47 protein-coding genes, 1 other RNA gene and 1 pseudogene (1 of these 49 running past the window's edge) are annotated in these 57,671 nt (G+C 35.0%); 26 read left to right on the forward strand and 23 right to left on the reverse strand.

Translation table 11 applies throughout. The features are described 5' to 3' along the window. Positions 1–659: 659 nt before the first annotated feature. Positions 660–1,468: pseudogene (locus NBRC110019_RS13315) on the reverse strand (IS5 family transposase). A gap of 349 nt (positions 1,469–1,817) precedes the next feature. Here NBRC110019_RS13315 and NBRC110019_RS16855 point away from each other — a divergent pair. The 12 genes from NBRC110019_RS16855 (at position 1,818) to NBRC110019_RS13365 (ending at position 18,381) form a co-directional block, all read left to right on the forward strand. Next, positions 1,818–2,126 (forward strand): SDR family NAD(P)-dependent oxidoreductase, encoded by a 309-nt coding sequence (locus NBRC110019_RS16855; RefSeq protein WP_309297649.1) that lies wholly within the window; start codon positions 1,818–1,820, stop codon positions 2,124–2,126. 1 nt (position 2,127) lies between these two features. Further along, on the forward strand, positions 2,128–2,403 hold the full coding sequence (locus NBRC110019_RS16860) for an SDR family NAD(P)-dependent oxidoreductase (protein WP_309297650.1): 276 nt from the start codon (positions 2,128–2,130) through the stop codon (positions 2,401–2,403). Positions 2,404–2,467: 64 nt separating this feature from the next. Beyond that, positions 2,468–2,620 carry a hypothetical protein gene (locus NBRC110019_RS16865; RefSeq protein ID WP_309297651.1) on the forward strand — a complete coding sequence of 51 codons (153 nt, stop codon included), beginning with the start codon at positions 2,468–2,470 and terminating at the stop codon, positions 2,618–2,620. A gap of 606 nt (positions 2,621–3,226) precedes the next feature. Further along, positions 3,227–6,010 (forward strand): hybrid sensor histidine kinase/response regulator transcription factor, encoded by a 2,784-nt coding sequence (locus NBRC110019_RS13325; RefSeq protein WP_281755650.1) that lies wholly within the window; start codon positions 3,227–3,229, stop codon positions 6,008–6,010. 206 nt (positions 6,011–6,216) lie between these two features. Further along, positions 6,217–7,572: a sugar porter family MFS transporter gene (locus NBRC110019_RS13330; protein WP_373877002.1), complete on the forward strand. Its 1,356-nt coding sequence runs from the start codon at positions 6,217–6,219 to the stop codon at positions 7,570–7,572. Positions 7,573–7,583: 11 nt separating this feature from the next. After that, positions 7,584–9,182 carry a glycoside hydrolase family 32 protein gene (locus NBRC110019_RS13335; protein ID WP_281755652.1) on the forward strand — a complete coding sequence of 533 codons (1,599 nt, stop codon included), beginning with the start codon at positions 7,584–7,586 and terminating at the stop codon, positions 9,180–9,182. A gap of 6 nt (positions 9,183–9,188) precedes the next feature. Beyond that, positions 9,189–12,293, forward strand: coding sequence for a SusC/RagA family TonB-linked outer membrane protein (locus NBRC110019_RS13340; RefSeq protein ID WP_281755654.1), 3,105 nt, complete (start codon positions 9,189–9,191; stop codon positions 12,291–12,293). A 16-nt stretch (positions 12,294–12,309) separates the two neighbouring features. Next, positions 12,310–14,004, forward strand: coding sequence for a RagB/SusD family nutrient uptake outer membrane protein (locus NBRC110019_RS13345; RefSeq protein ID WP_281755656.1), 1,695 nt, complete (start codon positions 12,310–12,312; stop codon positions 14,002–14,004). Between the two features lies 1 nt (position 14,005). Further along, the gene (locus NBRC110019_RS13350; protein WP_281755658.1) at positions 14,006–15,415 is read left to right on the forward strand and encodes a DUF4960 domain-containing protein; all 1,410 of its coding nucleotides are present in this window, start codon (positions 14,006–14,008) and stop codon (positions 15,413–15,415) included. A gap of 16 nt (positions 15,416–15,431) precedes the next feature. Further along, positions 15,432–16,988 carry a glycoside hydrolase family 32 protein gene (locus NBRC110019_RS13355; RefSeq protein ID WP_281755660.1) on the forward strand — a complete coding sequence of 519 codons (1,557 nt, stop codon included), beginning with the start codon at positions 15,432–15,434 and terminating at the stop codon, positions 16,986–16,988. A 6-nt stretch (positions 16,989–16,994) separates the two neighbouring features. Beyond that, positions 16,995–17,906: a carbohydrate kinase family protein gene (locus NBRC110019_RS13360; protein WP_281755662.1), complete on the forward strand. Its 912-nt coding sequence runs from the start codon at positions 16,995–16,997 to the stop codon at positions 17,904–17,906. A gap of 286 nt (positions 17,907–18,192) precedes the next feature. Continuing rightward, positions 18,193–18,381 (forward strand): hypothetical protein, encoded by a 189-nt coding sequence (locus NBRC110019_RS13365; RefSeq protein ID WP_281755664.1) that lies wholly within the window; start codon positions 18,193–18,195, stop codon positions 18,379–18,381. 68 nt (positions 18,382–18,449) lie between these two features. On the opposite strand, the gene NBRC110019_RS13370 is transcribed toward NBRC110019_RS13365, so the two are convergent. Then, positions 18,450–20,615, reverse strand: coding sequence for a TonB-dependent receptor (locus NBRC110019_RS13370; RefSeq protein ID WP_281755666.1), 2,166 nt, complete (start codon positions 20,613–20,615; stop codon positions 18,450–18,452). Positions 20,616–20,701: 86 nt separating this feature from the next. On the opposite strand from NBRC110019_RS13370, the gene NBRC110019_RS13375 reads away from it, so the two are divergent. Further along, positions 20,702–20,866 carry a hypothetical protein gene (locus NBRC110019_RS13375; protein ID WP_281755667.1) on the forward strand — a complete coding sequence of 55 codons (165 nt, stop codon included), beginning with the start codon at positions 20,702–20,704 and terminating at the stop codon, positions 20,864–20,866. Positions 20,867–21,061: 195 nt separating this feature from the next. On the opposite strand, the gene NBRC110019_RS13380 is transcribed toward NBRC110019_RS13375, so the two are convergent. Further along, entirely contained in the window at positions 21,062–21,262 is a 201-nt protein-coding gene (locus NBRC110019_RS13380) for a hypothetical protein (RefSeq protein ID WP_281755669.1), read from the reverse strand. Between the two features lie 203 nt (positions 21,263–21,465). Between NBRC110019_RS13380 and NBRC110019_RS13385 the strand changes: the two genes are divergently transcribed. Beyond that, the gene (locus NBRC110019_RS13385; RefSeq protein WP_281755671.1) at positions 21,466–21,843 is read left to right on the forward strand and encodes a single-stranded DNA-binding protein; all 378 of its coding nucleotides are present in this window, start codon (positions 21,466–21,468) and stop codon (positions 21,841–21,843) included. A 34-nt stretch (positions 21,844–21,877) separates the two neighbouring features. Further along, complete coding sequence (locus NBRC110019_RS13390; protein WP_281755673.1) at positions 21,878–22,930, forward strand: DUF932 domain-containing protein; 1,053 nt, start codon at positions 21,878–21,880, stop codon at positions 22,928–22,930. 261 nt (positions 22,931–23,191) lie between these two features. Here the strand turns inward: NBRC110019_RS13390 and NBRC110019_RS16910 are convergent, their stop codons facing one another. Continuing rightward, positions 23,192–23,413, reverse strand: a complete 222-nt coding sequence (locus NBRC110019_RS16910) for a DUF6934 family protein (RefSeq protein ID WP_373877003.1) — start codon at positions 23,411–23,413, stop codon at positions 23,192–23,194. Next, positions 23,358–23,537: a hypothetical protein gene (locus NBRC110019_RS13395; protein WP_281755675.1), complete on the reverse strand. Its 180-nt coding sequence runs from the start codon at positions 23,535–23,537 to the stop codon at positions 23,358–23,360. The genes NBRC110019_RS16910 and NBRC110019_RS13395 overlap by 56 nt, the downstream gene beginning before the upstream one ends. A gap of 198 nt (positions 23,538–23,735) precedes the next feature. On the opposite strand from NBRC110019_RS13395, the gene NBRC110019_RS13400 reads away from it, so the two are divergent. Next, positions 23,736–23,957, forward strand: coding sequence for a hypothetical protein (locus tag NBRC110019_RS13400; protein ID WP_281755677.1), 222 nt, complete (start codon positions 23,736–23,738; stop codon positions 23,955–23,957). Between the two features lie 21 nt (positions 23,958–23,978). Here the strand turns inward: NBRC110019_RS13400 and NBRC110019_RS13405 are convergent, their stop codons facing one another. Together NBRC110019_RS13405 and ssrA are read right to left on the reverse strand one after the other, a co-directional pair. Beyond that, complete coding sequence (locus tag NBRC110019_RS13405; RefSeq protein WP_281755678.1) at positions 23,979–25,250, reverse strand: site-specific integrase; 1,272 nt, start codon at positions 25,248–25,250, stop codon at positions 23,979–23,981. Between the two features lie 235 nt (positions 25,251–25,485). Beyond that, positions 25,486–25,888: a transfer-messenger RNA gene (gene ssrA / locus NBRC110019_RS13410) on the reverse strand. A gap of 125 nt (positions 25,889–26,013) precedes the next feature. Between ssrA and NBRC110019_RS13415 the strand changes: the two genes are divergently transcribed. Further along, positions 26,014–27,228: an NAD(P)-dependent oxidoreductase gene (locus NBRC110019_RS13415; protein WP_281755680.1), complete on the forward strand. Its 1,215-nt coding sequence runs from the start codon at positions 26,014–26,016 to the stop codon at positions 27,226–27,228. 51 nt (positions 27,229–27,279) lie between these two features. Here NBRC110019_RS13415 and NBRC110019_RS13420 read toward each other — a convergent pair whose 3' ends face one another. From NBRC110019_RS13420 to NBRC110019_RS13455, 8 genes are all read right to left on the reverse strand, one after another. After that, positions 27,280–29,184 (reverse strand): TlpA family protein disulfide reductase, encoded by a 1,905-nt coding sequence (locus NBRC110019_RS13420; protein ID WP_281755681.1) that lies wholly within the window; start codon positions 29,182–29,184, stop codon positions 27,280–27,282. A 123-nt stretch (positions 29,185–29,307) separates the two neighbouring features. After that, positions 29,308–29,958, reverse strand: coding sequence for a DUF1361 domain-containing protein (locus NBRC110019_RS13425; RefSeq protein ID WP_281755683.1), 651 nt, complete (start codon positions 29,956–29,958; stop codon positions 29,308–29,310). Continuing rightward, complete coding sequence (locus NBRC110019_RS13430; RefSeq protein WP_281755685.1) at positions 29,955–30,488, reverse strand: Coq4 family protein; 534 nt, start codon at positions 30,486–30,488, stop codon at positions 29,955–29,957. The genes NBRC110019_RS13425 and NBRC110019_RS13430 overlap by 4 nt, the downstream gene beginning before the upstream one ends. Before the next feature lie 10 nt (positions 30,489–30,498). Next, positions 30,499–31,866, reverse strand: coding sequence for a DUF4153 domain-containing protein (locus NBRC110019_RS13435; protein WP_281755688.1), 1,368 nt, complete (start codon positions 31,864–31,866; stop codon positions 30,499–30,501). A gap of 331 nt (positions 31,867–32,197) precedes the next feature. After that, entirely contained in the window at positions 32,198–32,491 is a 294-nt protein-coding gene (locus tag NBRC110019_RS13440; RefSeq protein ID WP_281755690.1) for a winged helix-turn-helix domain-containing protein, read from the reverse strand. A 5-nt stretch (positions 32,492–32,496) separates the two neighbouring features. Next, positions 32,497–33,132, reverse strand: coding sequence for a hypothetical protein (locus tag NBRC110019_RS13445; RefSeq protein ID WP_281755691.1), 636 nt, complete (start codon positions 33,130–33,132; stop codon positions 32,497–32,499). A gap of 53 nt (positions 33,133–33,185) precedes the next feature. Then, positions 33,186–33,572 carry a response regulator gene (locus NBRC110019_RS13450; RefSeq protein ID WP_281755692.1) on the reverse strand — a complete coding sequence of 129 codons (387 nt, stop codon included), beginning with the start codon at positions 33,570–33,572 and terminating at the stop codon, positions 33,186–33,188. Further along, on the reverse strand, positions 33,559–36,030 hold the full coding sequence (locus tag NBRC110019_RS13455; protein ID WP_281755693.1) for an ATP-binding protein: 2,472 nt from the start codon (positions 36,028–36,030) through the stop codon (positions 33,559–33,561). The genes NBRC110019_RS13450 and NBRC110019_RS13455 overlap by 14 nt, the downstream gene beginning before the upstream one ends. A 193-nt stretch (positions 36,031–36,223) precedes the next feature. Between NBRC110019_RS13455 and pta the strand changes: the two genes are divergently transcribed. Both pta and NBRC110019_RS13465 read left to right on the forward strand, forming a co-directional pair. After that, positions 36,224–38,317, forward strand: coding sequence for a phosphate acetyltransferase (pta, locus tag NBRC110019_RS13460; RefSeq protein ID WP_281755694.1), 2,094 nt, complete (start codon positions 36,224–36,226; stop codon positions 38,315–38,317). 8 nt (positions 38,318–38,325) lie between these two features. Then, complete coding sequence (locus tag NBRC110019_RS13465; protein ID WP_281755695.1) at positions 38,326–39,522, forward strand: acetate/propionate family kinase; 1,197 nt, start codon at positions 38,326–38,328, stop codon at positions 39,520–39,522. A 56-nt stretch (positions 39,523–39,578) separates the two neighbouring features. Here the strand turns inward: NBRC110019_RS13465 and NBRC110019_RS13470 are convergent, their stop codons facing one another. Both NBRC110019_RS13470 and NBRC110019_RS13475 read right to left on the reverse strand, forming a co-directional pair. Continuing rightward, positions 39,579–40,700, reverse strand: coding sequence for a GTP cyclohydrolase (locus NBRC110019_RS13470; RefSeq protein WP_281755696.1), 1,122 nt, complete (start codon positions 40,698–40,700; stop codon positions 39,579–39,581). A 15-nt stretch (positions 40,701–40,715) separates the two neighbouring features. Continuing rightward, positions 40,716–41,768 (reverse strand): transporter, encoded by a 1,053-nt coding sequence (locus tag NBRC110019_RS13475; RefSeq protein WP_281755697.1) that lies wholly within the window; start codon positions 41,766–41,768, stop codon positions 40,716–40,718. 153 nt (positions 41,769–41,921) lie between these two features. On the opposite strand from NBRC110019_RS13475, the gene NBRC110019_RS13480 reads away from it, so the two are divergent. Genes NBRC110019_RS13480 through NBRC110019_RS13495 form a run of 4 tightly spaced genes read left to right on the forward strand, consistent with a single transcriptional unit; the run spans position 41,922 to position 47,405 of the window. Then, positions 41,922–42,194: a DUF4834 family protein gene (locus tag NBRC110019_RS13480; RefSeq protein ID WP_281755698.1), complete on the forward strand. Its 273-nt coding sequence runs from the start codon at positions 41,922–41,924 to the stop codon at positions 42,192–42,194. A gap of 21 nt (positions 42,195–42,215) precedes the next feature. Continuing rightward, positions 42,216–44,651, forward strand: coding sequence for a YfhO family protein (locus tag NBRC110019_RS13485; RefSeq protein ID WP_281755699.1), 2,436 nt, complete (start codon positions 42,216–42,218; stop codon positions 44,649–44,651). A 5-nt stretch (positions 44,652–44,656) separates the two neighbouring features. Then, positions 44,657–45,937, forward strand: a complete 1,281-nt coding sequence (locus NBRC110019_RS13490; RefSeq protein WP_281755700.1) for a glycosyltransferase family 4 protein — start codon at positions 44,657–44,659, stop codon at positions 45,935–45,937. A gap of 4 nt (positions 45,938–45,941) precedes the next feature. After that, positions 45,942–47,405 carry an oligosaccharide flippase family protein gene (locus NBRC110019_RS13495; protein ID WP_281755701.1) on the forward strand — a complete coding sequence of 488 codons (1,464 nt, stop codon included), beginning with the start codon at positions 45,942–45,944 and terminating at the stop codon, positions 47,403–47,405. On the opposite strand, the gene NBRC110019_RS13500 is transcribed toward NBRC110019_RS13495, so the two are convergent. From NBRC110019_RS13500 to NBRC110019_RS13515, 4 genes are all read right to left on the reverse strand, one after another. Continuing rightward, positions 47,392–47,607, reverse strand: coding sequence for a hypothetical protein (locus tag NBRC110019_RS13500; RefSeq protein ID WP_281755702.1), 216 nt, complete (start codon positions 47,605–47,607; stop codon positions 47,392–47,394). The genes NBRC110019_RS13495 and NBRC110019_RS13500 overlap by 14 nt on opposite strands. 88 nt (positions 47,608–47,695) lie before the next feature. Then, the gene (locus tag NBRC110019_RS13505) at positions 47,696–48,361 is read right to left on the reverse strand and encodes a helix-turn-helix domain-containing protein (RefSeq protein WP_281755703.1); all 666 of its coding nucleotides are present in this window, start codon (positions 48,359–48,361) and stop codon (positions 47,696–47,698) included. 6 nt (positions 48,362–48,367) lie between these two features. Continuing rightward, on the reverse strand, positions 48,368–50,284 hold the full coding sequence (locus tag NBRC110019_RS13510; RefSeq protein ID WP_281755704.1) for a tetratricopeptide repeat-containing sensor histidine kinase: 1,917 nt from the start codon (positions 50,282–50,284) through the stop codon (positions 48,368–48,370). Positions 50,285–50,342: 58 nt separating this feature from the next. After that, positions 50,343–50,549, reverse strand: coding sequence for a hypothetical protein (locus tag NBRC110019_RS13515; RefSeq protein ID WP_281755705.1), 207 nt, complete (start codon positions 50,547–50,549; stop codon positions 50,343–50,345). Positions 50,550–50,835: 286 nt separating this feature from the next. Here NBRC110019_RS13515 and NBRC110019_RS13520 point away from each other — a divergent pair, with 286 nt between their 5' ends. Continuing rightward, on the forward strand, positions 50,836–51,516 hold the full coding sequence (locus NBRC110019_RS13520) for a hypothetical protein (protein ID WP_281755707.1): 681 nt from the start codon (positions 50,836–50,838) through the stop codon (positions 51,514–51,516). Between the two features lie 274 nt (positions 51,517–51,790). On the opposite strand, the gene NBRC110019_RS13525 is transcribed toward NBRC110019_RS13520, so the two are convergent. Next, positions 51,791–52,561 carry an XRE family transcriptional regulator gene (locus NBRC110019_RS13525; protein WP_281755709.1) on the reverse strand — a complete coding sequence of 257 codons (771 nt, stop codon included), beginning with the start codon at positions 52,559–52,561 and terminating at the stop codon, positions 51,791–51,793. 65 nt (positions 52,562–52,626) lie between these two features. Between NBRC110019_RS13525 and NBRC110019_RS13530 the strand changes: the two genes are divergently transcribed. Together NBRC110019_RS13530 and dinB are read left to right on the forward strand one after the other, a co-directional pair. Further along, positions 52,627–55,605, forward strand: a complete 2,979-nt coding sequence (locus NBRC110019_RS13530; protein ID WP_309297652.1) for a DNA polymerase III subunit alpha — start codon at positions 52,627–52,629, stop codon at positions 55,603–55,605. Then, entirely contained in the window at positions 55,605–56,822 is a 1,218-nt protein-coding gene (gene dinB / locus NBRC110019_RS13535) for a DNA polymerase IV (protein ID WP_281755711.1), read from the forward strand. The genes NBRC110019_RS13530 and dinB overlap by 1 nt, the downstream gene beginning before the upstream one ends. Before the next feature lie 81 nt (positions 56,823–56,903). Here the strand turns inward: dinB and NBRC110019_RS13540 are convergent, their stop codons facing one another. After that, positions 56,904–57,671: the 3' portion of a DUF3570 domain-containing protein gene (locus NBRC110019_RS13540; protein ID WP_281755713.1), read on the reverse strand. It continues 555 nt past the right edge of the window; 768 of the gene's 1,323 nt are visible here — the last part of the coding sequence; the start codon falls outside the window, past its right edge; it ends in the stop codon at positions 56,904–56,906.

Raw genomic sequence — 57,671 nt, forward strand, 5'->3', positions numbered from 1 at the left:
GGCTGGTAAACGCTTCTTTACTTTACGCCGTAGACTTAACCCAAGCTGCTGATACTTTTTCTTTAAGTGCTTGTTCTATAGCTGAATCATCTTTTTCTTGTAAGCTATAGTAAAAGTGTATTTTACTACTTAGTAAAACACGGTAAGCCTTACTCCATGTTCCCGAGAAATCTCGGCAGCACTTTTTCCGTTGTCAAACTCTTTTAAAATCTTAGCGATTTATACCGGTGAAAATTTACTCTTCTTCACACTGTTTAAAGTTACTAAAATTTATACTTGTAAACAGTTCAGTCTTATGGGGAGCTTACAAATGGATTTGAAGTTTCTGTTTTAAATTAGAGATATGGTGTTAAAATAGATGACTTTATTTACCTTTTAAATACTTGTAAAAAATTAAAAACCCTGTAAGTCATACGATTACAGGGTTTTTAAAGTTGTTTGTGTTATAAAAAGTGGAGTCGGAGAGAACGACCAGAATTTCAATTTCCTAGTGTTTACAAGGGTTTAGCGTGGACGCTAGGATAGGGGGTATCCATATTGGTGTCACTTTAACATTTCGCTAAGTTTTTTAAGATAAAATAGGGGATAAAACGTTCAAATTATAGGAAAAATTATGTGAAATCACATGTGTGAATTATATTCATTAATATTGAACTCATTTAAACTTTTTTCTTTTTAAATTTTCTTGATGCTATAACAATAAAAGCTATGTAATAAAGACCTTTCCAAGATTCAGTGGTTGTATCATATCTATTAAGGAGTGATCTAAACCCATCCAACCATGGGTTGGTTCGCTTAATGGCATATTGCTGCCTATAAGTTCTTTATCAAAATATTCATCTCTCTCATGGTTGCTGTTACGTTTGTTAAAACAAATATTGCCTGAACAAACTTTTCTTAGCTCTTTAGAGTCAAAACCTGCGTCTGCATTGAGGAATAACACATCTACAGCAATATTAGCTTGTTCTAAATTTGCAGTAACCTTTTCAAACTGAACCTCAATATTATATAAATCATTGTGGTTTCCTGCAATAGGCTCTGACATTGCTAATGGCAATCCATGCCTATCGGTCAGGTAGAGTGAATTGGTTGTTTTTCGTTTCTTCCTTCCCTGATAATCAACCTGCTCACCACCTCTGATGGCAGGCGTATGGCTTCCATCCAAATCCACACTGGAAAGGTCAAGTTTTGAGCGATGACGCTTAAGAAATTCAATCCAGCAAGCTTTCCAAAAACCACACCGACTCCACTTGCGATAATGATAGTAAACGGATTGCCAGCATACAACCTTCCCTGTAAAAATAGCTTTTACCGGAAGCTGAAACCATTGCACACCAGTTTTAAGCTTATAAAGTATCGCATTTATGATCTCTGACAAGGGAACAGTTACAGCAAATCCACGACGGGCTTTAGGTATATAAGGAACTATCTTTAATTCTATTGTATCTTTGTCAAGTACACTGTACATAAAGGGTTGGTTTTGATAATTGTATGTTTAGCAACACAAATATCTACAACCCTTTTACTTTATTCTAAAAAAAGTTTAAATCACTTCATTATAATATATTATACAAGTTTATTTTAGTACTTAAGGGGTGAAAAAAAATTTAGTAAGGTGGAGTAAATACACTGAAATATTGAAATAAAGAGGAAATCGAACCATTTCTCGCAAGTCGTATTATACTTGGGTTTTCAATCCACTTATTAACCTAATCATTTTTCATACGTCAATCAGGAAACAATACATACCATTTCGGAAACATTTTAGTACCTACTTCGGCTCATCTTTGTGGTATAGAAATTTAAAATATATCACAATGAAAACTATTTTTATTACCGGAGCCTCTTCCGGATTAGGAAAGGAAACCGCCAAATTATTTCAAAAGAACGGCTGGCAAGTCATTGCCACAATGCGTAATCCTGAAAAAGAACAGGAACTGTCAGTATTAGAAAATGTTTCTATCCATCAACTGGATATCACTGAAACAGAAAATATGGATTCTTTGGTCAAGGAACTTACAGCGAATTATAAAATTGACTTGGTCTTGAATAATGCAGGGTATGGACTTATTGGGCCTTTGGAAGGATTATCTCAAACACAAATTGTAAAACTAGATCAATACTAATTTGTTAGGTGTTATAGCTGTAACCAAAGCTTTCCTCCCTTATTTTAGAAAACGACAATCAGGCAATTTTATCAATATCACTTCAAGTTTTGGTTTGTTAGGATTTCCAACCTGCTCTGTTTATTCAGCTACAAAATTTGCTGTTGATGGTTTTTCAGAAAGTCTAGCCTATGAACTGGCCGGGTTTGGTATTCGTGTGAAGATGGTAGCGCCTGGAGGTATTAAAGCAGATTTTGCTACACGCTCGATGGATATGGGGCAGCCATCCGGCTTATGAAAATTTAGTAGCCAAAGTCAGTGAAGGGTATAGCCCGGAGCAACTGGAAAATTATACCGAAGCCATGGCTATTGCGAAGGTCATTTACCAAGCAGCTACCGAAGGGAAAGACCAGCTGCGCTATGTTGCCGGAGAAGATGCCATTGAGTTATATAAAGAGCGTACTGAGCAAGGGGCTGAACAACATTACCAGCGGATAAAATCGATGCTTAATTAAATTTGATTAATAAGCCTACATAAATGTAATGCATACATTTGTAGCAGACGTACCTAAAATTAAAGCCTATGAAACCCTTTGTATTTAATTCTATTTCCGCCTTACACAAGGCAATGGGACTTCCAAAAACCGTTACATCCGCTCATAAGTTTGGTCGATTATGGAAGTATACAGGCAGATGTCAGTGAGCTTTCCAAAGGAATGGTGCTTAATTTTTACAATACAGAAGTTAACTTTTCCTTATTTTAACAGTGTTTGGGTTAGAATGAGGTGTAATTTTGATGGGTTTTTAATAAGAGAAGACAATTTGCCTGCGGTGGATTATCCAACACCAAGTGGTGGTAATCCCTAAATCTGCAACTTCCCAGCGGATTCAAGAGAATATAGCACACTCTTCGATTTTGCATTGTCTGAGGAAGAAGCGAAGCAAATTGATGCGCTCCCAATCATGGGATTTAGAGGAGAATTACCCCAAATTTGGGCGGAGTGGATTTCACCGGAAAGTATATAAAGTTTTCAAGTATTATTTGTAAACTTTTAAAAGCAATAAAATCCTTCCTATTTAACTATTTTATTGCTTAAATTGCACCTATAGAGCTACGAGTTATGGGGGAAATTAAGAAAGGGTACCTAAAGGTTTTTGGAATGATTCTAGGTTGTTTGGGGCTATGCATCGGCTGCCAATCGGGAAGTGACCGTCAGGAGAAAGATCACATCCGAATTGGTTTTTCACAGGCAATGACTACCGATGAATGGCGACAGCAGATGGATAAGTCCATGAAAATTGAAGCTTCCTTACATCCTGAAGTGGAATTAATGATTGCCGATGCACATAACGATGTAGCCACTCAGATTCAAGATATTCAATCTTTATTAGATTCTGATATTAATGTATTGATTGTTTCTCCTATAGCTTCTGAGCCCATTACTCCGATAGTGAAAAAAGCTTATAAGAAAGGTATTCCGGTATTAATAGTAGATCGTAAAATAGAGGGGGAATCTTATACTGCATATTTGGGTGCCGATAATATTGAAATCGGTAGAACGGCAGCCAATTATATTGTAGCCAATCAATCCGGATCCGGGAAGATTATCGAAATTACGGGTCTGAAAGAATCTTCTCCGGCCTATGAACGCGGACTTGGTTTCTCGCAGATTATCCGTGATTATCCCAAGGTTTCCGTAGTGGCTACCATTGACGGTGATTGGGAAAAGGGATCGGTTAAAGAACCTCTAAAAAAAATACTTGCCGAATTTCCAGATGTAGAATATGTATATGCTCAAAATGATCGTATGGCTTTGGGTGCTTGGGAGGTGGCACAATCTATGGGATTAGAACACCAACTTAAATTTGTGGGGGTAGATGGACTTAATACACCCAATGGGGGTATTCAATTGGTGAAAAAGGGAATGTTAGAGGCTACGGTACTGTATCCTACCGGGGGGAATGAGGCTTTAAAACTGGCCTTGCAGATGTATCAAGGAGAAACCGTTCCAAGGAGAAATCTACTGAATTCCATTATCATCAATAAGATGAATGCCGAATTGATGGAAAATCAGATGGATAAAATAGATCAGCAACAGTACATCATTGATTCACAACAACAAGCCATTCGGGTACAGGAAGCACAATATACCACACAACGTAACTTGCTGTTTGGGTTGTTATTTTTCTGTTTGGGTTCTATAGGATTGGCTGCCTACAGTATTTATTCTACCGTATTTATTAAAAAGAAGAAGAAAGAGTTGGAGCTGAATAACCAAACCATCTTGCAACAAAAAGAGGAATTGGAAGTGGTTACTGAAAAATTACAAGTTTCGCACCGGGCACGTTCTGATTTCTTTACTGGGATGTCACATGAGTTTAAAACACCTTTAACGTTAATTTTAGGTTATACAGAGGCCTTATTACAGAATCCGAAGCTTAAGGATTTGCATATGGTTTCTGATATAAGACAAGTATATTACAATTCTAACCGTTTGTATCGACTCATTAATCAATTGTTAGATTTTCGCAAAATTGAGGAACAAAAACTAAAACTCAATGTGGCAGAAATTGAGTTGAAGCCTTTTTTAAATCAATTGTCCAAGTTCTTTGCTACCGAAGCTTTGAAAAGACATATCGATTTTGAATGTAGCTGTGAACCCGAAACATTGGTATTGCATGCGGATAGGGATTATTTGGATAAAATTTTCTTCAACTTGCTTTCCAATGCTTTTAAGTTTACTCCGGATAATGGTTGTATTACCGTACAAGTACAGCAGATAGCCGGTAGCGAAATTGTCATTCGCTTCCGCGATAGCGGTATCGGTATTCCCGAGTCCGAGTTATCCAAGGTATTTCAACCCTTTTTTCAGGCTTCTAACAATCATCGCAACAGTTCGGGAATCGGATTGTATTTGGTGAAAGAATATATGGAACTTCATGGCGGTAGGGCAGCGGTACATAGCAAACACGGAACCGAGTTTGTGCTACACTTTTTAGCAGGAGATGCGGCTCTTCCTATAACTACTTCCGGTTACCAATCGGTAGTGGGTAGTTTGGAAGGACTGATGGAAGGTATGGCACCTTTAGATATTACAGAGGGGCAACCGTCTCCAAAAATACTTAGCTCTCAGGAACGCTATACCTTGCTGGTTATTGAGGATAATAGAGAACTGGTTACTTTCTTAGAAAATAAACTACAGGATGAGTTTGAAGTGCTTGTATCGGATGGTTCCGATGCACTTAGCAAGGCCCAAGAGGAAATTCCAGATGTTATTTTATGTGATGTGAGTTTGCAGTACACCAATGGTTTTGACATTAGTAAACAGTTGAAACAGGACTTGAGAACTTCTCATATTCCAATTCTGATTCTATCCGCTTTTTCCAACCATGAATCTGTACTACAAGGACTTGAATCGGGTATTGATATGTACCTGACTAAACCGTTTAACTTTTCTGTACTTCGCCAATCCTTACATACGGTACTGTTTAATAGGGAAAAGTTACGGTACTACTTTACTCATAATATTTATAAAATACAGGATAATGATGCAGAGTTTAATAGCTCGGAACAAAAATTCTTAACGAAGATGAACGAACTCATTGAGGCTAATTTTGAGAATCCTGATTTTACGGTAGAATCTTTGGCAGAGGCCTTGAATGTATCAAGAGTTCAATTGTATAGAAAAGTAAAAGCTTTATTAGGTCATAGTATCAGTGATCATATGAACGAGATGAAATTGGAGAGCGCTAAAGTATGGTTGGCCGCAGGAAAAATGAACATTTCCGAAGTTGCTTACAAGCTAGGATTCTCTTCACCTAATTATTTCTCTACAACGTTTAAAGCTAAATATGGAGTTAGTCCTCGTGAGTTTCAAATTCAGCTCCGATCTACCCAACATTAAAAGGTAACATAAGTATAAGTAATGTAATATAAGTATAACTATAACGTTTTCGTTTTTGTGTTGCTTTTGTGTTAATGTATTGGTATTCAGTTTTTTGATTGTTTTTTTTTAAAATATTGCCAAGAGTATAAATAATTGAAACAATCTTAAAAATAAAAATATCTGAATCCGTCTACATTGCCAGAGCAATTCAAAAATATAGTTACATGAACAAGTTATATGCCTGGTCAATCAGTGCAGCTCTTGCAGGATTTCTTTTCGGTTTTGATACGGTGGTGATATCGGGAGCCGATAAACAATTACAAGCTCTTTGGAATACCTCTGACGCTTTTCATGGTATTGTAGTGATGGGGATGGCGCTTTGGGGTACTGTTGTAGGCGCTCTTTTCGGTAGTTATCCCACGAATCAATATGGTCGTAAAAACACTTTATTAATCATAGGAATTCTATATTTAATATCGGCATTAGGTTCAGGGTTAGCTACTGATCCATATACCTTTTCAGTATTCAGGTTTATTGGTGGGTTAGGAGTAGGTGCCTCTACAATAGCGGCTCCGGCTTATGTGTCGGAAATTGCACCTCCCGAGAAACGTGGATTTTTGGTATCCTTATATCAGTTTAATATTGTATTGGGTATACTAATGGCCTTCTTATCCAATTATTTATTACGAAATGCCGGTAGTGAGCCTTGGAGATGGATGGTAGGGATTGAAGCGGCACCTGCTTTTTTATATTGTTTGTTTGTGGTGCTTATTCCTAGAAGCCCACGTTGGTTAATATCCAAAGCACGTATAGAAGAAGCACGAAAGGTAATGGCTTCTTTTGTTAAACCTGACGAAATTGAAGCTCGGATGTTGTATATTCAAGAAAAGAACGATTCGTATAACATTAAAGAATCTATTTTTTACAAAAAGTATCGCTTTCCGTTAACCTTGGCATTTTTAATTGCCTTTTTCAATCAACTCAGTGGTATCAATGCCTTTTTATACTATGCTCCCCGTATTTTTGAAACGGCAGGACTCGGGGAGAGTACTTCTTTGTTAAGTAGTATTGGAATTGGAGTGGTAAACTTACTGTTTACCCTGTTAGGGGTATACCTTATAGACAAAGCTGGTAGACGTCAGTTGTTAATCATAGGTTCTATAGGCTATATTATATCCTTGAGTTTGGTTTCTATGGCTTTTTTACTAGGTTGGGAAGGCATTTGGGTGCCGGTATTTTTGTTCTTGTTTATTGCTTCCCATGCCATAGGTCAAGGAGCTATTATATGGGTATTTATATCGGAGATATTTCCCAATCATTTACGTGCCTCCGGGCAGGCTTTCGGTAGCTCAACCCATTGGGTATTGGCAGCTATTATACCCTCTTTAATTCCTGTTTTATTCGGTACTATTGGTCCAGCCTACGTATTTGGATTTTTTGCCTTGATGATGGTCTTACAATTGGTTTTTGCGCTCTATATGATGCCGGAAACCAAAGGAAAGTCCTTGGAGGAACTCAGTGAGGAACTCACCTTTAGCAGGGCGAAAAAAAAAGTAGTATTAGAAAGTAATCAAATTTAAATAACACAACGATGATGAACCATACTATAATTGCCAAACGGCTCTGTTATGCAGCTGTTTGGATGACCTTAGCTTGCGGGGCGCAACAGCCTAAGGAACCTATAACGACTACCGAACCTACTAAAACGTTGGAAGATGCAGATTACCGCCCTCACTTCCATTTTGCTCCGGAAAAACATTGGATGAACGACCCCAATGGAATGTTCTACCTGGATGGTACCTACCATTTGTTTTATCAATACTATCCCGATGGGAATGTTTGGGGTCCGATGCACTGGGGACATGCAACTACCAAAGATCTATTGCGTTGGGATGAAAAACCCATTGCTATTTACCCTGACAGTTTAGGATATATATTTTCTGGGAGTGCTGTGGTAGATTTAAAAAACAGTTCCGGTTTAGGAACTCGAGAAAATCCTCCTGTGGTGGCCATGTTTACCTACCATGATCCAATCAAAGAACGTGAAGGAAGAGAGAACTTTCAAAATCAGGCGATAGCATACAGTACCGACCAGGGAGCTACCTGGCGTAAATATGCTATGAATCCAGTTATTCCCAATCCGGGAATTAAGGACTTTCGAGATCCAAAAATACATTGGGATGCTGAGCATCAACAGTGGATTGTAGTACTGGCTGTATTAGATAGAGTATACTTCTATACTTCCAAGGATTTAAAAGAGTGGACTAAAGTTTCCGAATTTGGAAATGGACAAGGAGCCCATGGCGGGGTATGGGAATGTCCTGATTTTTTTCCTATGCCGGTAGCCGGTACAAACGAAACCAAATGGGTGCTGATACAAAGTTTAAATCCAGGAGCTATTAACGGAGGGTCCGGTACCCAATATTTTATCGGAGACTTTGATGGTAAGGTATTTACCCCGGTTAAAGCAATGCAAAATTTACCGGAGAACCATTCGTATTGGTTAGATTTTGGTAGGGATAATTATGCCGGAGTCTCTTGGGCTAATCTGCCTGAAAAGGATGGAAGAATTCTGTATTTGGGGTGGATGACCAACTGGCAGTATGCACAGGAAGTTCCTACCGAAACTTGGAGAGGAGCAATGACCTTGCCTCGGGAACTTACCTTGCACAAACAGCAAAACCAATACCGTTTGCATACCGCCCCGGCTCAAGAGCTATGGGCATATACTGATACTATTCGTTACCAAAAACAAGTTACTGTGGATGCAGATATTACCTTGGCTCCGGGCTCGGAAGTAGACTTAACTAAAACAGTGATAACGTTTTCGATACCTGATGTAGCCAAGCAGAAGTATACATTTCAATTGACCTCGGCTGCCGATACCTTAACCTTTGGCTATGATGGGAATACTGATTCTTTTTTCTTAGATCGTTCTGCGATGGCAACATCCGGTTTTCATCCTGATTTTGCTTCCCACCAAGTCATAGCACCTCGGATTTCCAAGGATAAGCAGATAACAGTTACCCTGATTTTGGATACAACTTCTTTGGAACTCTTTTTTGATGATGGTGTAACGGTTATGACCAATATTTTTTTTCCAAAATTCCCCTTGACAGAATTGATAGCAGTTCAAAGTATAATTCCCTACCAACTTAAAGATGTGAACATTAACCAATTAAAATTGTAACGGTCTATGAAACAAAATTTTTTATGGATGCTTGTATGCCTCGGTGGAATCACCTGGTGTACTGCGCAGGAAATAGAGGTTTCCGGAACGGTAAGTTCTGCAGAGGATGATTTTCCTATGCCCGGAGCTTCCGTACTGATTAAAGGAAAATCCGAAGGAACCACAACGGATTTTGATGGAATCTATAAACTTACGGGAGTGCTCCCTTCCGATACACTGGTCTATAGCTATGTCGGGTTTCAAACGCAATGGATTCCGGTAGCCGGAAGAACTACTATTGACGTGAGTTTACAAGTAGATAACAATGAACTTGATGAAGTTATTGTCGTAGGATATTCAAGTCAGAAAAAAGCAGATATCACTGGAGCAGTAGCTGTGGTGGATGTGGATGAAATGAACAAGCAAAGTGAACCCAATCCCATTAAGGCCTTGCAAGGGCGTTTGGCAGGGGTGAATATTACCAGTGACGGATCTCCGAGTGGTTCAAACACTAATATCAATATTCGGGGGGTCGGTACGCTGAACAATACCCAACCCCTGTACGTAATCGACGGGGTTCCTACCAAAGCAGGGATGCATGAACTCAATCCCAACGATATCGAGAGTATTCAGGTATTAAAAGATGCCGCTTCGGCCAGTATTTACGGATCACGGGCTTCTAACGGGGTTATTATCATTACCACTAAACAAGGAAAGAAAGGAAAGTTACGTATGAATGTGAATTACTACAGTACCTTTTCTGATTATGCCAACAGGCTCGATGTATTGAATGCACAGGAGTATGGTCAGGTACTGTGGCAAGCCAATGTTAATGACGGACTGGATCCGAACATGAATAACCTTAGTTACCAGTTTGATTGGGGTGTGGAAAACGGTCAACCTACTTTACATAAAGTCATAGTACCAGAGTATTTGGATGCTGCTCATACCTTAAAGGCTTCCAATACCAATTGGTATGATAAAATATCTCAGTTGGGGAGATCTAATTCCCTTGATTTTTCAGTGAGTAATGGTTCTGAAAAAGGAGCTTATATGTTTTCCTTGGGGTATTATGACAATGAAGGCATAGTAAAGACTACCAATTTTAAAAGACTATCGGCGCGTATGAATACCTCCTACAACTTTTGGGATGGAAAACTGAAAATAGGGGAGAACTTTACCTTGAACCGGACCAAGGAAGTCACCGATCCGGGCGTATTGGATCCTGCCTTACGAGCCCTTCCGATTATCCCGGTACATACTGTAGACGGCATTGGATGGGGTGGCCCGGTTGGAGGAATGAACGATCGACAAAATCCGGTACGGGTGTTAGAATACAATAAAGACAACGGCTATAAATACATGCGTTTGTTTGGGAATGCTTTTGCAGAACTTACTCCGGTGGAAGGATTAAAACTTAGAAGTAGTTATGGGATTGATTTGAGTAACTATTACAAAAGAACCTTGCAGCGCAGCTATCAGTCCGGGTATTTGCAAAATGACCAGAATGCAGTGAATATCGATCAGTCGGAAACCACCAAATGGACCTGGAGTACTATTGCGCAATATGAACGTAGTTTTGGTAAACACCACGCAGATATGCTGGTAGGTGCCGAAATGTATCAGGAAAATTATCATAACACTTGGTTGCGTAAGGAAGACTTTTTAATTGAAGATCCTGATTATATGTATCCGGATGCCGGTACGGGGGATGCTTATAACGGGGGAAGTGCTACAGCTTACAGCTTGCTTTCTTATTTTGGAAAACTGAGTTATGATTACGACAGTCGCTATTTGTTTTCAGCAACCTTACGTTATGACGGTTCTTCGCGCTTTGGAAAAAATAACCGTTTTGGTACCTTCCCCGCATTTTCAGCCGGATGGAGAATTTCTCAGGAAGAATTTGCGCAAAAATACTTGAACTTTTTTTCTGACTTGAAACTACGAGCAGGTTGGGGACAAACAGGTAATCAGGAAATCAGTAATGAAGCCATTTATTCGTTATACTTGGCTAATTATGCCGGAGGCAGCCCAACCTGGAATACTTCCTACGGAACTGCTTATGACCTTAATGGTGCTGGAAGTGGACTACTACCTTCTGGTTTTATTGCCACCCAAACCGGGAATGATGACTTAAAATGGGAGACCACTACCCAAACCAATATTGGGGTTGATTTTGGATTTTTAGGGCAAAAGCTTTCCGGTTCTTTAGATATATATAAAAAGGCTACCAAAGATATCTTGGTATTACCTCCGTATTTGGGGGTGATTGGAGAAGGAGGAAACCGTTGGGTGAATGGAGCCTCCATGGAAAACAAAGGAATTGAATTTGCTTTGCAGTATCGCCATACTACCTTTTGGGGTTTGGAATATGAAGTGTCTGGTAACATAGCGGCCAATGCCAATAAGATTACTGAATTGCCGGAAGAAGTAAAAAATAATTATGGAGGTAACGGATTGGATGATAATATTTTGGGAAGGCCTATTAATTCCATGTATGGGTATGTGGCCGATGGTTTGTTCCGTAGTGAATCGGAACTTGAGAATTCGGCTGTACAAGAAGGAAAAGATTTAGGGCGTATTCGTTACAAGGATTTGAACGGAGACGGAATTATTGATGCTGATGACCGTACCTGGATCGGGAATCCGAATCCTAGTTATACCTATGGGATGAACATTAGCTTGAGCTATAAGAATTTTGACTTTACCACCTTTTGGCAGGGGATTGGAGATGTAGAGGTAATTAACCAAACCAAGTATCAAACCGATTTTTGGAGTGTAGATGATGTAGGATCCAACAAAGGGGCACGTTTACTGGATGCTTGGTCTCCATCGAACCCGAATTCTGACATACCGGCACTTACCACTGTAGATAGCAATGCCGAGTCACGTTTCTCTACCTATTATGTTGAAAATGGTTCGTATCTGAAACTTCGTATGGTGCAAATTGGGTATTCACTTCCTGAAGCCTTAATGGAAAAATATGGGGTACAAAAGATACGGGTATATGCCAATGCACAAAACTTATGGACTATTTCAGCATCAGATTTTACGGGAGTAGATCCGGAGAATCCCGGGTTTGGTTATCCGTTGCCACTAACATTTACTTTAGGAATCAATGTTTCTTTATAAACTAAAAGCAATAACGATGAAAAAAATAACAATACTATATATGAGCAGCCTGATGTTACTCCTAGCCGGCTGTTCGGATTTCTTGGAAGTAGATCCCAAAGGGGTTTTGTCCGAAGAGAATCTGGTAACCCCGGAGAATGTAGATGGTTTTGTAACGGCTACCTATGCCGCCTTAGGAAACGACCATTACGATGCCCCCTTTAGTTTGTGGCCTTATGGAAATGTACGTTCCGATGATGCCTATAAAGGCGGAAGTGGAACCAATGATATTCAGCCGTTTCACTTTTTTGAAATTTCTAGTAATATCCGTACTGATTTTGGCGAGTTGGATCGTTTGTGGTACAACTTCTACGTAGGGATTTCTCGTGCTAATAAGGCGATTAATGCCTTGAATCAACTGGAAGATACCGAATATAGAGCCAAGGAATCTCGATTGGGAGAAATGTATTTTATCCGAGGGCATTTTTACTTTATGCTGAAAATACTATTTAACCGAGTACCTTATGTAACCGATGAAACGCCGGTGGATGCCTATGGTAGTATTTCCAATACGGATTTAACCAATCAAGAATTGTGGGAGGCCATTGCCTCTGATTTTGAGTATGCGGCGGAACATTTACCTGACAATCAGATGCAGGCAGGTAGAGTAACTAAATATGGAGCTTACGGATATTTGGCTAAGGTACGGTTGTACCAAGCCTATGAACAGGATGCAAACTACAATGTAACACAAATTAATCAGCAGACCTTGCAAAAGGTAATTGATGCTACCAATGAGATACTGGGGGCTTATGCCTTAGAATCTGATTTTGCTTATAATTTTTTACCGGAATCCTATGAGAATGGTGTGGAATCAGTATTTGCAATTCAATATTCAGATAATGACGGGACGTTATATGGACGACTAAATTATGGGGATGTACTATCTACCCCTCAGGGATTGGGATGCTGTGATTTTCACAAACCCAGCCAGAATTTGGTTAATGCCTTTAAAACCTCAGCCGATGGATTACCACTGTTCGATACCTATAACGATGCGGATTTAGACTACAATCAGTTAAGCAGTTATACGGTGGATCCTAGGTTGTATCATACCGTTGCTATTCCGGGATTACCTTATAAATACAACCCTGATTACATCTATGAGGAAAGCTGGAATCGTTCTCCTGCAACCTATGGCTATTTTGCCTCTCTGAAAGAAAATGTGGCTCCCGATTGCGGTTGTTTTGTCAATATAGATCCGTTTTATGGCAATTCTAAAAACCGTATTGTGATTCGTTATGCAGATATCTTATTGATGCGTGCTGAGGCTTACATTGAACTAGGGCAGTATACGGAAGCATTACCTTTAATCAATGAAGTACGTACCCGTGCCGCGGCCAGTACTACCCTGACCGGAGATTATACGACCAACAATTTAATAGCCACCTATCAGGACGGGGTCAATTGTACCTGGACCCAGGATTTTGCCCGTCAGGCATTGCGTTGGGAACGTCGTTTAGAATTTGCGATGGAAGGCAGTCGATTTTTTGACCTAGTACGCTGGGGAACTGTTGCCCAGACTATGAATGCCTATTACGCAGAAGAGAAAACCAAACGTGCGTACTATACAGAGGCCAATTTCGATGCCCATAAAGAAGAATATTGCCCGATACCGTTGGCACAGATCAACTTTAGTCAGGGATTATACCAACAAAATACCGGATACTAAGATGAAAAAGAAACCTATAAAAAACAGATATACATGGCTGGCAGTAGGCCTTTGGATGAGTATCATAACCTGCTGTATGATAGCCTGCGAGGATCCTTTTAACGATAGTGGATTTGTAACGGATGTTTCCGTAAATATTGAATCGTATTTAATTAACGGACAAGAGGCTGTTATTGATCACGAAGCCGGAACTATTACGGCTACCGTAGCTTTTGGAACGGATGTAACCGCCGTTACTCCTGAGGTGAGTATTGCTGCCGGTGCTACCATAAATCCCGAGCAGGGAAGTACTATAGACTTGTCTGCGCCTATTACCTATCGGGTTATTAACGGAAACATATACAAGGACTATAATGTACAAATTACGACCGCTAAGCCCATTGTTAGTTTTGAGATTGATGGGCAATCAGCACTAATTAATCACAACAGTAGAATGATTACGCTAACGGTTGCAGAAGGAACTGATATCACAGCACTTACTCCTGAAATTACCCTCTCAGAGGGGGTGAGTATTGCTCCTAGTTCAGGTGTTATGCAGGATTTCACCAATCCGGTAATTTATACTGTTAGCGGAGGCAGCAGTATGGTAGAATATACGGCTGTGGTTAGTACACCGGTTGAAGGACCTGCTGTGGCTTTTTTAGGCACGGCGGCTACGGCAAGTGAAATTACCAACCCTGATGAATTGTCTGCCAAAAACTGGTTGTTTGCTCAATATGACGGAGCTACCTATATCTCATTTTCAGATATCGCTGGAGGTATGTCTTTGGCTGATTTTGATGTGATTTGGTGGCATTATGATTCCGCGATGAACTTGCCTAGTCAGGCATTGAGTGGTCCGGTAACCACCGCTTTACAGAATTACCTAGGCTCAGGAGGAAATATCCTTCTGTCCACTTTTGCCTCACAGTATGTGGAAGCCTTGAATATTGTACCTACAGGTAAAGGCCCTAACAACGTATTTGGAGATTTTCCACCAGCCGGATTTGTAGATGGTAGTTCTTGGGGAATATCATTTGTAGGTCATGAAAGCCATCCGGTATTTTCAGGACTGGATACATATGCTCCCGGTAAGGCGTACTTTTTAGAAAGTGGTACCTTCCGTTTAAACCATACCGCTTGGTGGTTCTTACCAGAATGGGGTGGTTACGGTAATGGGCAAGGATGGCGTGATCAAACCGGAGGCAATAACCTGGCTAGTGAGGCTTGGGATGATGCACTGGACGGTAGGGTATTGATTGCTGAATTTCCCAATGGAGGAACCGATATCAATGCGATGATTATATCCTTTGGCGCTTATGATTGGTACAACGAGGCAGACGCATCAGGCAACCCGAGCCAACCCAATGCGTATCTGGATAATATAAAACTACTAACAGCCAACAGTTTAAACTACTTGGTTGAAAATTAATAACAACAGCATAACAATGATTAGAAACAAATTTTTAATAATTTTACTAGGTGCTACCGTTACTTTAGCCGGTTGTCAGGATGATGATTCCGCAGTTATCCCCATTATTGATACTGGAAAAGTGACCAGTATCTATCCGGTTCCTCCGGCAAAGTGGATGGGAGAGACCAATCCGTATTATACCGAAGGATATATAGGAGATGTGATGCCTTATTATGCAGAGGGTGCCTTTCATCTCTATTTTTTACATGATGCGAAAACCAAGCCTTCAGGATTGGGTTTTCACGATATTCATGAGTTTGAAACAACCGATTTAAAAACCTATGATTACAAGGGAAGGATGGTTCCGTATGGAGCTGTGGATGAACCTGACTTTGGTGTGGGTACCGGATCTGTGGTTGCCGTAGGAAATCAATATTATTTTTACTATACAGGGCATAACGAATCGTCTCCGTTTATACAACAGAATCCCAGAGAGAGTGTACTGTGTGCGGTGAGTGACGATTTGGAACACTGGACGAAATTATCGGATTTTAAGCTGACAGCTCCGGCGGGGTATTACGATTATGATTTTCGAGATCCCCATGTGTTTTACAATGAAGCGGATGGAAAATACTGGATGGTGGTATCTACTCAAACCGATCCCGCACGCAAGGCGGTACTGCTGGTGTTTACGACCAGTGATCCGGCAGGGCAGAACTGGGAACCCACAGGACCATTATATACTACTACTCCGGAGGAAAATTATCTGATGCTGGAATGTGCCGATATCTTTGAAATGGGGGGCTACTGGTATCTGTTATTCTCGGAGAATTGGAGCGAGGCCAAAGGTACTAGATACCGTATGGCTACCAGTATTTCCGGGCCATGGATAGCTCCTGATGAGGATCATTTGGATGGAGAATATATGTATGCGGCCAAAACGGCTTCCGACGGCAATCACCGCTATTTGTTTGGATGGGCAGCACGCAAATCACCGGAAAACAATGCAGGAGGTAAGCAGTGGGCTGGGAATTTGGTTACCCATGAGTTGGTACAAAATGCCGATGGTACCCTAAGAGTAAGTCAACCTCAGGGAGTCTCCGATGCTTTTGATACCGGCACATCTCCGTTGCTTGTATCAACGACTACAGGAGTTACGGAGAGTGGGAATCAGTGGTTGTTCTCACCGGCTGATTCATGGGCTTTGGCCACTTTTGAAACCTTGGGGGCGACTTCACGTATGACTATGGATGTTACGCCGGGAACCACTGGGCGTACCGGTGTGATACTCAGCTACGATTCGGATACGCAAAGTGGGGTCATGTTTGCTTTGGAGCCTGCTCAAAACCGATTGGCTGCCTATATGCTGGACAACGGGAACCGAACCTTGGTGAACTACCTATCGTTTGATTTTATGGAAGCCACCTATGAACTGAGTCTTACGGTTAATAAAGGAGTTGGGGTCATCTACTTAAACGATCAGGTGGCCTTTACCAATCGGATTTATAATACTGCCGGAAAGACTTGGGCTCTCTTTGCCGAAGAAGGCAGTGCTACCTATGAGCAGTTAACCTTATACAAACCCAATTAAATTATTATGTTTAACAATCTAGATATCAGTTTTGCCAGTTTCGGAGAAGTCCTGTTTGATGTATTCGGGACCGATCGTAAAATAGGGGGAGCCCCTTTAAACATTGCGTTGCGAATTAAATCGTATGGTTTTCCCGTGGCTATGATTAGTGCCATTGGTCAGGATGATCTTGGAGAAGAATTGTGGCAGTTCATGTATAACAAAGGTATTCTTCTGAGTGCTGTAGATCGGTTGAAACAACTACCTACCGGGAGTGTACAAGTAACCCTTAACGAACAAGGGAGTGCTACGTATGATATTCAATATCCGGCTGCCTGGGATTGTATTCCTTATACTAAAAAAATTAATCAAGTACTCGATAGTGTTCAGGTACTCATTTATGGAAGTCTGGCATGTCGTCATGAGGTATCTCGTCAAACGTTATTTGAGATATTAGAGAAAGAACATCTGTATAAAGTATTTGATGTGAATCTGAGAGCTCCTTTTTACAATTATACCACCTTATTGAGTTTGATGGAACAGGCCGATTTTATCAAGTTTAATGATGATGAGATTTTTGAAATAGCAGAAGCCATGGGGAAAGACCATTCTTCGTTGGAAGAAACAATGAGGAGTATTGCCACTATAAGCGGAGCCACTTCCATTTGTGTGACTCGAGGTAAGTATGGCGCTGTATTGTTATGGAAAGAGGAATTTTATGAGAATGGTGGATACCATGTACAAGTGGTGGATACCGTGGGGGCAGGAGATTCCTTTTTAGGAACCTTATTGTGTAAATTATTAAGTGACAAAGATCCGCAACAAGCCATTGATATGGCGTGTGCGGTGGGAAGTTTGGTGGCGGCAAGTGCCGGAGCCAATCCGGTATTATCGGAAACCGAAATTCGAGAACTTATGAACTCCACTGAGGAGTCGTAAGGCCTGGAAAGTTTATACGATTAGTGAGCTGCAATTGTGTTACAACGTACCTCACTGTATACTTCCATGTGGCAACTTACATGTTTTGCGAGCTTGCCTTAAAGTTAGTGATGAACCTTAAAAACAAACACGATGAAACAAAATTACCTGAAGGTATGGGGAATCCTATGGCTTTGTCAGCTGGGATGGAGTTCAGGCCATGCACAGACCTCCATTGCTTTTGTAGGTCAGGTAGCCACCTATAGCGATAACATACCGGCCGCACAGGACGGTTTTACTTATGACGATGACCGGGCCAGCCGTTTGGTTTATGGATACTTTTTTACCGGCACATCCCGATATTTCGGGCAGTTATTTCTCCTTTCAGGATGTAGCAGAGGGTACCGATATCAGTGGCTATGATGTGCTTTGGATTCAATCTGACGGAGCAACCTATCCCGATCGATTAGCTGAATGGCCGCGAGGTACGAAATAAGGGGATGAATATAGACCGATAATGAAAAAAATAGTGCACAGTGTTTTACTGTGCGCTATTTTTTTAGTTTATAAAATAAGTTTAAAACCTCCGTTGATAACAAATCCATCAACCGGAGCATAGATATCCCGAAACTGTGGATCATTGAGATTTCCGGTATAAATAGTATCAAATCGGGTTTGTCGGGTGTCTAACAGGTTCTCAAAATTGAGAAATACCGAAAAATGTTCGCCGATTTTCTTTTCAGTCATGACACCGGCAATCCAATACGCTTTTCCGGTGGTGCCATCATTAAGTTGTTGTGGACTGTAATAATAGCCTTCCAATCCTATCCAAAAATTAGCTTCTTTTTCATACATCAATACGTTGTTCAGTCGATGTTTGGAGACTAAGGGATAGGTGGTACTTTCACCGTTGTAACGCTGATCTACATTCGCATAGGTATAACCTATAAAAAGTTTAAAATCTCGGTAACTCCACTTCATATTGGCTTCTATGCCTCGGGTTTGCATATACCCCTGAGGTTGCTCAAACTGATATTGGTTGTTATCGGTAGCCTGTAATAGTAGGGGATTATTGATACGGGTGTAGAAAAGTAACACATTTGTGCTTAAACCAATAGCCTCTGAAATGGGCCAATTGTAATTGATGTCCAGATTGGTTCCCAGTGACTCTTCGGCTTTGGTGTTGTCGGTATCCATCGGGAGGATGTTCTGAAATTGTAGTTTCTCTGCATCTTCAGTAAATACCGTGGGAGTTTTATAGCCTAAACCACCTCCTAAACGTAGCGTTAGCCTATGGGTAGGTTCATATAACAATGAAAACTTCGGTAAAACAAACCATCCGTAGTCCGATTGGTAATCACTGCGCAGTCCGGTTTCCAGTGTAAAGGGTTCGGCAATATTCCAGGTGTTTTGAATAAAGGCACCTACAGTACTATTGGAATAACCAAGATTTTCTCCTGAGGTATTTTGTGTTTGCTTAAAACGTTCTGTCCAGAGATTAGCCCCTACAATCCATTCGGTAGTTTCAGAATGGGTACTGAAATTGATTTCTGAAAATGTAGACACTTGTTTTCCTGAAAATTCATAATCCGGAATGGTAATGCTTCGGTTAAAGAAACTCACACTGTTTTTGAATGCTACTTGCTGGTTTTCTTGGAGTGTGTATACCGCATGGAATTGAGTGGAAATCCGATCCGTTTGGTTCTCTTCAAAATAACCAGTAGGTGTATCTTTGTTGATATAATCGATATTTCCTCCCAATCGATCTTCGGTTACATAGTTAACACCGGCATTCAATTGTAGTTTGTTCAGGTAAACGAAGACTTTCGGGTTTAGGGTGAACCGATCGAACTTAGGGATGGCAGTCAGTCCAATATCCGCAGGATCATAGGGGGTTCCTTTGTTATAGGAAGCAAATACCGTAGTCCCTAGGGTACCGTATTTTTCACTGTAGAATCCACTAAGATCCAATCCTAAGGCAGAAGTTCCATTGGCCATAAAGTCCAAACAGCGTTCTTCTTCTGGCTTTTTAGAAATTAAATTCACCAATCCGGCAATGGCGCCACCACCGTATAGGGTAGAAGAAGATCCTTTGATTACTTCTACTTGTTGCAGATCCAGTGGTGCTATTTGCATCAGGCTAAGACCGCCGGAATACCCGGAGTATAGGGGAAGTCCATCCCTGAGTAGCTGGGTGTATTTTCCATCCAATCCTTGAATTCGAATACTCGAATTATAACTGGTAGCGGAGGTTTGTTGGGTTTGGATACCGGTACTTTCATTGAGTAGCATGCGAATGTCTCCAGGTTTCATATTGCCTTTTTCAGCCAGTTCTTCCCCGGCAATTACTTCCACCCGTGTAGGGATGTCTTCAATGGTACGGCTACTGCGGGTAGAGGTTACAATCACTTCTTCCATTTCCTCTTCATTTTCTTTTAGATAAATGATCAAAGGTGTCGTTTGTGATGTTGGAATCACTTGTCGTAAGCTTTGGGTTTGATACCCTAGGTATTGAATTTGTAGGGTATACGTTCCTTCAGGGATATTGGTAAGGGTAACATTACCATTGCTATCGGTAGCAGCCCCCAGCTGTAGTTCAGGAAACAAGACCGAAACCCCGATCAGTGGTTCTTGTGTGTTTTGATCTTTTACAGTTACCTGAAAGGTATGTTGTGCAAAGGATACCTGACTATAGAAGCATAGCAAGAGTACCCCATAAAATAATTTCATGTGTGTTAATTTTAAGGTGAAAAAAATGTAGTTAACCTATGGATGTATAACTATCAAGGCGGGGTGGTTTCCACAAGCACTTTAAAATGCGAAAAGGAGTAATGGTTTTGAAATGTGTGATTTCCTCTTTTTCAGTAGCTAATGGTATGGTCATTTCTTGTGCTACTGTTTGCGAAGGAAGTATACACCCCGAACAGCTGCCACAGGCAAAAAAGGGAGAGCAGTTATTACAGGCTTTATGTTCATCCTGATGGGAATCGCTGCTTTGTGTAATATCTTCATTGCAATGGTCTATAAGGCCACAACACGGAACAGTTGCAGCAAATAAGGTAAGCATAGCCATATAGAGGATCCAATACTTCATCAGGCTTCAAAGATAATGATATTCCAATACTTCTAAAAAGGAGAATAATTTTGTAGTCAGAATCAATACTTGAGCGCTCAGTCTATTGTTCTGTATAAATTCCTGAATACACCTTTTCAAAACTTCCACCATTTTTTGTATTCAAGAGCCTGTATGCGGTTTTATCTCGTTTCAAGCGCAAAGGTATTTCCGTGTTATAGGCTTCGGCAAGGTCGGGCTCTTCCGAGTTTGCCCACAAATCTCCACCTGTACAGGTCGTATTTGCTATGCAAAACCTTGCCATGCCTTCACACGTACCTTATCTGCTCGTGAAACGAAACAAAGCATACTCCGGCTCTTTAAACGAATAAAAAAAATGTCAGTGGTGAAAATAGTACATATCGGTATTGGAATCAGCAAGAAACAAAACTTCAGCACCTCCTCTCATGACCGAATAATTACACTGGCTTTTTTAACGGATTGTAGAACTTTTAAAATGCAGAAATCATGAACATTACAGGAAGATTGACACGGGATGCACAGGTGCATACCACCCCCAAAGACAAACAAGTAGTAAACTTTTCGGTTGCCGTTAATGATCGTTACCGAAACAAACAAGGACAGCGCATCGAGCAGACTACTTTTTTTGATTGCTCATACTGGATTAGTAGTAAGGTAGCTGCGATACTTACTAAAGGAACTTTGGTGGAACTCACAGGAAGGGTAAGCGCTAGAGCTTGGACAGGAAATGACGGAGAAGCCCATGCAGGGCTGAATTTCCATACCTCCGGTATTAAACTCCATGGAGGAGGAAAGAAAGCAAAGGACGGAAATGCTTCAAATACGAAGCAAGCGAAAGAGACTGAGGACAATTTGCCTTTCTAAACAAATCAATTCACACATTTTAAATCATTGAATTATGGGACATCAAATTAATTTTAACGAGCATACCGGACGTTATTCGTTTTTTAGCGTTCAGGAAAAAGCATGGCATGGATTAGGTCAAATTATTGACCAGTACCCAACCAGTGCCGAGGCGATTACCCACGCAGGATTGGACTATGACGTAGTAAAGTCCCCGCTCTATACCAAAGGATTGGAAAGTTCTGAGAAAGCTAAAGAACTTGAAGTTCCTGAGTATTTTGCTACAGTACGTACCGATACCGACCAAGTATTGGGCGTGGTAGGCAAAAACTACCAAATCATACAAAACAAAGAAGCGTTTGCCTTTTTTGATGCCATTGTTGATGGTGATACAGGGATACGCTATGAAACTGCAGGGGCTTTAGGCAGTGGTGAACGCATCTTTATTACCGCCAAACTCCCTGATTATATACGAGTAGGTAACGGAGATGATGTAAGCGAAAAATACCTTTTCCTAACAACTTCACATGATGGTACCGGAAGTATTACCGCCGCTTTTACACCCATTCGTATCGTGTGTCAAAATACCTTAAATGCATCACTTCGTAGTATGAGCAATGTGGTACGTATCAAACATACTTCAGGAGCCAAGCAGCATTTAATCAATGCCCATAAAGTAATGGGACTGGCCAATACCTTAAGTACCCAATTAGAAGGTATTTTTAATCAGTGGGCAACCGTCAAAGTAACCGATTCTGAGGTGCGTAAACTCATTCAGTTGGCACTGTGTCCGAACAAAGAAACCTTGGAGTTACTCCAAAAAGGAACGGAGTCCGATACTTCCACACTTTTTAAAAATACGGTAAATGATGCTTTTTCCTATGCGATGATGAGCGATACCCAACAATTAGATACCACCAAAGGTACCTTATATGGGGCGTATAATGCGGTAACAGGCTATTACCAAAATGTACGCAAGTACAAGACTCATGAAGCCAAGTTGCAAAGTATTGTACTGGGTGGTACCGCGCAAAACAAATCGCAAAAGGCATTTGACATTTGTGCTGCCTTTGCTAAAGAAGGAGCGGATGTATTTCACCTTAATTAATCACCATAGGCTACTGCTTTTTAAGTAGGGTGGTAGCCTTTTTAAATACCTTTTAAGGATGGTTGCCTATTAATTCTAGTATTCTTTGAAGTACACAAGTATTTGGAGCAAACAATAGAATATTATAGCGTCGGCAAAAACATACGCCCAATTGTTTTGGACGTATGTTTTTGCCGTAAAGCGGAATACTTTTTTTGATAAAATATACTTTAAATAATGTGTAACTTATTAAAATGATTCAACATCTTTTTGAAGTTCTTCTTAACCATTTTCTATTTCTCCAAAAACTTCAAAATCTTCCTTTATTTCTTCTAGATAGTTGGTTATTTCTATTCTGAATAATCGTGTTGTTGATTTGGTACTACCAATTGCATAAACTATTTCTTCCTTGTCAACATACTTATTTGTATAGAACAGCTTTAAAAAATCATTTTTTATGGTACAATTTTTTGATATGTTCCTTAGCTTTTTCCTTAAATTCAGCTGAACTTAAAGCTCTTTTTAAATCATCAATATGCTTTTTATCTGAATGTAATAAAGAGGATTCTTCGCTGCTTATGTTATTAAAAAAAGTACCTAATATGGAGAATTTGAAGTCATCTTTCATAAGTTCATTGAATCATTTAGTGAAACTATTTCTAAATGTTTTTAGATTCAATTCAATATTTAGTGAAATATACAAAAATCACTTTTGTAAAAGTTCATTTTAACTATTGGCAAAACTTATTAAAGTAGCTTTATTGGATCATATTTATCAGATTATTAAGTTCAAATTACTATCTTCAAAATTCTTAATAGTAAAAAAATGGATATTCAAGCGAAAAAAATGGCGCTGGTAAAAATGCTTTTAGAGACAGATAATCCTAAGATTATTGAATCAATTAAAAAGATTTTTAAAAAAGAAAGATCTTCAGATTTTTGGAATGAATTATCTCTAGAACAACGAATGGAAATAGAACTGGCCTCAGAGGAAATAGCCAATGGAGAGGTCATTGATTATGAATTGTTCATTAGAAACCATCGGTAAATTTAAGCGGTTTAAACCGTTTTATTTCTTCTTATCTTTCTTTTGTTCACTTTCCGGATGTAATTTAGCCCGTAGCATACTCATATCATCACTGATTCTACGATCTACTATTTTGGCATAGTGCTGCGTAGTTCGTAAGGATTTATGCCCCAACATGCGACTTACAGATTCAATAGGAACGCCGTTGGAAAGCGTGACAGTTGTGGCAAAGGTGTGACGTGCTAAGTGTGTGGTTAGGTTCTTCTTAATACCGCATAGTTCAGCTATTTCTTTAAGAAAAGCATTGGACTTCTGATTGCTTAATACCGGTAAAATATATGATCCTCGTTTGACTTCGGGATGATCTTGGTATTTATCTAATATTTCCATGGCCATGGGAAGTAGAGGAATGCTACTTACCGAATCCGTTTTGGTTCGTTTGGTTTTAATCCATTGGTAACCGTCAATTCCCTTAATGATATCATCAGTGGTTAACTTCTTCACATCAGCATAAGCTAAACCGGTATAACAGGAAAATAGAAACATATCACGTACAATACGCAAACGATCAAAATGCAAGTCTTTTTCATACAAAATCATGATTTCTTCTTGTGTTAGAAATTCTCTTTCTACGGGTTTGAATTGGGCTTTATAATTGTAGAAGGGATCTCTTTCCATCCAACCATTGGCCAATGCGATTCGAATGATCTTTTTAAAGTTATTGATGTATTTAAGGGTAGAGTTGTGGTTACACTTGCGTACCGTTTTTAAATAATACTCTAATTTATTGATGAATTGATAATCAATAGCATTCAATCGATAATCATCATTTTTGTACTCCTCTTTGATAAAGGCTTCTAAATGGCTGTAACAAGTCCAATAACGGCTTGCTGTAGAAGCACTGATGTCTTTGTCTACCAAGGTGTCCATTCGTTTGTTATGTTCCTCGAAAACGGCTAATAACAATTTTGATTTGATATTGGAACCTCCTCTAAGGTCATACATTAAATTTTTTACGGTTACTTCAGTATCAGAATCGATATAGGATTGATGGATTCTGTTGAGTTTGTGTTTTAAATTAGAGATATGATCGTTAATCTCTTTGGCATCACGGTTGTTGCCATTGACTTTTTCGCTTTTAGAATTCCAAAATTTAGGATCTACCTTCCTTGAGATACTATATTCAGCTTTTTTGCCTTTAGCAATAATTCGAAGATATATAGGAGCTAATCCAGCTTTATCTTTCTTTTCCTTTTTTAAATAAAAGTGTACATAATAATCTGTCTTCATATTTCGTCCAATTTTAGGTGTCATTTTCACTATAAATTTAAGTAAAAATAGAGGAAATATAAAAACACTTTAACATTTGCAAAGTGTTGTAAAATAGCATTTTATATCGTTTTTTGACACCTATTTTTGAAATACGAAGGGGGTGTCCATATTGGTGTCAAAATAGATGATTTTATTTACCTTTATTTGACACCTATAAAAATGAAAAACCCTGTAAATCATACGATTACAGGGTTTTTGAAGTTGTTTGTAGTATAAAAAGTGGAGTCGGAGAGAATCGAACTCTCGTCCAAACAAGCAATCAAAGTGCTTTCTACATGTTTAGTTTTCGTTTAATTTTCGACATATAACTGACCGAAAACCGCCCACTACACGCTTAGCTTCTGAGTGATTTGAAACCGCACCGAAGCAAGCTTGGTTTCTATGTTGACTTTTATGGTGTCTCCATGAAGATCGCCGTCAACAAGGGCTATCCAGAGACATCTCGCCTTTCCGCCTTGCGGAAACGTGGCTTAAAATCCTACTATAAATTCGGATTAAGCAGCAAGAGCGTAGTTATTCTCGCCATTTAAAATTGTTGGAATAAAGATTTACGAGCATTACTTCCATAGCTCGACATGCTTACAATTCAATTAGACCCGCTGTCAAAACCAGTCGACCCCATTGTTTGTTGTTAAAGAACGTTTTCCTGTTTTTATAACAAGGTTGCGAAATTACAAAATCTTTTTGTTAACTGTAAAATTACATCTAACTTTATGCAAAATATATACCAAAAACCTATTTTTCTATGCATTTTGGAATTATAAAAGAGCGAAAAAATCCTCCTGACAGAAGAGTTGTTTTGTCCCCAGAAGCTTGTAAGCAATTGATAACTAAATACTCAGAAGCCCAATTAACCGTTGAACCTTCTGATATACGTGTGTACTCAGATGCCAAGTATACAGATTTAGGAATTACAGTTTCTGAAGATATAGCAGATTGTGATGTACTGTTAGGGGTAAAAGAAGTACCTATTGAGGCTTTAATTCCTAATAAGAAATACTTTTTCTTTTCGCATACCGTTAAAAAACAACCGTACAATAGAAAGTTGTTACAGGCGGTTTTAGAAAAAAATATTGAGTTGTATGACCATGAAGTAATTACTGGTATTAGAGGACAACGGTTAGTAGCTTTTGGACGTTATGCCGGTATTGTAGGTGCGTATAATGGGTTTAGAGCCTTAGGACTTAAATTAGGGTTGTTTGAATTACCAAAAGCAGAAACATTACCTAATCAGAAAGCTTTAATTGCAGCATTAATAGAAATAAAAGGCTTGTTACCTAAAGACTTAAAAATTCTGTTAACAGGTAAGGGTAGAGTAGGTAATGGTGTTAAGGAAATGCTAGATGCTATATCATTAACCAAGGTGAGTATCAATGATTATTTACATCATTCTTATGAAGAGCCTGTATATTGCCAGATAGACGTCTTAGAATACAATGAACGTTTAGACGAACAATATTTGGGTAGAGAGGATTTTTATAAGCATCCGGATGAATATGTGTCTAATTTTATGCGTTTTGCTAAAGTAACTGATTTTTATATTGCCGGACACTTTTTTGGAGATGGTGCTCCGTATTTATTTACCAGAGAAGATGCTAAGCATACGAACTTTAATATTAAAGTGGTAGCCGATGTAAGTTGCGATATTGATGGACCTGTGGCGTGCACTATTAAACCTTCTACCATTGCAGATCCTGTCTACGGTTATAATGCTGAAACCGAAAGTGAAGTAGATTTTATGGATAAAGATGCTATTGCAGTAATGGCGGTAGATAATTTACCATGTGAGTTACCGGCAGATGCTAGTGATGGTTTTGGTGAAATGTTTTTAAAATATGTGATCCCAGCTTTCTTTAATAACGATAAAGAGGGGGTATTGGAAAGAGCCAGAATGACTCAAAACGGTACGCTAACTGAACGATATAAATACCTAGAAGATTATGTAAAAGGAAAGGAGTGATTAAAATCACTCCTTTTTTATGATTAAAATTAGCTACAATTGTAGCTAATTTTAAGATTGTGATATCTTAATCATGTTTTCAATTTCTTTTAAAAGTTTATCGTTGTTACCGCTGTATCCTACATTGGTAAATTTCCATTTACCATCAGGACCTATGATAATTTTAGTAGGAATACCTGATATGTTAAAACTATTTGCAACTGTATAGGTACCTGTTTTAGATTCTAATTCATCAAATAAAACAGAGAACGAATAGTTGCTCTTATCTATAAAACTAGTTACATCATTAATTCTGTTATCACCTTGTTCCATTGTGTTAATAAATAGAAATACTACATCATCGTTATCGGCAAATTTATCTACCGCTCTTTGCATTCCGGGGAACGATGCCTTACAAGGTCCGCACCAAGTTGCCCAAAAATCTAAGATAACCGTTTTACCTTTTAAGGCAGATAATTGCATGGTTTTACCATCTTTATCTTTTAAGGTAAAGTCAGGAGCGAGTTTGTCTAATACTTGTTTTTTAAGCTCTGCAATTAATTCTTTTTCAGCTTCATTTTTCAATGATTCTAAAGTAGTTTCAAAATCATCTAACGATCCGTTTTTAACCTCGTAAGCCGATTTATAATAGTCAACCAAAGACTCGGTATACATATTCTCAGTAATAAAGTCGGCAGCTACATTAACAGCAGTATCATATTTTTTATTAGCCACTAGAAACTTCATATAACGCTCGTTTATGTCGGGTTGTTTACCTTCACCAACGGCAATTTTCTGATATTTTAACGCCTCTTCTAAATTTCCGTTATTAAAAAGAAGTAGCGCATAGGTATCTGCATACATTTCATAAGAACTTTCTAGATTGTCTTTATACTGATTAGTAGAGTAGTAATCAGGTTTAAAGGTTAAATCGGTCATTTCAGATTTCAAAAGATCCAATGATTTTTTAGAGATGTTTAAACTATATTCAGTCGTTTCATTACTCTCAGCAATTGGCCATGCAATCTGGTTATATAAAGAAGCTTTTTTTGTAGGGTCGGTGATTTTATCAGCATAATAGGTAAGGCTATCCATGTTATTTGCTTTATAATGTAAATTGGCCAAAGCGCTTAATAGGTAGTTGTAATTATTTACATCGCTATAATTCTCATGATATACCTTAAGTGTATGTGCTTTTTCAGGAAGCGTTTTTACCTGAAAGAATTTAGATAAATAACTGTTCTCTGCGAAGGCACCAATTGGGTATTTTTCAATAGCCAGTGCAGTTATAGAATCTCTTTTAGCCATATCTTTATTGATATAGTAAATATTTGAAAGCGCTTGATAATCTTTTTCAGTAATAGAATCTTTGTTACTAATTACCTTGATTCGCTCTTCACTATATGTTTTAGCTTCTTCTGGGTTATCCTTTTTTAGCAAATTTAAATAAGTCACTTGCCAAATATCATTTAAATCATAATACTTGATAAGATCATTTTTCATAAGTGAAAGAATCGAATCTTGTGGAATATCAAGTTCGTAACTTTTTTTTATAGAGTTGTAATAGATCCCCTTAGTTATACCGCTTCCTTTAACTTCTTTACCGTCTGTAGTAAATAAAGGCGTTATATATCCTTTATGGTTATTATTATCTATTTCATTACCTGTTTTCATATAGAAGGCTAGTATAGAAGCAGAATCCGGAACTTTTATGGCACCTTTCCAATTATTTTCTCCTTTTTCAATAAAGTTAATATCTTCTGTATGCATTTTATTTTCAATATAATAGATATACCGTGCGATTACTTCCTCGGTGTTATCAGGAGAAATATAAGAGAGGTCTAAACTATCTCCAGGTTTTGGTTTTTCTAATGACAAATGTAAATTACCAATATCTTTTCCCCCGCTTATTTCTTTATCTGAAGTACAGGAAAAGAATGCCGCTGCAATGGCTAATAGAATGACTTGTTTTTTCATACGATTCGTTTTTAGTTAATGAACGGTTATTGTATAAATAAACGTTTGTTGTATGAAAATATTACTTTATTTAAAGTAATATTCTTAATTTTAACACTAGAGAAGAAAGGAGTAATCAATTGATTACTCCTTTTTTGGTTGTACCCAGCGGTACATAAGTACATAACTGATAAAAATAAAAACCCCAAACCCAAACGTTATGTACCAAGCAGATTGATTATTTATTGGATGTATGAATATTTTAAAAACAGATAATAAGATAGAAAAAGGACGGTGTAGTATATCCCAACTATTAAATCTAATTACACGACCTAAGTATATTCCCAATCCGCACAAAAAGCTTATGATAACAATTATTGTCCATTGTATAGATTGTTTGATTTTTGTCTTAAAATGAAGGTGTAGTTGATATATGGAATACAAACCAGCTAATAAACCACTAATAGCAAACATTAATATCATAACAAAATCAAACCAAAAATGACTTAAATTACTTTTTAAATGAATGAAATCTGTAAAAATATATGGTGCATTTGGCAAAAATAACAGCCATAATAAGCTTAGTCCCCACAATTTATATTTTGAAGATTTCTTATAGGTAATAAAAGAACTAATGGCTAGTGGTACATAGGCTAAAAACAAGTTCCATGCTAAAAACATTAAAAAGTACGTTTCTAAATAAAAGAGTTTCATTATAAATAATCCAATAGCAATAATGCCAATAATGGCTATAATTATATACATTTTATGTATGGTTATGGTAATTAAATTCATAGTTTAAAAGGGATATAAGAACTGTTTACGAGTTGAATACCATGTAGGTTTTCTTGTTTTACCTGATCTAAATTTTTTAAGAATATTACATGGTACAAATCACTATAATCAGTCTGTAAAAGTTTTAAATAATCAAACTGATGGAAGGGATTAGCTTCTTTACCAATTCTATAAGAAGTGTAATAAAAACTATAATATTCAGGAAGTATGAAAGTACCTAACACAATAGTGCCGTACATGTATACGCTTTTTTTACCATTGCCCATACAAAGGTATTGCAGGCCAATTTCTTCTTCAACAGAGGTTCCATATCCTGTTAAAACATGGTAGGCATCATGTCTTTCTACCTTAGCAATCAGGTCAAATTGATGGTCATTAAGAAAATCCCCCAGCGCATAACCAAAACTTTGTATTGGATAGGTTAGTAGTTCTGGTACAGTTACGTTCCAGGGGATATGATCTTGCTTAAAATATTTTGTATAAATGTTTTTAGATATTTCGAATAAATAAATAACAAGTTTCTTTCTCATAGCATTCTTTTTAGTCCTTATAAATCAAATTATCGAGTGTATACGACTGCCAATCTCTTTGTTCTAAGTAAGTTTCATAATATTTTAATCGGGATTCTATATTTCGGTAATATTCTTCATCAGTTTTGTTTTTTAGATCAGCCCGATGTTCCCAAAGTATAAAAGCGTTGTCTTTTGGTAAAGTAAGTAGGTAGCCTACATCAATAACAGCCTCAGAATTTAGATTATAGTAGGTAACTAGTTTCCCATAGGGTACTAAAGATAGTACCGTAAAAAGAAAGAACCCGACTGCAGTAGAATTTTTAAGAATATACCAAAACGTTTTTTGATATTGAATTTTACGAAAGGTATAGTACAAACCTACTATCGTGAGTAGTAAATAAACAATAACACCAATACGTTTAAAGGTTAAACCATGATGATCTATGTAATACCAGTTTTTGTATAACGTACTTAAAACCAGTAAGGTGTTTAGTATAACCCATACATTAGCCAATCTCTTTAAGAGTTGATTTTTATGATAGAAATTTAAATTACCTCTAAAATAAATACTGATAATTGTGATTGCAAAAATAATAGAAACAATAAGCGTATATACACTATTATGAACGTTCTCTTTAAACGCTTGCATAGCCTCACTATTATTGAATAAAAGTACATCGGTAATTAAAAACAATACTAATAAAAAATTTAAAGTCCCGATGAGTAGTGAAGCCTGCAGATGTTCAAACTTTAGATTTTCTAAAAGTGATTTGGAAAATTTTTCTTCAGGTTTTAAAAGGGTAGAAGGGGTCTGCTCATCAATTTCTTCCACCTCTTTAATTAATAGGGGACTACTAATATTCAATAGAAAAACAAAGCCTGCAAGTGCGGTGGCTATAAAACCTATACTAATAAAGCTAAAATCTATTTTCTGAATATACTCGTTAAAAATAGGATTAGAGTTGCTGTATAAGTATATAAATAAAAATAGAACAGGTAGAATAATTATGGACGTTAAGAACCAAAATTTAGTATTGACTTTAGACTCAGATTCTTTTTGAGTTTTTGGATTCACTAAGATATTGGCACTCCCTATAATACTGGTTATTGCACCAGCAAAAGTGGCTAAATAGATTGATAGTTTACTTGAGGTAGATTTACTAATAAAAGCAAACAACGACAGAAACAGCATTACTATAGAGGATATTGAAAGGTTTACAAACACTGAAATACCGGTTATTAGTAAACATATAGCATACAGGTTTATTTTAACCTTAGCTTTATTGATAACTAATAGGATAAAAGGAATAAACAACAATACATTTATACCAAAACTTTGTTGGTAAAATAAGTAACCAAAAATGAGGGCAAACGAAATTAAGATACTTTTTTTCATAGGTTTATTTAATAATACATGATTGAATAGAGAATATAAATGATGGCATATAATAGGATTACAAATAGAGTTCCTATATTAATAATGGCTTCTTTTAATTTTATTTTTATGACTATAAATTTCAGGAACATTACAAGAGATAATAGGGCGGCTATTAGGAGTATAATAAGTATGGCACTAATTCTGTAAGCAACACCAATATCACCCCCGATAAAAGGAAATTCTAAATACATTATCGTAAGGAGATTAAAAGCTGTTAATGCAAAATATAATATATAGTTTTTCATATTGTAAAGTACTTTGAAATTCAAAGTCGTGGTGCAAAAAAAATTTAACTTCTATTAATTAATTTTTCTAAAGCATTTATATGCTTTTTAAATTCTAATCTGCCCAAATCTGTGGCAACGTATTTAGTATTAGGTTTTCGTCCTATAAACTGTTTTTGCACCACAATATATGCTTCCTTTTCTAAAGCTTTGAGGTGACTTGCTAAGTTGCCATCTGTAGCCTCTAACAACTCTTTTAGCATGGTGAACTCAGCATACTCGTTAACCATGAGAATAGACATTATACCAAGTCGTATTCTATGATCAAAGGCTTTATTTATGTTATTAATAATTCCCAAAATAGTTACTTTCTATCATATTTTAAATACATGATTGTACCATATACAATATGCATTACTCCAAAACCAAAAGCCCAAAAGTAAATACCATAACCAATATACTGACTACATATAATTCCAGTGATCACATTAATAACTCCTAAATATTTAATATCTCCAATGGTAAATTTACTTGCGTTAATACAAGCAAGACCATAAAATATGAGCATTGTTGGCGCTATTAAACTAATATAATTTCTTTGTATTAAAATTAAACAAAATAGTCCACCAGTAATTAATGGAAAGGCAAAATTTATGAGTAACCTTCTAGAGGATGCGTCCCACATTTTAGCGTTATTTTTTTTAGCTTTGATAGAGGTTAATATAACACCTGTAACAATAGCAGCAAGCATTATTAAGGCAGCAATAACTAGTAATTTAAATTCTATCTCCAGATGCATAGGTCTGCTATTTCTTGAGACTTCATTAGTTACTAGTTTTTCTAGGTATTGCTCAATGTAGTAGTGGGCAACAAAAGCTCCTATAAGCGCATATATACCGGCCATAACTCCCGACAAGCCACTTAATGAAATAAAGCGCGATGATTTGTTCATCATTTGCTTTATTTGTGTAATATCATCTAAATAATTTTTGGCATCCATTTAAAGTACTTTGTTTTTCAAAGTAAAGAATAAAAAATATATTATGCAACAGGTTATAATATATTTTTTAAAATTTCTGGTTTTATAGGTTTTGTAATGTATCCCAAAATATTGACATTCGCTTTCGCTTTTTCCATATCTTGTATAGCAATAGATGAAGAGACAATATGAATATCAACTTCACTAAAATCAATTTTAAGCTTTTCTAACTTAGATAAAAATTCCCATCCATCCATGGTAGGCATATTTATATCAAGTAAAACAACCTTTGGAAGTTGCTCTCCAGAGGCAATTTTTTCTCTAAAAGATTCAAATGCATCCGAACCGTCCAAGAATTGTTCAATATCAATTTCATCAACCAATTTTAATAGCATACGCTTGGTTAACGACTGATATATTTTATCATCATCTATAATACAAATAGTACTATTTTGGCTCATTAAAAAAAACTTTAAAAATTGATCCTTCGTTTATACTACTTTTTACTTCAATTTTCCCCCCCATTCCTTCCACCTGATTTTTGGTGATAAACAAACCAATACCTCGCGAGTCATCTCGTTTTGTAAAAGTTTTATACATACCAAATATCTTCTCTCCATGTTTTTCTAAATCAATTCCTATTCCATTATCCTTTACAAATAATTGTAAATTACCTTTAAAGGTTCTGGTATAAATACTAATTTCAGGTTGCCTTTCACTATGGGCGTATTTTATTGCATTAGATAATAAATTTAATAAAATACTTTCAAGATAAGCCGGGTTATATAAAATAATTGTATCTGGTTCTATTTTATTATGAATTATAGCATTGCTCTTATCTATTTTAGAGCTTAAAATATTGATTGTTTTTTGAGTATAGGAATAAATGTCTAGCGGTTCTCTAGAAATATTTACATTAGCCCTAATACTAGTAATCTCATTTAGGTTATGAATAGTTTCATCCAGAGAATCTGAAACTTGTTTTAGTAGTCCTAATAGTTCTGTTCTTTCTTCTTCATTATCAACATATTCCAGGTTATCTATTATAGTTTGGATGTTACTAGTATGCGATCTTAAATTATGAGATATAATATAGGAGAAGTCCAATAATCGCTTATTTCGTTCAATTAGTGTATTATGTGATTTTTTTAGTTCTCTTACCGCATTTTTACGTTCTGTAATATTTTCGGTAGATACAAATACACGTTTATAATTGTTTTCATACCCAGGTACAACATACCATTTTACTAATACGTCTTTTTCTTCCCCATTGAAGGTTTGTATTTTGGTTTCACCAACAAATGAAGTTTGATTTTTTATAATAGCAATTAATTTTTTAATGAGATAGTTAGGTGCTCTATTTAATGTAAATAGCTTATAATTATTAATGTATTCGTTTTTAGAATTGGTATCTTTTAATAACATCATTTCTTTATTTATATCAATAATATTGGTTTTATTGATACATCTATAAAGATCTTTAGGATGTTCCTTAAAGTATCTGTAAATTTTTGTAGGAGGAAGTTTTGATAGGTCCAATTTTTTCAATTCTTCCTGAACACCAGACATGTCTTCTTCACTTAATGGTATGGGAGAATCTTCAAATAAGCTTTTAAATCTAGATTCACTTTTCTGTAATAATTCGGAAGATTTTTTCTTTTCTGTTATATCCTCTATTACAGTAATATAGGAACTAGGATTTTCTCCCTTATGCCACATAGGAGAAACTGTGATATTTGCCCAAATAATTTTTTTATTTTTACTAATGAGTTTTTTAGTAGCTGAAAACTTATTAAGGTTTCCTTCCCTTAAATCATTTAATAAACTATCAAAATTAGAGGTGTCTTTTTCTAAGATAAATTCATGAACATTCGCTTTTAGCAGGCTCGAAATTGGACATTCAAGCATTTTAGATAGTTGCTGATTTACTTTAATAAAAACCCTCGAGCGAATATCTATTACTGCTATTCCAAGAGCTGCATTATCAAAGATAACTTGTAATTCTTTTTCGTTTTTAGATATTCTTTCATCTTGATTAACAATTACCTGTTGTAATTCAGATGGTTTTTTTAGTAAGAAATAGAGAAGTATAGTAGAACTAATGCAAAAGATAACCCAAAGAATAATTGTAGGATAAAGTGAAATTAATGCTGTATTACTTTTTTCTTTAACCAAATGAATACTCCAATTACCTTGAGGTAATTTAATGGTTTCTTTTATACTACTGTCAAAATTGTATGGATTATCTAGAAAAAACTCTTCTTTATTAGTTACAGGATTAATTTTGGATAGTTGAATAAAGTAACCACTAATATTAAAATCTGATAAACCCGCTTCTTTTAATAAGTTTGATAAACTTATAATAATTGCAGAAAATCCCCAAAATTTACGATCTCTATAAATAGGAGTTCTTCCTATAATAGCTTTTCCTCCTTGAACTAGTTCTAACGGCCCCGCAAAATAAATATCATTTCGCTCAATTGTCTTTAATGCTTCGTCTTTCGTATGCTTAGTATTAAATAAATTTAAACCAATGGCTTCTTCATTACCTTTTAACGGATAAATATATTTAATTACCCCATTGGGTACTAGTTGTACAATATCAATATTTTTATTATTATCTAAGAGCCTCTTAGCTACTGCTTCAAAATTTTGAGGAGTCCCTGTTCTATCTATAGTCTGAGCTAATGAAAGCGTAATAGTATGACTATTTTGAAGAATTTGCTCAATGTTTCTTTGTACTACATTTAGCATTTTTTGCATTTCTAGTCTTTCTTTTTCTTCAGAAATACTGTGCTGCTGTTTAATAATAAAAAAACCAATGAGTGATAATATAAAAAAACATATTACACTAAAAACTTTGGGTTTTAGAACTATCAAATTTGTTAGGTTATATTTACTTTTATTTTTAATAGACACTAAATTTGTATGATTTTTTTTAAAAAATCATTAGAATTAATATGAAACGGGGGATTATAGTTAATTATACGATATATATTTATATATCTTACAAAAATAAATACTAATATAATTATTTTTTGAGACAAATATATGTGCAAATGTCAGTTTTAGAAATTTTATAAAGCTTAATTTTACAGCAAATTATAAGGTTATGAATAAAGGTATATACATAGCCACCATGGAAGAAAATAGTGGAAAATCACTAATCTCTTTGGGGCTCATGCAGACATTGTTGGGTAAAACCGCCAAAGTGGGATATTTTAGGCCTATTATAGATGATTTTACAAACAATAGTAAAGACAATCATATTGAAACTATTTTATCACATTTTGAAGTAGAAGCTTCTTATGAGGCATGTTATGGAGTTACTAGAAGTGAGGTGCTTAAGAAAAGAAATGCGGGTAATGAAGGAGAAGTTTTAGATGTTATTATTCAAAAATATAAAGCATTAGAAGAGCAGTTTGATTTTGTTTTAGTAGAAGGTACTGATTTTTCTGTAAAAGGAAATGTCTATGAATTTGATACTAATGTATCTATTGCTAAAAATCTTGGGTTGCCTACTATTATTATATCGAGTGGTAAAGGCAAAACATTGAATGAGTTAGTTGGTGCTCTTAATTTTGCATATTCTTCATTTATTAATAAAGATGTTAAGGTTATTGGTATTGTTGCTAATAAAATAGAAGAAGATAATCTTAACTATGTGACGTTTGATTTGAAAAAAACATTTCCTGAGGATGTTGAGATTTCAGTAGTTCCTGTTGTAAGTACATTACAAAACCCTACTGTAAAGGAAATTGTAAATGAGTTGGGCGGAAAGGTTTTGTTTGGAGAAGAATATTTAGATAATCAAACAGGTAGTTTTGGTGTTGGAGCCATGCAATTACGTAACTATATAACTCATCTTCGTGATAATAGTTTGGTAATTACACCAGGCGATAGAGCAGATATTATTCTAGGGGCTTTACAAGCGCATATTTCGGCTAATTATCCTAATATTTCTGGTATTGTATTAACTGGAGGGTTAATTCCTGAAGATAGTATTTTAAGATTGATAGATGGTTTGTCACAAATTGTACCTATAATTTCTGTAAAGCAAGGTACGTTTAGTGTAACCAATCGTATTGGAAATATAAAATCTAAGATTTATAAAGATAGTAAAGAGAAGATTATTACTTCTATTGCAGTTTCTGAAAAGTACATGAAATTAGATAAATTAACCGAAAAGCTAATTAATTTTAAGCCACATGCGGTTACCCCTAAAATGTTTCAGTATAAACTTTACAAAAACGCACAGAAAGAAAGAAAACGTATTGTGCTTCCTGAAGGTTCCGATGATCGTATCTTAACTGCCACTTCAAGGCTTTTAGCACTAGATGTAGTAGATATTATTTTACTAGGGAATCTTGATAAAATTAAGACTAAAATAAGTACATTACGCTTACCTATAGATTTAGATAAGATAGAAATTATTGAACCTATAACTTCAGAAAAGTACTTAGATTATGCGAAAGCATTTTATGAATTAAGAAAGCATAAAAATGTAAACATGGATATGGCTAAGGATATGATGGCCGATGTTTCGTATTACGGTACAATGATGATTTATATGGGAGATGCTGATGGAATGGTTTCGGGTGCTGCACATACAACTCAACATACAATTAGACCTGCTTTACAATTTATAAAAACCAAACCAGGTGTTTCTGTTGTTTCTTCGGTATTTTTTATGTGTTTAGAAGATAGGGTTTCTGTATTTGGCGATTGTGCTATTAATCCAAATCCGACTTCGGAGGAACTGGCTGAAATAGCCATTTCATCTGCAGAAAGCTCAGCCGCTTTTGGTATAGAACCTAAAATCGCTATGTTATCATATTCTTCTGGTAGCTCTGGTAAAGGTGAAGATGTTGATAGAGTTAGAGAAGCAACTGAAATAGTTAGAAATAAAAGGCCTGATCTTAAAATAGAAGGCCCGATTCAGTACGATGCTGCAGTAGATACTTCTGTTGGTAGAAGTAAAATGCCTGACTCTGAAGTAGCCGGACAAGCGACTGTACTTATTTTTCCTGATTTAAATACAGGTAATAACACCTATAAAGCGGTACAAAGAGAAACGGGAGCCTTAGCAATAGGACCAATGTTACAAGGATTAAACAAACCGGTAAACGATTTAAGTAGAGGTTGTACAGTAGACGATGTATTTAATACTGTTATTTTAACTGCAATACAAGCACAAGGAATTTAATTTAGATTATGAATATATTAATAATAAACTCAGGAAGTTCATCTATCAAATTTCAGTTAATAACGATGCCTGAGCAAGAAGTTAAAGCCAGTGGATTGGTTGAGAGAATTGGTTTAGATGGAGCTTTAATTCATTATAAATCAGGAGATTTTAAAGTAACAAAAGAAGTTGAAGTTCCCGATCACGAAACTGGATTGTTAAAAATTACAACTTATCTTTTAGATAAAGAATTTGGTGTAATTAGTAATAAAGAGAATATACAAATAGTTGGACACAGAGTAGTTCATGGAGGTAAGGCATTTTCTGAAACTGTAGAAGTTACTGAGGATGTTAAAGAAAGTATTCGAAACTTATTTCCGTTAGCTCCTTTACACAACCCACCAAATTTAAAAGGCATTGAGGTTGCAGAAAAAGTATTCTCAAATGCAAAACAGGTAGCCGTTTTTGATACAGCTTTTTTTCAAACAATGCCTCCGAAAGCATATAAATATGCTATTCCAAAAGAATTTGCAGACGAACATGATGTGAGGGCTTATGGTTTTCATGGTACAAGCCATAAATACGTTTCGGAAAAAGCAATTGAATATTTAAAAGATCATGGATTACCTAACGGAAAAATCATTACAGTACACTTAGGTAATGGGTGTAGTATAACAGCTGTTAAAGATGGTGTAGCTATAGACCATTCTTTAGGTATGGGGCCTGCAAACGGTTTAATTATGGGAACTAGAGCAGGAGATATCGATCAATCTGTAATTTTTTATATGATAGATCAATTGGGATATACGGCTGAACAGGTTAATACCATTCTTCAGAAAAAGAGCGGAATGTTTGGTTTAACTGGGTATAGTGATATGAGAGATATTGAAGCTAAATCTGCAGATGGTAATGAAGATTGTAGATTAGCACTTTATTTAAATGGGTATAGAATAAAGAAATATATTGGTTCATACAGTGCTGCTTTAAATGGTGTAGATGCAATTGTATTTACCGCAGGGATAGGAGAGAATAGTAGTGTTATTAGAAAGGTTGTTTGTGAAGATATGGACTACTTAGGCATTAAATTGGATCCTAGAAAGAATGCTGTAAGAGGAAATACCATTAGAATGGTGAACGAACCAGATATGAATGTGAAAGTATTAATAGTACCTACTAATGAAGAATTGGAAATAGCGAAACAATCATATGCGTTATTAAATCCTTAGTACTAGAGAAAGTTTTAAAAATAAAAAACGGATACTTAAAAAGTATCCGTTTTTTATTACTCTATATTTTTTACAAAGGTACATCTAGTAGCAAAAATCTGAGGATCGAAATGTTTCCACATTTGTCTTACCGGTATATTATTTGCCAATTCTGGGGTTCTTATACAAGTTTCAATAGGTTTTCCTTTTAATGATTTAAAATATTCACTAAATAAAACAGCGGTAACACCTTTGTTTTGATACTTAGGATCAATACCAATTAAGTAGAACAGAATGGTATCATGTTTCTTTTTAGCCCTTAACATATGAATAAAACCAAAAGGAAACAATTTTCCTTTAGCTTTTTGAAGTGCTTCTGAAAAAGACGGCATAACGATACCAAAAGTAATTAGTTTACCATCCTTATCTTGAATAAATTTGATGTATTCAGGATTTATAAAATAAAGATATTTCTTTTTAAAATATTCTTTTTGTTTTTCAGATACCGGAATGAATGAAGATAATACAGAATAGGTTTCATTAAAAAGATCGAACATTTGATCTACATAAGGCATTACGTCTTCTGTGTTTGTAAAATTTATAGGCTTTAATTCATACCTGTTTCTAATTAATTTTCCAGCCTTTTCAAAAAACTGCGGATTTACATTTGAGAAAGGGAATGTGTTTTCAACATATTCTTTGCCAACTTCAAATCCTAATTGCTTATAATGCTCTTGATAATATTCATAATTATACCATGTAGCCATAGTGCCTAAAACATCAAAACCAGAAGTAAGAACCCCAACCTTATCAAGATTACTAAATCCTAGGGGGCCTTCTGCAAACTCTAGATTATTTTGTCTCCCAACTTCAAAAACTTTATCCAGTAAAGTTTTAGATACTTCCAAATCATCTATAAAATCAAACCACCCAAATCGTATTTTTTTTATCTTTTGAGTTTGTACCTCATACCAATTGATGATTACAGCAATTCTTCCTACCATTTTTGAGTCTTTATATGCTCCGTAGTAGGTTGCTTCTGCATTTTCAAATGCCGGATTTAAATCTTTGTTTAAAACCTCTAATTCGTCATTAATAATAGGAGGAACCCAGTATTTATTATTCTTATATAATGTAAATGGAAACTTTACAAAAGCTTGCATTTCTTTTTTTGTAGTAAGTTTTTTTAACGTGATCATTTGTTTTGATTACAATTATTCTTCCTCGATTGATTCTTCTATTTCTTTAACTTTCGATTTCTTTTTCTTCTTTTTCTTTAACTTTTTCTTCTTTTTACCTTTAGACAAATCTTTATTAGACTTTTCTTTGTTAGTTTTTACTTCATCAACGTGTCTGTCTATTCTAAAAGAAACCCCTAAAGCAACGTTGGTTTGTGAAGGGGTGTTTTTAAAACTTGCTCCCAAACCAAAATCTATTTGAAAATCTCGTCCTAACAAATAGGCAAAACCACCTTTTACAAGTACATCTGAATAAATATCACTTTTATACCCCTGATTTTCAGCAAAAATACTTAATCTCGGATTGTTTTTAAAAGAGTGGGTTAAAGTTACAATATATCCCATCTCAGGATAGTCTGTACCTATTCTATTATAGCTCCAGTTTGTAACAAGCACCCAATACCCTGCAAAATTACTCTGAGTAGTAAGTACAACCTTAGGGCTTATTTGTGGCTCTTCTAATTGAGAATAAAATGCAACATTTTGTAAATTAAACATGTTGTAGTAATCATACGGTGTATCGCCAAGTATAAGATTTGCACCTGCATAAATAGAAACCGTAGGTATCATATCTTTCCAATGAAAACCATAATTGGCATCCCAACTTCTAATATTAATTATTTTATCCTCATCAGAAATGGGATTATATATCATATATTTGGCTCCAATGGTATTTTTTACGAATCCATTTCTGTTTTCTGATAGTTCAGGTGAAACGGTTCTGTTCATTAACTCATCAAACTGATAAGTAAAATCCCAAATAACTTCTAATTGTTCTTTAAAGAATCCGTATCTCACAGCAAAATCTACAGCAAAGGCGTCTACTTGTGAGTTGTTAAACCCATCATGACGGTAACTTTTATAATTCAATCCGGTTTCTATTTGAAGAACTCTTTTCCCAACAGAAAAAGAACTCATAGAACTACCTGGTCTATTGGAGTTTATAACATCGGTGTATTGTGCCACTCCCGATTTTGAAATAAAACATATTAAAAATAAACTAAGAATAGCTTTAAAGTGAAATTTCATGTTCATTAGAATTAATGGTTAAATGTAACAAATACCAAATTAATTGCCTAAAGTTAGTTGTCAATAACCCGATTTTTTAGATAGATTTATGAAATGACAATTAGTTTACTCCAAATAGAATTGTAATTTTGAAAATTGGAAAAATAATGAATTATGCAAGAAGCTTATTTAGCAGGTTTTTTAAGAACAATTTTTATAATTTTTGCAATTATTATTGTAATAAGATATGTTACCAAGGTTTTTATGCCATATATTTTGAGGTATCTTGTAAAAAAATCAGAAGACCATATAAATAGAAAATTTAACGAACACAATCAGCAAAGTTCTTATAATCAGTCATCATCAAATGCTCATACAACACCCCATAACAAACCTACGGAAAAGAAAAAAGTAGGGGAGTATATTGATTTTGAAGAAATTGACTAACCAAATACCAACATAAAACAAATGAACCTAAATTATAAATTGTTAGGGATACACATAGCCGTAGTTGTACTATTTGCGATTATTTCTGTATTGTACTTTAAACCAGTATTGCAAGGAGAAGTAATCTATCAAAGTGATATTGTACAATACAATGGCATGGCCAAAGAAAGAAATGATTTAAAAGAGGAAACCGGACATGAATCGTATTGGACCAATAGTGCCTTTGGAGGAATGCCTACTTATCAATTAGGGGCTAACTATTCTAATAACTATATAAAGTCGTTAGATAAAGTACTTCGTTTTTTACCCAGGCCTGCTGATTACGTATTTTTATATTTGGTTAGCTTTTATATCTTAATGCTGGTATTAAAAGTAGATTATAGGATAGCCTTTTTAGGAGCTATCGCTTTTGGTTTTTCAACGTATTTTATAATTATTCTGGGAGTAGGGCATAATGCCAAAGCTCATGCTATTGCATATTTTCCATTAGTTGTAGCTGGTATTCTATTGGTGTTTAGGAAAAAATACCTCTGGGGTACTATTTTAAGTGCTGTAGCATTATCCTTAGAAATTTGTGCAAATCACCCCCAAATGACGTATTACTTATTGTTGTTAATATTAATTTTAGGAGTTATCTATTTAGTAGACGCTATTAAGAAAAAAGAAATACCTCATTTTTTTAAAGCTGTAGGTTTATTACTCGTAGCTGTTGTTATTTCTATTTTAACAAATGCTTCTAACTTATTAGCTACTCAAGAATATGCAAAATGGAGTACTCGAGGAAAAAGTGATTTAACCTTTAATGCAGATGGTTCTGAAAAAGATACTAGTCTTTCTTTAGACAAAGAATATATAACCTACTATAGTTATGGAGTTGTAGAATCGCTAGATTTATTAGTGCCAAGATTATTTGGTGGTGCAAGTGCAGAAAAGTTAGGAAAAGATTCTGAAACATACGATTATATGGTAAGCCAAGGCTATCCTCTTAATGTTGTAAAATCGATTTCTAATAGTCTTCCTACGTATTGGGGATCACAACCAGGTACTGCTGCACCAGCATATGTTGGTGTAATTATGGTATTTTTATTTATACTAGGAATATTTTTGGTTAAAGGAAAACTAAAATGGACATTAGTGGGTGGTGTTATCATGTCTTTATTTTTATCATGGGGTAAAAATTTTGGTTTATTAACTGATTTTATGATAGATTATTTTCCTCTTTATGATAAGTTTAGAGCAGTATCTTCTATTCAGGTAATACTTGAATTATGTATTCCTATTTTAGGTATTATGGGACTTGCTAAGTTTTTTAATAGTGAAGTTTCGAAAGAAGAAAAATGGAATGCTCTTAAATGGTCAGGGATTATTTTAGGAGGTCTGTTTGTTATATTGTATTTAGGAAAATCTGCACTTTTTGATTTTGTTGGTGCATATGATGTACAGATGCGACAAAGCTATGGGAAGGATATCATGAATAAAATCATTGAAGATAGAAAAATACTATATACTAAAGATTTGATTAGAAGCTTTTTATTTACATCTGCTTCATTCTTTACTTTATGGTTGTTTTTCAAGGAAAAATTGAAAAAAAATATAGCTGTAGGAGTCTTAATTGTTTTAGTAGCTGTAGATCTTATTGGAGTAGACACACGCTATGTAAATAGTGATAGTTTTAAGGATAGTAAAACAATGGACACCCCCTTTACAGAAACGTCAGCTGATGCGGAAATATTAAAAGATACTTCAGATTATAGAGTTTTTGATTTATCACAAGGTTTAAATGGTGCACGGGCTTCTTATTTCTTTAATTCTATTGGTGGATACCATGCTGCTAAACCAAGACGATTACAAGAATTATATGAATATCAGATAGCAAAAAATAATGTCGAAGTATTGAATATGCTTAACGTAAAATATCTTTTAAGACCTGATAATAATGGTAATTTGAGTGTTTCTATAAACCCAAATGCAAATGGTAGCGCTTGGTTTGTATCTAATTTGAAAAAGGTTTCATCTGATGATGACGCTATGAAAGCTTTAGATAGTTTAAACACTATAGAGGAGGCTGTTGTAGATACAGCTATTTTTAGCGATTTAGCTAATGAACCAGATAATTTTAAAGTAGATAGTTTAGCGAATATTGAACTTATAACTAAAACGCCTGACTATTTAAAATATAGCACTACTAATAAAAATAATGGTTTTGCCGTATTTTCTGAGATGTATTATCCTGAGGGATGGAATGTTACGATTGATAGTAAAGAAGTACCTCAATACAGGGTTAATTATGCCTTCAGAGGATTAGAAGTTCCGGCTGGTACACATACGATAGAATTTAAGTTTGAACCCGGAATTGTAAAAACGGGTAATGCTATTATGTTAGGAGGCAATGTGCTATTACTATTGTTAATTATTGGGGGAGTAGCATATCAGTTTAAATATAGAGCTAAAGAATAGCTTTTATGCAAAAGGTACTTATTATAGCGTATTATTGGCCACCTGCCGGTGGCCCAGGAGTTCAGCGTTGGTTAAAATTTGTAAAATACTTTAGAGATTTCGGAATTGAGCCAATTGTGTATATTCCTGAAAATCCAATGTACCCTATGACAGATGATTCGTTTGTACAAGATGTACCAAAAGATTTAACCGTTATAAAGAAACCGATTTTTGAGCCCTATGCCTATGCAAACATCTTGTCTAAGAATAAGACAAAAACCATAAGCAGTGGTATTATAAATACTAAAAAACAATCGTTACCTGAAAAAGCGTTACTTTGGATAAGAGGTAATTTTTTTATTCCAGACGCAAGAAAGTTTTGGGTAAAACCTTCAGTTAGCTTTTTATCGAGTTACTTGACTGAGCATAGTATAGATACCATAATAACTTCAGGACCGCCACATAGTTTACATTTAATAGGGTTACAATTACAAGAAAAAATAGGCGTAAAATGGTTAGCAGACTTCAGAGATCCATGGACATCTATAGGGTATCACTCTAAATTAAAGCTTACTAAAGAGTCACAACGTAAGCATAAAAAATTAGAATCTGAGGTATTAAAAAAAGCAACTACAATAACAGTTACTAGTTTTACCACTAGAAATGAGTTTTTAAAAATAACAGATAGACCTATAGAGGTTATTACTAATGGTTTTGATGATGAAAATGTTAATGAAGTGAAATTATCATCAAAGTTTACGTTATCTCATATTGGTTCATTGTTATCGGGTAGAAATCCTGAGGTTTTATGGAGGGTTTTAAATGAACTTAGAGCTGAACAGGAGGGTTTTAAGGATGATTTAGAAATTGTATTAGCCGGAAAGGTTAGTCGTGAAGTTATCCAAACAATTAAAGAAAATGGATTAGAAAAATTCTTGAAATTGGAAGGGTATATTTCGCATGAGAAAGCATTATCTTTACAAAGAGAAAGTCAGGTTGTATTATTAATAGAAATAGATTCTGAAGAAACAAAAGGAATAATACCAGGAAAACTATTTGAATACTTAGTATCTGAAAGACCAATATTAGCAGTAGGACCAAAAGATTGGGATGCAGCAGTAATTATAAACGAAACGAATACAGGAGTAGCTTTTAATTATACTGAAAAAGAAAATCTTAAATATCAGATTATCAAGTGGTATCAAGATTATAAAAAAGGTACTTTATGTGTTAATTCAAACCAAATTGACCAGTACTCAAGAAAGTCATTAACATGTAAAATGGCTTCATTAATACAGTCTATGTAATTATATGGGAGTTATTTTAAAACAGTCTTTTCTTAATATTATATCAACTTATGTTGGTTTTGCTCTAGGAGCTATCAATACTTTATTTCTGTACCCTAACTTTATGACTGATGAGTATTATGGTTTAATTGGTTATCTAATTTCTGTTGCTAATATACTTACACCATTATTATGTGTAGGAGTTCAGAATACAATAGTCAAGTTTTATTCATCGTATAAAGTTGCAGAAGAACAACATAAATTTAATTTTATGATGTTCTTATTGCCATTAACAATGATGATACCCGTTGCTTTAATAGGGTTTTTAGCCTACGAACCTATCTCTGAATTTATTTCAAAACAGAATGCCTTAATTAAAAATTATGCATGGATTGTTTTTATAATAGCAGCATCTATGGCTTATTTTGAGGTGTTTTATGCATGGACAAAAGTACAGCTACAGTCTGTTATAGGTAACTTTATGAAAGAAGTACTACACAGGGCTATTATAATGATTTTGTTGTTTGCATTATATGTAAATTTTCTTACTATAGAGCAATTTATATATGCAGTAGTAATAATGTATTTTACTAGAATGCTAATTATGGGTATTATTGCTTTTAAAATAAAAAGGCCTACTTTTTTGGCTGGGTTAACCACAGATTCTAAATCTATTTTAAGTTATTCAGTCCTAATAATTTTAGCAGGCTCTATAGCTATTGTATTATTAGATGTAGATAAAGTGATGTTAGGTCAGTATATAGACATTAAAAACGTAGCATATTATAATGTAGCTGTTTTTATAGGTATAGTAATAGCCGTTCCGTCTAGAGCTATGCAACAAATTACTACTCCCATAACAGCTAGATTATTAAACGAAAATAATTTAGAAGAGTTAGCAGATTTGTACAAGAAATCTTCTATAAACCTTTATATAGTAAGTGGGGTGATATTTTTATTAATAGTGTTAAATATCAATCAATTATATCTTTTATTACCTGAAGAATATAGTAGTGCAGTTGTGGTTGTATTTTTTATATCCTTAGCAAAATTGTTAGAAAATATTATAGGTATAAACAATGCTATTATCTTTAACTCTAAATATTATAAAACAGTTTTGCTCTTCGGGCTTTTCCTAGCTATTATAACGGTAATCTTAAATATGATTTTTATTCCTTTATGGGGTATGAATGGTGCGGGGCTGGCTACATTAACAGCATTTGTACTATATAACGTAACCAAACTTATTTTTGTTAATAATAAGTTTGGTATTCAGCCTTTTAGTATAGCAACATTAAAAACAACCGTTTTATTTATTGTTATAGGTATTTCTTTTTTCTTTTGGGATTTTAACTTTTATCCCATTATTAGTATTGCTATAAAATCGATACTAATAGTAACAGTTTGCATTTATGGGATGCTTAAACTGAATCTATCGACTGATCTTAAAAAAATATGGGATAAATATACTCCTGTTAGTCGCAGTTAGATTCAGTAAAGTATCCTTCTGTATCGTACACATCACAAGTCCCTGCTTTTCTTTCAATAAACTCGTAATCAAAATTTCCGGTAGACTCATTGTAAACAGACTCATAAAAATCACAGTAACACCCGTTTTCATCTTCTTCAGCACACCCCGTTATTACAGTAATAGATATAACGACCATTAGGTAAAAAAGGTTCTTTTTCATAAAAAATAGTTTAATACCGCTAATGTATAATAATATTTATTCTTTCAAAAGAGCCGTCATTAGCTAATTTATATTATTAGCATAAGGTTTAAATTAATCCCATGTCCTTAGCTATTGCAATTAAGTGCACAGTATTTTGAACTTCCAAAATACTTTTCATTTTATTAATTCTTTTTTCTACCGTACTTAAACTGTTAGGGCTAATCTTTTGATTTTTTAGTAACTGACTTATTTCATCTTGGATATGTCCTTGGGCTAAATAGTTTAAAAGAATAATATCGTAATCATCAATATTAATACTACTAGTCTTTCGTAAAGCTTGTGAAACTTGAGATGAAATAAATACTTTGTTTTTATAAGTTATGAATATGGCATCTTTTAAATCCTGAATACCATTTCTCCCTTTACATACAAATCCGTTTATGTCAAATTTTTCAAATAACTTTTTAATCTTCTGAATACGGTCATCAACAGAATAAACAATGATATGAATATCAGGAAACTGATCTTTAACTACAGCAATAAGTTCTTCCCCCGAACTATATTTTTCATTCCTATGATCTTTTTTAAATGATAAATCTGTTATCAATAGCTCATAAGGCTCATTGTCAATCACTGCTTTTTTTAATTTTAATAACGCATCGTCACAATATTGTACACTAGAAATTACCGGAATTTCTATTTCTTCTAATAAATGCTGAACACCTTCATTGATGCTCTTTAAATCTTCTGCAACTAAAATTTTTTGATACATGAATAATTAAAGTATAATGTTAGCTTTAAATCCTTTATTTATTTCTGAGTCAAAAATAATTTTTCCTCCTAAGGTTTTTATACGGTTTTCCACATAACTTAGTCCACTTTTATTCTTTAAATTGGTTCCTATACCATTATCCCAATATTCAATGTATATTTTTCTCTTATTTTGCGTAAAACTAACTTTTACAAGCTTGGCTTTACTATGTTTACTCATATTGGTCATTAATTCTTGTAAAACTCTATATAAAGTAATGCAGCCTTGTTTTTCTATATAACTCCAATTGATAGAATTAATACCGGTGGTTATAATAATGTTATTATTAGTCTTATACGATTTTAATAAATCTTCAAGGGTTTTAGAAAAATTTTCATCTATTTCTAAACTTCCATTCTTTTTAGAGATATCTCTAGACCGTTGATAAATATCATCCAATGTATGAAGTGTTGTTTCTTCATCTATACGTTGGTGCTGTATTTTATTCATTGTATAATAAATATCATTTGCTATTTCATCATGAACTTGTTTAGCAATTCGGGTTTCTGTAGCATAAACTTCGGCAAGTCTCTTTTTCCTATAAGTAATATAGGCTGATCCTCCTATTATAACAGATAATATCCCAAGTATAAAAAGACCCCATTTCCAAGCTACTCTTTTATTTTCTCCAAATTTTCTACTAACCTCGCTTCCTAAATACTTTAATTCATTTTCTTGCGCTATCTGATGTTCTTTTTGGTAATTATATTTTAAAGACATGTACTTATAAGTAGCTCCAGATTCTAGCATTTCCATACTATCTCTTAAAACTATATAAGGCTGAATATAGTTACTGCTACCTAAGTCTATTAAAAGTTTAAGCGATTCTAATTGTTCTTCTCCTGTATTAAGCACTTTTGCCGTTTCATACGCTTTACCAGCATACTCCAAAGCTTTATTATTATTCTTAAAATATTTATATGCTTTAGCCATTTGATGATAACTAGAATACATTCCTGCTTTATAATCTAGAGAAGAGCGTATTTCCAAACTTTTAGCTATATTGTCAATAGCTAACGTATCATTTAAATTATATTTAGCTCCCCCTAAATTACACAAAGCACGTGCAACTTGTTTTTCATTATTAAGCTTATAAGCATTATCTAATGCTAATTGAAAATTATATTTGGCTTTTTCATAAGAACCGCTTTTTAAATAGATATTACCAATATTGTTTAAAAATATATTTTGTTCAGACGGGTCATCTGTAAAAGAAAGACCATTTTTATAATAAGCAAGGGCTTGGTCATATTCCTTACGTTCTTTATAAATAATACCTAAGCCATTATATAAAGCTGTAAGATAGGAATTATAATATTCTTTATTTTTTTGTTTGTCTATTAAAGCAATGGCCTTAGTAGCGATATTTTCACTTTCAAATGAAAGCCCCATTTTACGTTTCACTAAGCTTATACAATTATAAGCATTTACTTGCATGTTAGTATTAGCAAGTTTTTGGCTTAATTCTAATTGTATTTCATAGGCATTTAGCGCGGCATCCATTTTCTCAGCAAATCTATAACCATTAGCCAATCGGTTATAAGCATATAAAAGTTTTATAGAATCTTTTTCTATAGTACTTAATTCAATAGACTTTTTAGCATAAAAGATAGTGCTGTCCTTTTCTTCTTTAAAAGAAAACAGGAATGTTTTAATATCATATGCTTTTAATATTTTGGGTATATCATTAGCTTGTTTAGCATGCTCTAAAGCACAGTTTAACAACGCATGTTGCTTATTAATGGATAGTTTTTTTCTGTAACTTTTTTTAAAAATAGCATAGACATCATCTCTATTATTTTCCTGAGCTAAACAAGGAGAATAACAACTTGTAATTAACATAAAAATGCTAAAAAAGAGGAATGAAAGATAATTCAATTTCATTCCTCAAAAGTACTAACTTATTTGTATAAATTCACTTTATTTTGGCAACAAATGAATTTTATGGGGTAGGGGTATCCGATGGATCATTCAGATCTTGAGTTTCTTCAGAACCGGATCCCATTTCACCATCATCATCTCCGGTATCACCTTGTGACTGTTGGTATTCGTATAGGCTCATGTCTTCTGAAACACTATTTGGGGTGCAGGAATAGAATAGTGGTAAAGCACATAAAGTAAGTGATAAAAATATATAAAATTTTTTCATTTGTCGTGATTTTAAAAATTATTGAATAAGGCGTTTGCTGCTTTTTCAGCAACTGTAAAATGTGAGGCCTCACATGGTGGGAAGTGTAGTAGTTTATACCTCTTAAAGTATCTTCCCTTTGTTTTAAGAAGTACAGACTACAACTATGACGGTATTGTTTAATACCACGACAAATGAATGAGTAGATGAAAGATAAATCGGGAAATAAAGGGGAAACCTTTGAGAAATTAATTTCTTATAAATTTCTCATGAAAAAATGTAACTTTATCACATAATAATCAATACAATGCAAAGAGTATTACTTTTAGAATCCTTTGCTAAAGTTGCAAAGGAATTTTCACATTTATCTAAAACTAAACAGGCCGAAGAGCTAAGCAATATAATTGAAGAGCATAGTGAGTTACTAGGTGACAAAGAAGTGCTTACAGGAAAGCGATTAACACAATTAAAAAGAGATGCTGAAGAAGGGGCTATAACAATGCGTATGGGGATAGCAAATGCATTAGCTCACTATATAGGGTATCAAGATTTTGTAGCCTATTCTAAAGCATACCAAAAAAAGCAATTAACACTTAAAGATAAAACTGTTGGCTTTTTAGATAAGCATAAAATAACCCTGTTAGTTAGTGTAGTGCTTTTGGTTGTTTTTTTAATAATAGGACAAATAACCAAAAGAAAATGGATGATATGGAATAAAGATCATTATGAAAAAGTAGATTTTAATGAAGCCTATTTTAATACCGGTAAGCTTAAAATTTATGAAGAAGATTTGTGTACCAAATTTTTAAAGGTTAAACCCTATTGTAAAACAGTATTTTTCACTGCTAATGATAAACCTTTAATCTGGTATGGGAAAAGTAAAAACGGAACATATGAGTTTTTTACCTCAAATGGGAATCATCCTGAAACAGGAAAGCAATTAAGACCCATTACAAAATATATGATTAATAAATATATTTGTCCATAATTAGCTTTTAATCTTCCCAACCACATAGGGTTCGTTTTATTTTTTTAGCATCCTCTATAGTTACTCTTTTAATATCTGACTTACAGTTGTTAAGTCCTCTGCAGTTTTTCTTATAGTGATACTTTTTACTGCTTTTACCTGTACATATGTACACATAAGTATCGCTATTATTTTCTAAGCTAGTTGGAAATAGAATAGAAGAACATAATATGAAGTAAAAACTAACTAATATTTTAATTCTAAACCGTATGGTTTTCCTTCAAATACGAAAAAATCAAGAATCTTTCCCTAAACTCTCAATCTCCAATTGCAATTTGGACACTATTTGCGAAATACTACTAAGCTTTAATTCATCTTTATCAAATTCCTGTGTGTGTATACAACAACTAAACTCCCATAGTTCAAGCACTTTTTCTACAGCTACCTCATAAGGTTCGTAAGCTGTATTGTCAGATACTAATAAAAGACTTCCTTTATCATTTATATGATTGTATACTCTTTTATAAACTAATCCGTCGTCTTTAGTGAGTATAATATACGTTTTGCCGTTTTTAAGATCTGTAATATTTTCTACAAACTTCCCAATAATAAAAGAGCCTGGTTTTACGGGTAACATAGAATCTCCTTTAATAGGGAAGGCTCTGTATGTTCCGGTAGTTAAAAAAGGAAGATTAAACCTTTGTAAGGCTTCTATATACTCAGGATCATCATATCCATTTAAATAGCCGGCAGAGGCTTCTATGGGTACAATTTCTATCATTTCTTCATTCGCATCGTTTACTGATATAGGGAATAATACACGCTTGTTACCAATATCAATAAAAGATACTTCTTTCGATTTTTGGAGGTCGGTTTTAATAAGGGTGTCAATAGGCAGTTTGGTATAATCTGATAACTCTACCAATCTTGATACCGAAGGTTCTGTTCTTCCACTTTCAAAAGAGGCTACCATAGAGCGTGTCCATTGCAGTTCTTCTGCAAAATATTCCTGAGAAAAACCGCGTAAACCCCTTAAATGTCTAATGTTAGATGCTATACAATTCATAATGTTTCAAAATTAAACAACAATTGTTTCAAAACCAAACTAAATTTGTAAAAAACCGATAGCCTATGTTGTATATTAATTGTCATACTTATTTTAGCCTTAGATACGGTACTATAAAACCAGAAGAATTATTAGCACTAGCAGCAAACAATGGAGTAGAACGATTTGCTATGACTGATATTAACAATACATCTGCTTGCTTAGATATAATGCGCGTATCTAAAGCTCATAACATAAAACCAGTAGTAGGGGTAGACTTTAGAAATGGGGCAGACCAATGTTTTGTTATGTTAGCTAAAAACAATAACGGTTTTAAGGAAATAAACAGTTATTTATCTGGTTTTTTACATACTACTTCTATGACTATTCCTTCAAGAGCTAAATATATTCAGGATAGCTTTACTATATACCCTTTTGAGATAGGTAAAGATTACCTATTACGAGAAAATGAGTTTTTAGGAGTACGTCCGGATGAGTTAAATAAGTTGAAATTTTCTTCATGGAAAAACAAATTAGGAAAACTCGTCATTTTACAGACAGTAACTTTTCAAAACAGAAAGGGATATAATACACATAGGTTATTAAGGGCTATTGATAACAATACCCTTTTAAGTAAGCTACCTAAAGAAGAACAGGCAAAAGAAACAGATTGCTTTATAGCTCCTGAAGCATTAAAAGAGTTATATGCTGAGTTTCCGCAATTAATTGAAAATACCGCCGGAATACTGGAAGCATGTAATGTGTCTTTTGACTTTTCAAAAACAACTCCCAAAAATCAACGATGCTTAACCGAAAATGAGGCAACTGATGTAGAGTTATTACAAAAGCTTATAAAAGAAGGACTTTCATACCGGTATGGTGATACTCCAGATGCATCTATTTTAGAGCGTATTGAAAAGGAATTAGAGATTGTACAAAAAAAGGGATTTGTTTCTTACTTTTTAATCAATTGGAAAATTTTAAAGTATGCACGTAGTAAAGGTTATTTTTATGTAGGTAGAGGGAGTGGAGCCAATAGTATTATAGCTTATATATTGCGTATTACAGATGTAGACCCAGTAGAGTTAGACTTATATTTTGAGCGCTTTATTAATCTCTATCGTAAAAATCCGCCTGATTTTGATATTGATTTCTCCTGGGCTGATAGAGATGATATTATTGAATTTATGTTTAGAGAGTTTAAGTATACCGCTTTAATTACGGTATATAATACCTTTAAATTCAGAGCTTCTGTAAGAGAGCTAGGGAAGGTATTCGGGCTCCCTAAAGCAGAAATAGATATGCTAACTACCAGAAAATTTGATGTAAACTCATTAGATAAATTATCTTTTTTGGTGGTGAAATACAGTACCTATATTGAAGGGTTTCCTAATTACTTAGGAATTCATGCGGGTGGAATTTTAATTTCAGAAGAACCTATTCACCAATATTGTGCTACATTTTTGCCTCCCAAAGGATTTGCTACTACACAAATAGATATGGTAGTAGCAGAAGATATAGGCTTGTATAAGTTTGATATTTTAAGTCAGCGAGGATTAGGTAAAATAAAGGATACGGTGACTATTGTGCAGCAAAATCATCCTGAATTACCCCCTATAGATATTCATGATATGAAACGGTTTAAGCAGGATGAGCGTATTAAATATTTATTGCGAAATGCCAAGGCTATCGGTTGTTTTTATGTAGAGTCTCCTGCCATGCGTATGTTATTAAAAAAATTGCAGGTAGACAACTATTTAGGGCTGGTAGCAGCAAGTTCTGTAATACGCCCCGGAGTTGCTAAATCGGGTATGATGAGAGCGTATATTTTACGATATAGATATCCTGAACGTAGACAAGATGCGCATCCTGTATTATTAGATATTATGCCGGAAACATATGGCGTTATGGTATATCAGGAAGATGTAATTAAAGTAGCTCACTATTTTGGTGGACTTACGTTAGGGGAGGCAGATATGTTACGCAGAGGAATGTCAGGGAAATTTAGATCCAGAGATGAGTTTTTAAAGGTAAAACAACAGTTTTTTGATAATTGTAAGAGGCATGGAAAAACCTATGATCTTACGGCAGATATATGGCGCCAAATAGAAAGCTTTGCTGGATATGCGTTTGCTAAGGGACATTCTGCATCGTATGCAGTAGAAAGCTATCAGAGCCTATTTTTAAAAGCTTATTTTCCGTTAGAGTATATGGTGGCAACACTTAATAACGGAGGTGGTTTTTATAGCACCGAATTGTATGTACACGAAGCACGTATGCATGATGCTACTATAGAGGCTCCCTGTATTAACACAAGTGAATATAAGACCACTATAGAGGGTACTACTATCTATCTGGGGTTTGGTTTTTTACATGCTCTAGAAACCAACACCATTACTGAACTTATAAGCGCCAGAAATAGAGAAGGGCTTTTTACGAGTCTGGATGATTTTTTAGATAGAGTTTCCATCTCTGTAGAGCAGCTAACAATTCTTATTAAAGTAAATGCGTTTAGATTTACCGGAGTAGCCAAACGTGAATTGTTATGGGAAGCACATTTAAAAACCAGTAAAGTACCTGTTAAAGAACATGTTATAACACTGTTTAAGTCAAAACGGGTTTCCTATGAGTATCCCGATTTACAAACAACAGATTTAGAGAATGCCTTCGATCAAATAGAATTATTAGGATTTCCGCTTTGCAATCCTTTTTTATTGGTAGAAAAACCTTTAGAAGTAAAGTTAAAAGCAAAAGAGCTGCCTAAATATATAGATACTGTAGTAACTATAGAAGGCTATTTGGTAACTACTAAAAATACTCGTACATCTAACGGAAAAAGCATGCAGTTTGGTACGTTTATAGATTATGATGGAGATTTTATAGATACGGTACATTTTCCTTTAGTTGCAGCTCAATATCCGTTTAGAGGAAGAGGTGTTTATAATATAACAGGGAAAGTAGTAGTAGAATTTGATTGTATGACTATAGAAGTGTTGTCTATGTATAGAAAGGCTACGATAGAAGATCCTCGATATGTAGACACTTCTATAAAAATGAGAGCATAATGGGCATAGAAAGATCGATTGTTCATATGGATTTGGATACATTCTTTGTATCATGTGAACGCTTGTTAGACAATCGGTTAATAGGAAGACCGGTGTTGATAGGCGGAACCTCTGATAGAGGAGTAGTAGCTTCTTGTAGTTATGAAGCCAGAAAGTTTGGAGTACACTCGGCCATGCCAATGCGTATGGCTAAACAATTATGTCCGGAGGCTATTGTATTAAGAGGAAATGCCGGTATTTATACCAAGTTTTCTCAGGAAGTAACTGAAGTAATTAAAGACAGTGTACCCGTATACGAAAAAGCTTCTATTGATGAGTTTTATATGGATTTAACTGGTATGGATCGTTTTTTTGGTTGTATGCAAATAGCTACCGAATTAAGAACACGAATTATGAAAGAAACCGGATTGCCTATTTCTTTTGGTCTAGCTATTAATAAAACAGTTTCTAAAGTAGCTACCGGAGAGGCTAAGCCTAATAATCGTATCCGAATTCTGCAAGGAAGTGAGAAACCTTTTTTAGCTCCTTTATCAGTTAAAAAAATACCTATGGTTGGTGAAGTTACCTATAAATCGCTTTGTGATTTGGGTATTAAACAGATTAAAACCATACAGGAAATGCCTATGGATGTAATGTACAGCGTATTAGGTAAGAACGGATTAGGCATCTGGAACAAAGCAAATGGTATAGATGAAACCCCTGTGATTCAATATCATGAACGAAAATCAATTTCTACTGAACGTACGTTTGATAAAGACACCACCGATGTTATAAAATTAAGAAGCATTGTTATTGCAATGACCGAAAATTTAGCCTATCAGTTACGAAGAGGAAATAAGCTTACGGCTTGTGTAACTATGAAAATACGATATTCTGACTTTCAGACCTATACGCAACAGAAAAGAATATCATACAGCTCTTTAGACAGTGTATTATTACCGGTTATTCTAGATTTGTTTAAGAACTTGTATAACAGGCGGATGTTGGTACGATTGGTTGGAGTTAAATTTAGTCATTTGGTAGAAGGAGGTCACCAAATAAATCTTTTTGCAGATGACGATAAGTTAATTAACCTAAGTGTGGCTATTGATAGAATGAGAGAACGTTTTGGGGATAGATCAGTTGTGTTAGCTGCCGGTATGGAGGCTAAGAGTATTAGCAGATGGAATCCGTTTATGGGAGAACCGCCGCCATTGTTACCCAATAGAAGACGATAAAAGTAAGGCTGATAATATTGTCAGCCTTAAAAATTACCATGTGTTTAAAACAGGAGGGTCTGGGGAATTAATAGATGTTTATTAATTCACTATAAAGTTAAAACCTCCTGAAATAATATTAGCATTGAAACCTGTATTTCTTTCATAATAACTGTATTTTAAATCAATGCTTTTTAAACGCAGTTTCCAGACTCTAAATTTCGTAAATATGTCTGTATAGCTAAGTCCAAAACCAATTTGACTGGCATTGAATTCTGATAAATCATAATCAGAAGTGTAGAAGTCATTTGTAGACAAGTGCTGCTCATAAGAGGCAAAATAATCGGCTGCTGTTTGATTGTAATACCTATATGATGGGTAAATAGTAAACTTATCACTAATCTTAACAGGTAGCTCTACGGTAGCTGTATGTGATGCTACACCCCAATCATCTACATAATATCTGTAAAATGTTTTTAATACAAACATTTCATTTATATAGTAATTAAATCGCGCACCAACAGCAATTTTAAAACGTGTGTCGGGTAATTGTTCTATAGCATCAGCCAACTGAAAATCTTGTATATAGCTATTGGCTATATCGGCAAAATAAACTCGCTGAAAAGGAGTAGAAAGCAATCCGTTTTGTTGCACCAAATCAACCATAAGAATACCTTGAGCTCTTTTAGATAAAATTTGAGAAAAACTCATTCCGGCTGAATATGAATTTCTATTTTTATTAGTAAACTCAGAGAAAATAGGAGAGTAGTCCTGATTTCCCGTAATGGTATAATGATTAAAAAATGAATTCCCTAAGCCGCTACCATTTCCTCCAAAAGAGCGCAATTCTATAGGATATACAGGGCTCCA

The sequence above is a fragment of the Neptunitalea chrysea genome, assembly GCF_027924145.1.
Lineage (GTDB): Bacteria > Bacteroidota > Bacteroidia > Flavobacteriales > Flavobacteriaceae > Neptunitalea > Neptunitalea chrysea.

Coding starts and splice junctions, on each gene's coding strand:
- NBRC110019_RS13375 (WP_281755667.1), top strand. CDS start 20,702: ATGCGAAAAGGAGTAATGGTTTTGAAATGTGTGATTTCCTCTTTTTCA.
- NBRC110019_RS13360 (WP_281755662.1), top strand. CDS start 16,995: ATGTTTAACAATCTAGATATCAGTTTTGCCAGTTTCGGAGAAGTCCTG.
- NBRC110019_RS13420 (WP_281755681.1), bottom strand. CDS start 29,184: ATGAAAAAACAAGTCATTCTATTAGCCATTGCAGCGGCATTCTTTTCC.
- NBRC110019_RS13510 (WP_281755704.1), bottom strand. CDS start 50,284: ATGAAATTGAATTATCTTTCATTCCTCTTTTTTAGCATTTTTATGTTA.
- NBRC110019_RS13335 (WP_281755652.1), top strand. CDS start 7,584: ATGATGAACCATACTATAATTGCCAAACGGCTCTGTTATGCAGCTGTT.
- NBRC110019_RS13490 (WP_281755700.1), top strand. CDS start 44,657: ATGCAAAAGGTACTTATTATAGCGTATTATTGGCCACCTGCCGGTGGC.
- NBRC110019_RS13340 (WP_281755654.1), top strand. CDS start 9,189: ATGAAACAAAATTTTTTATGGATGCTTGTATGCCTCGGTGGAATCACC.
- NBRC110019_RS13450 (WP_281755692.1), bottom strand. CDS start 33,572: ATGAGCCAAAATAGTACTATTTGTATTATAGATGATGATAAAATATAT.
- NBRC110019_RS13475 (WP_281755697.1), bottom strand. CDS start 41,768: ATGAAATTTCACTTTAAAGCTATTCTTAGTTTATTTTTAATATGTTTT.
- NBRC110019_RS13330 (WP_373877002.1), top strand. CDS start 6,217: ATGAACAAGTTATATGCCTGGTCAATCAGTGCAGCTCTTGCAGGATTT.
- NBRC110019_RS13385 (WP_281755671.1), top strand. CDS start 21,466: ATGAACATTACAGGAAGATTGACACGGGATGCACAGGTGCATACCACC.
- NBRC110019_RS13430 (WP_281755685.1), bottom strand. CDS start 30,488: ATGAGAAAGAAACTTGTTATTTATTTATTCGAAATATCTAAAAACATT.
- NBRC110019_RS13465 (WP_281755695.1), top strand. CDS start 38,326: ATGAATATATTAATAATAAACTCAGGAAGTTCATCTATCAAATTTCAG.
- NBRC110019_RS13500 (WP_281755702.1), bottom strand. CDS start 47,607: ATGAAAAAGAACCTTTTTTACCTAATGGTCGTTATATCTATTACTGTA.
- NBRC110019_RS13435 (WP_281755688.1), bottom strand. CDS start 31,866: ATGAAAAAAAGTATCTTAATTTCGTTTGCCCTCATTTTTGGTTACTTA.
- NBRC110019_RS13345 (WP_281755656.1), top strand. CDS start 12,310: ATGAAAAAAATAACAATACTATATATGAGCAGCCTGATGTTACTCCTA.
- NBRC110019_RS13470 (WP_281755696.1), bottom strand. CDS start 40,700: ATGATCACGTTAAAAAAACTTACTACAAAAAAAGAAATGCAAGCTTTT.
- NBRC110019_RS13515 (WP_281755705.1), bottom strand. CDS start 50,549: ATGAAAAAATTTTATATATTTTTATCACTTACTTTATGTGCTTTACCA.
- NBRC110019_RS13480 (WP_281755698.1), top strand. CDS start 41,922: ATGCAAGAAGCTTATTTAGCAGGTTTTTTAAGAACAATTTTTATAATT.
- NBRC110019_RS13530 (WP_309297652.1), top strand. CDS start 52,627: ATGTTGTATATTAATTGTCATACTTATTTTAGCCTTAGATACGGTACT.
- NBRC110019_RS13380 (WP_281755669.1), bottom strand. CDS start 21,262: ATGGCAAGGTTTTGCATAGCAAATACGACCTGTACAGGTGGAGATTTG.
- NBRC110019_RS13485 (WP_281755699.1), top strand. CDS start 42,216: ATGAACCTAAATTATAAATTGTTAGGGATACACATAGCCGTAGTTGTA.
- NBRC110019_RS13350 (WP_281755658.1), top strand. CDS start 14,006: ATGAAAAAGAAACCTATAAAAAACAGATATACATGGCTGGCAGTAGGC.
- NBRC110019_RS13445 (WP_281755691.1), bottom strand. CDS start 33,132: ATGGATGCCAAAAATTATTTAGATGATATTACACAAATAAAGCAAATG.
- NBRC110019_RS13325 (WP_281755650.1), top strand. CDS start 3,227: ATGGGGGAAATTAAGAAAGGGTACCTAAAGGTTTTTGGAATGATTCTA.
- NBRC110019_RS13405 (WP_281755678.1), bottom strand. CDS start 25,250: ATGACACCTAAAATTGGACGAAATATGAAGACAGATTATTATGTACAC.
- NBRC110019_RS13390 (WP_281755673.1), top strand. CDS start 21,878: ATGGGACATCAAATTAATTTTAACGAGCATACCGGACGTTATTCGTTT.
- NBRC110019_RS13370 (WP_281755666.1), bottom strand. CDS start 20,615: ATGAAATTATTTTATGGGGTACTCTTGCTATGCTTCTATAGTCAGGTA.
- NBRC110019_RS16855 (WP_309297649.1), top strand. CDS start 1,818: ATGAAAACTATTTTTATTACCGGAGCCTCTTCCGGATTAGGAAAGGAA.
- NBRC110019_RS13425 (WP_281755683.1), bottom strand. CDS start 29,958: ATGAATTTAATTACCATAACCATACATAAAATGTATATAATTATAGCC.
- NBRC110019_RS16865 (WP_309297651.1), top strand. CDS start 2,468: ATGGCTATTGCGAAGGTCATTTACCAAGCAGCTACCGAAGGGAAAGAC.
- pta (WP_281755694.1), top strand. CDS start 36,224: ATGAATAAAGGTATATACATAGCCACCATGGAAGAAAATAGTGGAAAA.
- NBRC110019_RS13400 (WP_281755677.1), top strand. CDS start 23,736: ATGGATATTCAAGCGAAAAAAATGGCGCTGGTAAAAATGCTTTTAGAG.
- NBRC110019_RS13415 (WP_281755680.1), top strand. CDS start 26,014: ATGCATTTTGGAATTATAAAAGAGCGAAAAAATCCTCCTGACAGAAGA.
- NBRC110019_RS13505 (WP_281755703.1), bottom strand. CDS start 48,361: ATGTATCAAAAAATTTTAGTTGCAGAAGATTTAAAGAGCATCAATGAA.
- NBRC110019_RS13495 (WP_281755701.1), top strand. CDS start 45,942: ATGGGAGTTATTTTAAAACAGTCTTTTCTTAATATTATATCAACTTAT.
- NBRC110019_RS13355 (WP_281755660.1), top strand. CDS start 15,432: ATGATTAGAAACAAATTTTTAATAATTTTACTAGGTGCTACCGTTACT.
- NBRC110019_RS13395 (WP_281755675.1), bottom strand. CDS start 23,537: ATGAAAGATGACTTCAAATTCTCCATATTAGGTACTTTTTTTAATAAC.
- NBRC110019_RS13520 (WP_281755707.1), top strand. CDS start 50,836: ATGCAAAGAGTATTACTTTTAGAATCCTTTGCTAAAGTTGCAAAGGAA.
- dinB (WP_281755711.1), top strand. CDS start 55,605: ATGGGCATAGAAAGATCGATTGTTCATATGGATTTGGATACATTCTTT.
- NBRC110019_RS13365 (WP_281755664.1), top strand. CDS start 18,193: ATGACCGGGCCAGCCGTTTGGTTTATGGATACTTTTTTACCGGCACAT.
- NBRC110019_RS13525 (WP_281755709.1), bottom strand. CDS start 52,561: ATGAATTGTATAGCATCTAACATTAGACATTTAAGGGGTTTACGCGGT.